This window comes from Kitasatospora sp. NPDC057936, assembly GCF_042887525.1.
In the GTDB taxonomy this organism is placed as follows: domain Bacteria; phylum Actinomycetota; class Actinomycetes; order Streptomycetales; family Streptomycetaceae; genus Kitasatospora.
On the sequence record NZ_JBHVPD010000001.1, the window covers coordinates 111,188 to 165,023 of the forward strand.

The 53,836-nt window shown below is 73.9% G+C and carries 44 protein-coding genes (1 of these 44 only partly in view); 22 read left to right on the plus strand and 22 right to left on the minus strand.

Annotation, left to right across the window (positions count from 1 at the left end; genetic code table 11):
* Positions 1-1,023 carry the 3' portion of a flavin-containing monooxygenase gene (locus tag ACFVU9_RS00540; protein WP_387588547.1) on the plus strand. Its footprint begins 483 nt before the window's first position, so only the last 1,023 of its 1,506 coding nucleotides appear in the window; the start codon falls outside the window, past its left edge; it ends in the stop codon at positions 1,021-1,023.
* Between the two features lie 34 nt (positions 1,024-1,057).
* On the opposite strand, the gene ACFVU9_RS00545 is transcribed toward ACFVU9_RS00540, so the two are convergent.
* A complete protein-coding gene (locus ACFVU9_RS00545) occupies positions 1,058-1,909 on the minus strand; it encodes a hypothetical protein (RefSeq protein ID WP_387588549.1) in 852 nt (283 codons plus the stop codon).
* 73 nt (positions 1,910-1,982) lie between these two features.
* Between ACFVU9_RS00545 and ACFVU9_RS00550 the strand changes: the two genes are divergently transcribed.
* A complete protein-coding gene (locus tag ACFVU9_RS00550) occupies positions 1,983-2,513 on the plus strand; it encodes a hypothetical protein (RefSeq protein ID WP_387588551.1) in 531 nt (176 codons plus the stop codon).
* Between the two features lie 240 nt (positions 2,514-2,753).
* Positions 2,754-3,653, plus strand: coding sequence for a LysR family transcriptional regulator (locus tag ACFVU9_RS00555; RefSeq protein WP_387588553.1), 900 nt, complete (start codon positions 2,754-2,756; stop codon positions 3,651-3,653).
* A gap of 85 nt (positions 3,654-3,738) precedes the next feature.
* Here ACFVU9_RS00555 and ACFVU9_RS00560 read toward each other — a convergent pair whose 3' ends face one another.
* Positions 3,739-4,533, minus strand: coding sequence for an alpha/beta fold hydrolase (locus ACFVU9_RS00560; protein WP_387588555.1), 795 nt, complete (start codon positions 4,531-4,533; stop codon positions 3,739-3,741).
* 143 nt (positions 4,534-4,676) lie between these two features.
* On the opposite strand from ACFVU9_RS00560, the gene ACFVU9_RS00565 reads away from it, so the two are divergent.
* Together ACFVU9_RS00565 and ACFVU9_RS00570 are read left to right on the plus strand one after the other, a co-directional pair.
* Positions 4,677-5,132: a MarR family winged helix-turn-helix transcriptional regulator gene (locus ACFVU9_RS00565; protein ID WP_387588557.1), complete on the plus strand. Its 456-nt coding sequence runs from the start codon at positions 4,677-4,679 to the stop codon at positions 5,130-5,132.
* 117 nt (positions 5,133-5,249) lie between these two features.
* Positions 5,250-5,870 (plus strand): hypothetical protein, encoded by a 621-nt coding sequence (locus ACFVU9_RS00570; RefSeq protein ID WP_380436958.1) that lies wholly within the window; start codon positions 5,250-5,252, stop codon positions 5,868-5,870.
* 45 nt (positions 5,871-5,915) lie between these two features.
* Here the strand turns inward: ACFVU9_RS00570 and ACFVU9_RS00575 are convergent, their stop codons facing one another.
* From ACFVU9_RS00575 to ACFVU9_RS00585, 3 genes are all read right to left on the minus strand, one after another.
* Positions 5,916-6,341, minus strand: a complete 426-nt coding sequence (locus ACFVU9_RS00575) for an NUDIX domain-containing protein (protein WP_380492364.1) — start codon at positions 6,339-6,341, stop codon at positions 5,916-5,918.
* A gap of 56 nt (positions 6,342-6,397) precedes the next feature.
* Entirely contained in the window at positions 6,398-6,868 is a 471-nt protein-coding gene (gene cynS / locus ACFVU9_RS00580) for a cyanase (protein ID WP_380436955.1), read from the minus strand.
* A 109-nt stretch (positions 6,869-6,977) separates the two neighbouring features.
* Positions 6,978-7,562 (minus strand): carbonic anhydrase, encoded by a 585-nt coding sequence (locus ACFVU9_RS00585; RefSeq protein WP_380436954.1) that lies wholly within the window; start codon positions 7,560-7,562, stop codon positions 6,978-6,980.
* A gap of 194 nt (positions 7,563-7,756) precedes the next feature.
* Here ACFVU9_RS00585 and cynR point away from each other — a divergent pair, with 194 nt between their 5' ends.
* The 4 genes from cynR to ACFVU9_RS00605 all read left to right on the plus strand — a co-directional run bounded on the left by cynR (position 7,757) and on the right by ACFVU9_RS00605 (position 13,557).
* Positions 7,757-8,668, plus strand: coding sequence for a transcriptional regulator CynR (gene cynR, locus ACFVU9_RS00590; protein ID WP_387588560.1), 912 nt, complete (start codon positions 7,757-7,759; stop codon positions 8,666-8,668).
* 89 nt (positions 8,669-8,757) lie between these two features.
* On the plus strand, positions 8,758-10,413 hold the full coding sequence (locus ACFVU9_RS00595) for a multicopper oxidase family protein (protein ID WP_387588562.1): 1,656 nt from the start codon (positions 8,758-8,760) through the stop codon (positions 10,411-10,413).
* Between the two features lie 158 nt (positions 10,414-10,571).
* A complete protein-coding gene (locus tag ACFVU9_RS00600; RefSeq protein ID WP_387588564.1) occupies positions 10,572-12,236 on the plus strand; it encodes a serine hydrolase in 1,665 nt (554 codons plus the stop codon).
* A 154-nt stretch (positions 12,237-12,390) separates the two neighbouring features.
* Positions 12,391-13,557, plus strand: coding sequence for a damage-control phosphatase ARMT1 family protein (locus ACFVU9_RS00605; RefSeq protein ID WP_387588566.1), 1,167 nt, complete (start codon positions 12,391-12,393; stop codon positions 13,555-13,557).
* 70 nt (positions 13,558-13,627) lie between these two features.
* Here ACFVU9_RS00605 and ACFVU9_RS00610 read toward each other — a convergent pair whose 3' ends face one another.
* Positions 13,628-15,727: a hypothetical protein gene (locus tag ACFVU9_RS00610; RefSeq protein WP_387588568.1), complete on the minus strand. Its 2,100-nt coding sequence runs from the start codon at positions 15,725-15,727 to the stop codon at positions 13,628-13,630.
* A 164-nt stretch (positions 15,728-15,891) separates the two neighbouring features.
* Positions 15,892-17,052, minus strand: coding sequence for a globin domain-containing protein (locus ACFVU9_RS00615; protein WP_387588570.1), 1,161 nt, complete (start codon positions 17,050-17,052; stop codon positions 15,892-15,894).
* Positions 17,053-17,504: 452 nt separating this feature from the next.
* On the opposite strand from ACFVU9_RS00615, the gene ACFVU9_RS00620 reads away from it, so the two are divergent.
* The gene (locus ACFVU9_RS00620) at positions 17,505-18,356 is read left to right on the plus strand and encodes a hypothetical protein (RefSeq protein ID WP_380436938.1); all 852 of its coding nucleotides are present in this window, start codon (positions 17,505-17,507) and stop codon (positions 18,354-18,356) included.
* Positions 18,357-18,366: 10 nt separating this feature from the next.
* Here ACFVU9_RS00620 and ACFVU9_RS00625 read toward each other — a convergent pair whose 3' ends face one another.
* Together ACFVU9_RS00625 and ACFVU9_RS00630 are read right to left on the minus strand one after the other, a co-directional pair.
* Entirely contained in the window at positions 18,367-19,677 is a 1,311-nt protein-coding gene (locus tag ACFVU9_RS00625) for an alkaline phosphatase family protein (RefSeq protein ID WP_380436936.1), read from the minus strand.
* Between the two features lie 210 nt (positions 19,678-19,887).
* Positions 19,888-21,480 carry a GMC family oxidoreductase gene (locus ACFVU9_RS00630; RefSeq protein ID WP_387588573.1) on the minus strand — a complete coding sequence of 531 codons (1,593 nt, stop codon included), beginning with the start codon at positions 21,478-21,480 and terminating at the stop codon, positions 19,888-19,890.
* A gap of 275 nt (positions 21,481-21,755) precedes the next feature.
* Here ACFVU9_RS00630 and ACFVU9_RS00635 point away from each other — a divergent pair, with 275 nt between their 5' ends.
* Positions 21,756-23,822 (plus strand): phosphocholine-specific phospholipase C, encoded by a 2,067-nt coding sequence (locus ACFVU9_RS00635; RefSeq protein WP_387588575.1) that lies wholly within the window; start codon positions 21,756-21,758, stop codon positions 23,820-23,822.
* 42 nt (positions 23,823-23,864) lie between these two features.
* On the opposite strand, the gene ACFVU9_RS00640 is transcribed toward ACFVU9_RS00635, so the two are convergent.
* Together ACFVU9_RS00640 and ACFVU9_RS00645 are read right to left on the minus strand one after the other, a co-directional pair.
* Positions 23,865-24,428, minus strand: a complete 564-nt coding sequence (locus tag ACFVU9_RS00640; RefSeq protein WP_387588577.1) for a phosphatase PAP2 family protein — start codon at positions 24,426-24,428, stop codon at positions 23,865-23,867.
* On the minus strand, positions 24,425-25,789 hold the full coding sequence (locus ACFVU9_RS00645; protein ID WP_380500623.1) for a diacylglycerol/lipid kinase family protein: 1,365 nt from the start codon (positions 25,787-25,789) through the stop codon (positions 24,425-24,427). Before ACFVU9_RS00645 ends, ACFVU9_RS00640 begins: the two co-directional genes overlap by 4 nt.
* A gap of 313 nt (positions 25,790-26,102) precedes the next feature.
* On the opposite strand from ACFVU9_RS00645, the gene ACFVU9_RS00650 reads away from it, so the two are divergent.
* A complete protein-coding gene (locus ACFVU9_RS00650) occupies positions 26,103-26,864 on the plus strand; it encodes a phytanoyl-CoA dioxygenase family protein (protein WP_387588579.1) in 762 nt (253 codons plus the stop codon).
* A 75-nt stretch (positions 26,865-26,939) separates the two neighbouring features.
* Positions 26,940-27,863: a hypothetical protein gene (locus ACFVU9_RS00655; RefSeq protein WP_387588581.1), complete on the plus strand. Its 924-nt coding sequence runs from the start codon at positions 26,940-26,942 to the stop codon at positions 27,861-27,863.
* A 30-nt stretch (positions 27,864-27,893) separates the two neighbouring features.
* On the opposite strand, the gene ACFVU9_RS00660 is transcribed toward ACFVU9_RS00655, so the two are convergent.
* Complete coding sequence (locus tag ACFVU9_RS00660; RefSeq protein WP_380444852.1) at positions 27,894-28,112, minus strand: hypothetical protein; 219 nt, start codon at positions 28,110-28,112, stop codon at positions 27,894-27,896.
* 212 nt (positions 28,113-28,324) lie between these two features.
* Between ACFVU9_RS00660 and ACFVU9_RS00665 the strand changes: the two genes are divergently transcribed.
* Positions 28,325-30,025, plus strand: coding sequence for a serine/threonine-protein kinase (locus ACFVU9_RS00665; RefSeq protein ID WP_387588717.1), 1,701 nt, complete (start codon positions 28,325-28,327; stop codon positions 30,023-30,025).
* 4 nt (positions 30,026-30,029) lie between these two features.
* On the opposite strand, the gene ACFVU9_RS00670 is transcribed toward ACFVU9_RS00665, so the two are convergent.
* The 5 genes from ACFVU9_RS00670 to ACFVU9_RS00690 form a co-directional block, all read right to left on the minus strand.
* Complete coding sequence (locus tag ACFVU9_RS00670; RefSeq protein ID WP_380444851.1) at positions 30,030-30,599, minus strand: hypothetical protein; 570 nt, start codon at positions 30,597-30,599, stop codon at positions 30,030-30,032.
* A 138-nt stretch (positions 30,600-30,737) separates the two neighbouring features.
* Positions 30,738-31,355 carry a LysE family translocator gene (locus ACFVU9_RS00675; protein WP_387588584.1) on the minus strand — a complete coding sequence of 206 codons (618 nt, stop codon included), beginning with the start codon at positions 31,353-31,355 and terminating at the stop codon, positions 30,738-30,740.
* Positions 31,349-32,092, minus strand: a complete 744-nt coding sequence (locus ACFVU9_RS00680; protein ID WP_387588719.1) for a thioesterase II family protein — start codon at positions 32,090-32,092, stop codon at positions 31,349-31,351. The genes ACFVU9_RS00675 and ACFVU9_RS00680 overlap by 7 nt, the downstream gene beginning before the upstream one ends.
* A gap of 10 nt (positions 32,093-32,102) precedes the next feature.
* A complete protein-coding gene (locus ACFVU9_RS00685; protein ID WP_387588586.1) occupies positions 32,103-32,405 on the minus strand; it encodes an acyl carrier protein in 303 nt (100 codons plus the stop codon).
* On the minus strand, positions 32,402-36,850 hold the full coding sequence (locus tag ACFVU9_RS00690; protein ID WP_387588588.1) for an amino acid adenylation domain-containing protein: 4,449 nt from the start codon (positions 36,848-36,850) through the stop codon (positions 32,402-32,404). Before ACFVU9_RS00690 ends, ACFVU9_RS00685 begins: the two co-directional genes overlap by 4 nt.
* 514 nt (positions 36,851-37,364) lie before the next feature.
* Here ACFVU9_RS00690 and ACFVU9_RS00695 point away from each other — a divergent pair.
* Both ACFVU9_RS00695 and ACFVU9_RS00700 read left to right on the plus strand, forming a co-directional pair.
* On the plus strand, positions 37,365-40,238 hold the full coding sequence (locus ACFVU9_RS00695; protein ID WP_387588590.1) for an SdrD B-like domain-containing protein: 2,874 nt from the start codon (positions 37,365-37,367) through the stop codon (positions 40,236-40,238).
* Positions 40,239-40,330: 92 nt separating this feature from the next.
* Positions 40,331-41,092: a hypothetical protein gene (locus ACFVU9_RS00700; RefSeq protein ID WP_380444846.1), complete on the plus strand. Its 762-nt coding sequence runs from the start codon at positions 40,331-40,333 to the stop codon at positions 41,090-41,092.
* Positions 41,093-41,261: 169 nt separating this feature from the next.
* On the opposite strand, the gene ACFVU9_RS00705 is transcribed toward ACFVU9_RS00700, so the two are convergent.
* Positions 41,262-42,584: a right-handed parallel beta-helix repeat-containing protein gene (locus ACFVU9_RS00705; protein ID WP_387588592.1), complete on the minus strand. Its 1,323-nt coding sequence runs from the start codon at positions 42,582-42,584 to the stop codon at positions 41,262-41,264.
* Positions 42,585-42,615: 31 nt separating this feature from the next.
* On the opposite strand from ACFVU9_RS00705, the gene ACFVU9_RS00710 reads away from it, so the two are divergent.
* The gene (locus tag ACFVU9_RS00710) at positions 42,616-43,818 is read left to right on the plus strand and encodes a Dyp-type peroxidase (RefSeq protein ID WP_387588594.1); all 1,203 of its coding nucleotides are present in this window, start codon (positions 42,616-42,618) and stop codon (positions 43,816-43,818) included.
* Positions 43,819-43,828: 10 nt separating this feature from the next.
* Here the strand turns inward: ACFVU9_RS00710 and ACFVU9_RS00715 are convergent, their stop codons facing one another.
* From ACFVU9_RS00715 to ACFVU9_RS00725, 3 genes are read right to left on the minus strand one after another with little or no spacing between them, the layout of a single operon-like run.
* Positions 43,829-44,941 carry a hypothetical protein gene (locus ACFVU9_RS00715; RefSeq protein ID WP_387588595.1) on the minus strand — a complete coding sequence of 371 codons (1,113 nt, stop codon included), beginning with the start codon at positions 44,939-44,941 and terminating at the stop codon, positions 43,829-43,831.
* Positions 44,934-45,653, minus strand: coding sequence for a TIGR03943 family putative permease subunit (locus ACFVU9_RS00720; RefSeq protein ID WP_387588597.1), 720 nt, complete (start codon positions 45,651-45,653; stop codon positions 44,934-44,936). The genes ACFVU9_RS00715 and ACFVU9_RS00720 overlap by 8 nt, the downstream gene beginning before the upstream one ends.
* A complete protein-coding gene (locus ACFVU9_RS00725) occupies positions 45,650-46,669 on the minus strand; it encodes a permease (protein WP_387588599.1) in 1,020 nt (339 codons plus the stop codon). The genes ACFVU9_RS00720 and ACFVU9_RS00725 overlap by 4 nt, the downstream gene beginning before the upstream one ends.
* A 142-nt stretch (positions 46,670-46,811) precedes the next feature.
* Here ACFVU9_RS00725 and ACFVU9_RS00730 point away from each other — a divergent pair, with 142 nt between their 5' ends.
* Complete coding sequence (locus ACFVU9_RS00730) at positions 46,812-46,955, plus strand: hypothetical protein (protein ID WP_387588601.1); 144 nt, start codon at positions 46,812-46,814, stop codon at positions 46,953-46,955.
* A gap of 42 nt (positions 46,956-46,997) precedes the next feature.
* On the opposite strand, the gene ACFVU9_RS00735 is transcribed toward ACFVU9_RS00730, so the two are convergent.
* The gene (locus ACFVU9_RS00735; protein ID WP_387588603.1) at positions 46,998-47,600 is read right to left on the minus strand and encodes an SRPBCC family protein; all 603 of its coding nucleotides are present in this window, start codon (positions 47,598-47,600) and stop codon (positions 46,998-47,000) included.
* 180 nt (positions 47,601-47,780) lie between these two features.
* Here ACFVU9_RS00735 and ACFVU9_RS00740 point away from each other — a divergent pair, with 180 nt between their 5' ends.
* From ACFVU9_RS00740 to ACFVU9_RS00755, 4 genes are all read left to right on the plus strand, one after another.
* Complete coding sequence (locus ACFVU9_RS00740) at positions 47,781-48,431, plus strand: TetR/AcrR family transcriptional regulator (protein ID WP_380444838.1); 651 nt, start codon at positions 47,781-47,783, stop codon at positions 48,429-48,431.
* 86 nt (positions 48,432-48,517) lie between these two features.
* Positions 48,518-49,495 carry a prolyl aminopeptidase gene (pip, locus tag ACFVU9_RS00745; protein WP_380444837.1) on the plus strand — a complete coding sequence of 326 codons (978 nt, stop codon included), beginning with the start codon at positions 48,518-48,520 and terminating at the stop codon, positions 49,493-49,495.
* Between the two features lie 131 nt (positions 49,496-49,626).
* The gene (locus ACFVU9_RS00750) at positions 49,627-50,220 is read left to right on the plus strand and encodes a fasciclin domain-containing protein (protein ID WP_380444836.1); all 594 of its coding nucleotides are present in this window, start codon (positions 49,627-49,629) and stop codon (positions 50,218-50,220) included.
* 261 nt (positions 50,221-50,481) lie between these two features.
* Positions 50,482-53,836: glycine-rich protein (locus ACFVU9_RS00755; protein WP_387588606.1), on the plus strand; the 3,355-nt coding region annotated here is incomplete at its 3' end.

The following is a 53,836-nucleotide window of genomic DNA, read 5'->3' on the forward strand; positions in this document are numbered from 1 at the left end:
TTCACCGGCCTCGACGACTTCGAGGGCCGGGTCGTCCACCCGCAGCACTGGCCGCAGCACCTCGACCACGAGGGCAAGCGCGTCGTCGTGATCGGCAGCGGCGCCACCGCCGTCACGCTCGTCCCGGCGCTGGCCGTCCGCGCCGGGCACGTCACGATGCTCCAGCGCTCGCCTGGCTACGTGCTCTCGGCCCGGGCCGAGGACGGCATCGCCGCCGTGCTGCTGCGGCTGCTCGGCCCCCGGCTCGCCCACCGGATCGTGCGCCGCAAGAACATCCTGCTCGGCCGCGGCCTCTACCGGGCCTGCATGCGCGCGCCGAAGCTGATGCGCCGCGTGCTGATCGCCGACGTCCGCCGCCGACTGCCGAAGGACTTCGACGTCGACACGCACTTCACGCCGCGCTACGACCCGTGGGAGCAGCGGCTGTGCATCGTGCCCGACGGCGACCTGTTCAAGGCGATCTCGGCCCGGCGGGCCTCGGTGGTCACCGACCGGATCGAGCGGTTCACCAGGACGGGCGTCCTGCTCGCCTCCGGCCGGGAGCTCGCCGCCGACCTCGTGGTGACGGCCACCGGGCTCGCCCTGTCGCCGTTCGGCAAGGTGCGGCTGAGCGTCGACGGCCGGCCGGTCGACCCGGCGGACACGACGGTCTACAAGGCGATGATGCTCTCCGGCGTGCCCAACCTCGCGTTCGCCTTCGGCTACACCAACCTCTCCTGGACGCTCAAGGTCGACCTCGTCTGCCGGCACTTCTGCCGCCTGCTCGACCATATGGACGCCCACGGGCACGGCATCGTCGAACCCGTCCTGGACGATCCGCTCGTGGAGCGCGTGCCGTTCCTGGACCTGAGCTCCGGCTACGTCCAGCGCGGGATCGCGGCCTTCCCGCGCGCGGGCACGCGCGGGCCGTGGACGGTCGAGATGGCGTACGAGAAGGACGTCGAGCGGCTGGTCGAGGGGCCGGTGACGGACCGGGCGCTGCGGTTCACGGCCGTCAAGTCGTCCTCGGCGGAGGCCCGCTGAGCCAGGGCGTTTGCAACGGATCGAAGGGCACGCCCTACGTGGACCAGCCGGGCGCGTCCGCCGCGGCGAGTGCGTCCCATGCGGGCGCCCCGCCGGGGAGGGGCCAGGCGACGGTGGGCGCGCTCTCCAGCTCGGCCCGGGCGGCGGCCTCGCCGAGCGCGTGCAGCGCGGCCCGGCGGGCGCGGTCGCCGTGGCGTTCGAGGCGCGGCACGCGCGCCGCGGCCTCGTCGGCCCGGCGGGTCCGCCGCGCCGGGTCCAGGCCGCGGGTGAGCACCACGTACGGCGGGCGGACGCCCTCGGCGCGGGCGGCCAGCAGCCGGTCGTGGCCGTCGAGGAGGACGTAGCCGTCCAGGGCGCTGACCCGCCAGAGCAGGACGGGGGCGAGGGTCCCATCGCGGACGTGCTTGCGGTGTGCCCGGACCCTGGCGTCGGCCGGGTCGCCCGGCGGGCGCAGCGGGACGACGCCGTTCCAGCCGGGGCAGTCCCAACCGACGTGGGCGGCGGGCCAGTCGGTGACGAGTTCCGCGGGGCGGGCGTCCGGCGGCAGGTCCCCGCTGCGCAGGAGCCACCGGCCGGCGTGCAGGGGCCCGTGCGCCGCCCGTTCGAGGTGGTCGGCGAATTGGTGCAGCCAGTCGGGCCGCCGGCGCATGCAGGCCGCGCTGATGGGCGGGACCGGCGACCGGTACCGGCCGGTGCGGTGCACCGCGACGCCCCAGTGGCCGGGCTCGACCCGGCCGAGGAGCAGCGTCGTGACGCCCTGCCGGAGCACCAGTCGGCCACCGTCGGCGCACTCGACCCGCAACCCTGGCTCACGCGGCCCGGCGGCGTCCAGCGAGAGCGCGGGGCGGTGGGTGTCGTACGAGAGGTCGTTTCGTCGCGCGCGCATGGCGGCGCTCACCCTACTACCGGTGACGGGTTGTCCGTTGGCGCGGTGGGAAGCGAAACTGGGGCCCGTGGACATGGGGATCTCAGGTTTCAGCCCGACCTTTCTCGTCGGGATCGACGCGGTTCGGCAGCGGCACGCCGCTCGCCTGGCGGGGCTCGTCGGGCGGCGGCTGACGGGCTTCGCCGTGGTGCGCTTCGCCGAGGACGGGGACTGGTTCGCCGACTGCCCGGTGGTGCTGGACTTCGACGGCGCCCGGGTGGAGGTCTGCCACTCGAAACTCCACGACCTCTCGATCGGCTGGGACACGATCGACACGTCCGCGGCCGTCTCGGGGTGGGAGCAGTCCGAGTTCACGCCGGAGTGGTCCCACCGGGACGACCGCCTCGAACCGTTCGTCGGCCGGGAACTGCGGGGCGTCGCGCTCGTCGAACGGCGACCGCCGTCGGGACGCTGCTACCTGGACGTCGGCACGGTCGGGGTGGAGTTCGACTTCGGCGACGGTCACGAGGCGCGCCGCCTGCGGATCGTCAACGGCCTCGACGAGAACGGGATCGAGCTCGGGGAGCCGGAGCCGGGCTCCGTCCGGCACGAGCTCGGCGACTGAGCCGGCCGGGCGGGGTCAGGGCGCGCTCCCGCTCGGTCCGGTGGCCGTCCCGCTGCCGTCCGTTCGGTGCGCCAGGTCGGGGGCGTCCGGTCTCCCGGGCCCCGCATCGCACCGAACCCGAGCGATCGGCTTTCGGTGCTCCCCCGATGAGAACGACCTGGCGCACTCCGCCAACTCTGGATTCGATCACCGCGAAGCACAAGTGAATCCCTGTGGACCACACCTCGTAGCATCACTGAGATGTTGAACCTCGAACGCCTGCGGGTGCTGCACGCGGTGGCGACGACCGGATCCGTCGTGGGCGCCGCACGGCTCCTGCACGTCACCACCTCGGCCGTCTCGCAGCAGATGGCACGGCTCGAACAGGAGACCGGCACCGACCTGGCGGAACGTCAAGGCCGGGGCATCCGCCTGACCGAGGCCGGCACCCTCCTCGCCGGGCAGGCCGCGGAACTCCTCGAACAGGCCGAGCGCATCATGGCGACGATGGCGCAGCACCGCGGAACGGTGGCCGGCAGCCTCACGATCGCCGCCTTTCCCACCGCCGCCCGCGCGCTGCTCCCGCCCGCTCTGCGGGCTCTGCGGTCGCGGTACCCGGAGCTGACGGTGTCGGCGCGGGAGCAGGAGCCCTGCGAAGCCGTCCCGGCGGTGCGGCGCGGACTGCTCGACCTGGCCGTGGGCGAGGACTGGACCGACGATCCGCGGTCCTTGCCCCAGGGGCTGGACCGCCGCGCTCTCCTCGACGACACCTACGACGCCGCCCTGCCCCCGGAGCACCGGCTCGTCGGCCGCCGGGCGCTGAGCCTGGACGACCTCGCCGATGAGGACTGGATCACCTCGAGAGACGGGCAGCTGTGCCACGAATGGCTGGTGCGCAGCCTCGGGAGGGCCCGTATCGCCCACACCGCCTCGGAGCACGCGACGCAGATGGCGCTGGTGGCGGCTGGACTCGGCGTCGCCATCATCCCGCACCTCGGACGTGAGCCGATCACCGCTCCGGTGCGGTTCGTGCCCGTTGCGGACGCCCCGCGGCGCCGGGTCTTCGCCGTGTGGCGCTCCGCCTCGGCCGCGCGTCCCGCCATCGGCGCCGTGGTCGATGCCCTGGTCGAAGCCTGCTCGGCCGTCCAAGGGCGACCGTAGAAGGCCCCCGCCGATCCGGTGCCGCCGGGCTCGGGGCCGCCACCGGTGCGGCCGCTGCCGCCTCGGCCGCGTGCGGCCGGCGGACCTACCGCGCCGGCTCCAGTGCCTGGCGGCGGTCCACGTAGTCGGCGAGGAGGGTGAAGAGCAGGGCCGGGTCCTCGAACGGGAGGCCGTGTCCGCCCGGGAGCTCGACGTATTCGGCTCCCTCGACGGCGGCGGCCAACTCGCGCTGGTGGTGGGTCGGGACGATCCGGTCGTCCGCGCTCGCCACCACGAGGGTGGGGGCGGTGACGCGGCCCGCCGCCTCGCGCAGGTCGACGCGGGAGTCCAGTTCGATCTGGCCGAGTACGCGGTCGTCGAGCATGGCCGTGACGCCGGCGGCCATCTCGGCGAACTGCTCCTCGTCGAGGGCGCCGAGCAGGCCAGGCCCCATCGCGGCGAGGATCAACTCGCGGGCCAGGAGGCCCGGGTCGGTGCGCAGCAGGCGCGCCCACAGGTCGAACATGAACGCCTCGCGCGGCGTCGTCCGGAGCCAGCCGGCGTGCAGGGCGAGCGAGGTGACGGCCCCGGGGTGCCGGGCGGCTACGGCCGTGGCGACGACGGCGCCGATCGAGTGGCCGGCCAGGTGGAAGCGGTCGAGGCCGGCCGCGCGGGCGGTGGCGGCGACCCGGTCGGCGAGGTCGTCCAGGTCGAGCGGTGCGGGGTCCGTGGCGGTGGCGCCCGCGCCGGGCAGGTTCGGGGCGACGACGGTGTACCGGTCGCGCAGGAGGTCGATGAGACCGCCCCAGTTGGAGGTGGCGTCGGCGCCGGTGCCGTGGATCAGCACGAGGCCCGGTCCGGACCCGGCGACGACGTGGTCGAGCGGTGCGCGGCTGGACATGGGGTGCCTCCAGGAGTGGCGGGGAGTGGGAATGGCAGAGACCTTACATGTAACAGAGCTCTGATGGTCAACAGGGCTCTTATGAATATCAGGGGTCTATCATGAGCCAGGGTGCGATGAGCCGGTGGCGTAGGATCGCCCCCATGGAGATGCCGCTCACCGAACGCCTCGGCCTGCACATCAAGCGGGTCGAACAGGAGCTGATGGCGGCCAAGCACGCGGCGCTCCGGCCCCTCGGGCTGACGGTGCCGCAGTACGTCGCGCTGTACACGCTCGACGAGCACCCGGGCCTGTCCGCCGCCGCGCTCGCCCGCGCCTGCCTGGTCACGCCGCAGACCATCGCCACCGTGCTCGCCAACCTCGAAGCCAAGGCCCTGATCACCCGGCGGCCGCACCCCTGGCACCGCAAGGTGACGGAGCTGCGCCTCACCGAGGAGGGAAAGGCCCTGCTGGTGCGCGCCGACGCGGAGGCCGTCGCCATCGAACGCCGGATCGCCGACGGCTTCAGCGCCGAGGAACGCGCCCTGCTCGTCGACCTCCTGGCCCGCGCGTCGAACCGCCTGAGCGCCGAGCCGTCGCCGGCGGTGCCCGGCGACTGACCCGGTGGCCGGCCCGGCGCCCGGCGACTCGCCCCGCCGTCAGGGCCCTTCGCATGCGGCGCAGTCCGGGGCGGCGCCCGGCTGTACGATGCGCGCCGAGCGAGTGGAGGAGCCGGGGTGTACTGGGCCGGACTGTTGTTGTGCGTCCTGCTGGGCGGGGAGATCGGCGCGATCGTGGCGGGCATCGCCGCCGACGACGTCGGGACGACCGTCACGCTGACGGTGGTCGGCGCGAACCTGGTGCCGTGGACGGCGTTGGGGGCCATCGCCCTGCTCGTCGCCGGCTCCCGGCGGCGCGCGGCGGCGGGCACGGAGCCGCCCCGGCTGGAGCCGGCGATGGCGCGGATCGAGGCGTCCCGGGCGACCGGCGAGGGCCCGGACATCCCGCTGCGCCTGGACCTGACGGTCGCGCCGACGGGCGGCCGCGCGTACCGGGCCGACGCGACGGTGGTCGTGAACCTGATGGACCTGGACGACTTCCGGGTCGGGCGCACCGTCGTGGTGGACCACGATCCGGCGCGGCCGTGGGACGTCCGGGTGCGTCGGCGGCCGGGGGCGGAGTTCGCCGGGCGGGTCGCGCTCACCAAGATCGACACCGCGCCGCCGGAGACCCGGCAGAGCGCACCGCGGGTGTCCGCCGCCGCGGGCGGCCGGGGCGCCCGGGCGGCGCGCTTCGGGCTGATGGCGACCGGGGTGGGGGCGCTGCTCTCGCTGGTGCCGTTCCACGGCCTCTACTGATCCACTGCCGGGCGCGTGGCCGGCCGTTCACGGCCGACCGGTCGCCTACCAGCGCAGGAGCAGGCCGGTGGCGGCGAGGTGGTCGAGGACCTGCCGGGCGGCGGGGCTGGCGCGCGGGTGGTCGCCGTGGGTGAGGTGGGCGATCTCGGCGATCTCGCCGTGCGGTGCGGGGACGCCGGTGTGGTCGGCGGTGTAGCAGGCGGTGCGGACGACGGTTCCGGCGGGCTTGCCGTCCGCCGGGGCCCGCGTGATCAGCAGCGGCGTGACGGTCGCCGGGTCGAGGGCGACGCCGAGTTCCTCGCGGACCTCCCGGACGAGGGCCTGTTCGTCGGTCTCGCCGGGCTCGGGTTTGCCGCCGGGCAGGTAGTACAGCTCGCGGCCCCGGGTGCGGGCGGCGAGGAGACGGCCGTCCTCGACCCGGATCCAGGCGACCTTGTCGATGACCGTGTTCGTACGCGGGCCGAAGTCCATGGCGGGTTCCTCAGGAAGAAGGGGGGCGGGCCCGGTCGGGCCCGCCCCCATCAGGGTCAGAACGGCTTGGTCGGCAGGTACTTGCCGTCCAGGGTGATGACGGCGCGCTCGCCGCCCTCGGGGTCGGCGACCTTCTTCACGTCGAGCTTGAAGTTGATCGCGGAGATGATGCCGTCGCCGAACTCCTCGTGGACCAGGGCCTTCAGGGTGGTGCCGTAGACCTGGAGCATCTCGTAGAAGCGGTAGATCGTCGGGTCGGTGGGGACGGTGCCGGGGATCGAGCCGCGGGTCGGGATGGTCTGGAGGAGCATCACCGCGTCCTCGTCCAGGCCCAGCAGCTCGGCGACGGCCTTCGCGGAGGACTCCGGCAGGGCGTGCTGGCCGAGGACGGCGGCGGTGGTGAAGGCGACCGACAGGCCGGAGACGTCGGCGATCTGCTGCCAGGAGAGGTCCTTGCGGGTCTTGGCGTCGACGGCGGCGACGGCGAGGGCCTGGCGGGCGGTCGGGTCGAACTGGGCGTGCACCACGGGTGGTTCCTTTCGGTGGGCGCCGCTCACGCGCGTCGTGCGCGCGGTGCGGGCGGGATCATGGGGGCCGGGAGGCGCCGAACGGGGCCGCCCGGAAGTGGAGTCGGCGTCAGGCGGCGAGCGGGGCGGTGGCCCGGAGTTCCTCGACGCGGCCGGTGGCGATGTCGAAGACCCAGCCCCGCAGGGTGATCCGGCCCCCGGCCAGGGCGCGGGCCACCGACGGGTGGGTGGCGAGGTTCGCCAGCTGGGCGAGCACGTTCTGCCGGACCAGGGCCGGCACGTCCTCGGTGGTGGCGGTGCGGGCCACCGAGGCGTCGGCGAGCCGCAGCCAGTCGGCGACGGCCGGCGCACCGCTCAGGTCGTGGCCGTGGGCGAGCGCCGTCATGGCACCGCACGCGGAGTGGCCGCAGACGACGACCTCCCGCACGCCCAGCGCGGCGACGGCGTACTCGATGCTCGCCGCGACGCCGTCGGCGCCGGGGGTGTAGGCGGGCACGAGGTTGCCGGCGGTGCGGATGACGAACAGCTCGCCGGGCTCGCACCCGGTGATCAGCTCGGGGACGACGCGGGCGTCGGAGCAGCCGATGAACAGCGTGTGGGGTGCGTGGTGGGCGGCCAGGTGGGCGAAGAGCTCCTTCTTGGCCGGGAAGACGTCCCGCTGGAACTGCGCGAGGCCCTCGGTGAGGTCGGGCATGAGGTCACTCCCTTTCATGGCGGCCGGGCATTCATGACGGCCGGGCTTTCGTGCGGCCGGGGCTTTCGTGTGGCCGGGCCTTCGCAGCGGCCCGGCCCGTCGGGCCTTGGTGAGATCCACCATGCATGACCTGTGCCTATAGTGTCCAAGACGCATGAACCATGGTTTCCATCGATGCCGTCTATAGTTGCTCCATGGCCCTGGAACTGCGCCACCTGCGCTACCTGCTCGCCGTGGCCGAGCACGGCAACTTCACCCGCGCCGCCGAAGAGCTGCACATCTCCCAGCCGACGCTGTCCCAGCAGGTCAAACAGCTCGAACGGACCCTCGGCACGCAACTGCTGGACCGCACCGGCCGCACCGTGCGCCTCACCGACGCCGGCGAGGCGTACGCCCACCACGCGCGCGGCGCGCTGCGGGACCTCGCCGCCGCCGAGCGGGCCGTCCACGACGTGCAGGACCTCTCGCGCGGCCGGCTGCGGCTCGCCGTCACCCCGACGTTCACCGCCTACCTCGTCGGCCCGCTCGTCGCCGAGCTCCACACCCGCCACCCCGGCATCGCCCTGACCGTGCGGGAGGCGACCCAGGACCGCATCGAAACCGGCTTGCTGGCCGACGAGTTCGACCTCGGCATCGCCTTCGAGGGCCCCCACCCGGCGGGCCTCACCGCCACCGCGCTGTTCACCGAGACGCTCACCCTGGTCACCGGCCCGCACCACCCCGCCGCCGGCCCGGCCGGCCGGCCGCTGCCGGTCCGGGAGCTCGCCGATCGGCAACTCGCCCTGCTCAGCGCGGACTTCGCCACGCGCGGCCACATCGACGGGTACTTCGCGCGGCACCGCATCAGCCCGCGCATCGCCGTCGAGGCCGACTCCATCCAGGCGCTCACCGAGGTCGTGCAGCGCACGCCGCTCGCGACCGTCCTGCCCGACGCCGTCACCCACGACCACCCCCGCCTCACCCCCGTCCCGCTCGACCCGGCCCTCCCGACCCGCGCCGTCGCCCTCCTGCGGCGCACCGACGCCTACGAGAGCGCCGCCGCCCGGGCCTTCACCCGCCTCACCCACGACCTCGTCCGCATGCGCGGCTACCCGCCCGTCGCCTGAGCCGCCCGGGCCGCCCGGGCCGCCCGAGTACCGCCCACTGCGGTGTGCCTCCGGACCGCCCCTGTGTGGTTGATCTAGATTGCCCCGCTATGAGCGAAAAAGAGGGAATCGCCCGCCGGTCGGTGCTCAAGGCCGTCCCCGCGGCCGCCGTCCTCGTGGCGGCGTCTGACGGGCTCTTCGCCGGCCGGAGCACGGCGGCGCCCCCGGCCGCCCCGCCGGTCGATCCGCCGCTCGCCCCGCCGCCGGGGGAGTTCCCCCAGCCGGTCGTGTGGGCCTCGCAGCCGGTGCCCGGCTCGTCCGCACGGGTCGTCGAGCGCACCCTCGACGTGCGCTTCACGGACGTCGCCGTCCCGGGCTGCGGCCGGGTCACCACGCGCACCTACAACGGGACGATCCCGGGCCCGACCCTGCGCGTGCGTGGTGGCGACACCCTGCGGCTGACGCAGGTCAACGGCCTGCCGCCGAACCCGGCCCACACCGGCGACCACAACCGGCCGCACGACTTCAACAGTTTCAACCTGCACACCCACGGACTGCACGTCTCCCCGTCCGGCGACGCCGACAACGTCCACCGGGCGTTCGCGCCGCGCACCGCCGACGAGGTCGCCGCCGGCGCCCCGGAGCCGCGCTACGTGACGACCGTCGACGTCCCGCCGGACCACCCGGCCGGCACCCACTGGTACCACCCCCACCTGCACGGGGCCACGTCCGTGCAGATCGTCGGCGGCATGGCCGGGGTCCTCGTCGTCGAGGGCGACGTCGACGAGGTGCCGGAGATCGCGGCGGCGGCCGACATCGTCGTGTGCGTCAACGAACTCCGGCTCAAGGACGGCCGGGTGCCCGACTTCACGTCGGGCGGCGCGCTCGCGGCCGTGCCCGCCACCTACACCGTCAACGGCGCCGTCAACCCCACCCTCACGCTGCGCCCGGGCGAGGTGCAGCGCTGGCGACTCGTCGCCGCCACCGCCTTCGGGGCACTGTCGCTCCAAGTCACGTGTGGCGAATCTAAATTGACGCTGCATCAGATCGCTCAGGACGGTGTGACCTTCCCCGCCGTCGTCGCCTCCGACGCCGTGACCCTCGCCATGGGCAACCGCGCCGACGTCCTCGTCCAGGGCTGCGAGCCCGGCACGTACGAACTGCGCGCCGCCGGAGTGTCCGCTCCCCTGATGACGGTCGAGGTGGCGGGCCCGCCCGTCGAGCCGCCGATGGCCCTGCCGACCGCGCTTCCGCCCGGCAAGCCCTTCCTCGACGAGCGCGACGTCGCCAACCCGGACGCGGACCGCGAAGTCGTGTTCCACGTCGACCCGGGCGTCTTCGCGGCCCCGTTCCCCAACGCCTTCCGCTGCCTGGGCACCCACCCGACCCCCGCGGCCGACCCCGCCGGCGATGCCGCCCGCGACCCGGCCTACGGCCTCTTCGACCCGCGGCACGTCAACCACACGCTGAAACTCGGCACCGTCGAGCGGTGGACGGTCCGCACCGACGAGACCAACCCCGCCTTCAACCACCCCTTCCACCTGCACACCAACCACGTCCTCGTCACCCACCGCAACGGCACGCGGCTCGACCCGCCGGTCTGGCACGACACCGTCGGCCTGGCCGGCGGCAAACCCGGCGACCGCGTCACCTTCCTCGTCCGGTACGAGGACTTCACCGGCCGCACGGTCGCCCACTGTCACCAGCTCCAGCACGAGGACCTTGGCATGATGCAGATCGTCGAGTACGTCGAGGACGTCGAGTAGGCGGGCCGGCGGCATCCGCGCCGCCGGACGGGTGGAATGCGGGGGCGGCGGCGCACGGCGGCGGCCGCGCCGGGTATGGGCCGTCGACTACTCGGCGCCGTGCGGCGGACGGCGGCGCCGCCGGATCCCGGGCACGGCCCGGACGAGGGAGGACCTTCATGCATCGTCACGCCGCAGCCCGGCGGACCGTCCCCGGGCCAGGCCGGACCGCCGCCCGGCCGGGGCTGCGCACCGCGGCCCCGCTGCTGGCCACCGCGCTGCTCGCCGGGTGCACGTCCGCGGCCGGCACCGGTCCCGAGGCCGCCCCCACCCCGAGCGCCTCGTCCGCCCCGGCCACCGCGCCGCCCGCGCAGCAGGCGCCCCAGCTGACCGATCAGCAGGTGTCCTCCGCGGTGGACAAGATCGACGGCTACGTGCAGGACGCCATGGCGAAGACGGGCGTCCCGGGCGTGTCGCTGGCCGTCGTCTACAAGGACAAGGTCATCCACGCGAAGGGCTTCGGGGTCCGCCAGCTCGGCCGGCCGGAGCCGGTCGACCCGGACACGGTGTTCCAGCTCGCCTCGGTCTCCAAGCCGATCTCCTCGACCGTGGTCGCCGGCGTGGTCGGCCAGAAGGCGGTGCAGTGGGACGACCCGGTCACGAAGTACGACCCGGGCTTCGCGCTGGCCGACCCGTGGGTGAGCAGCCACGTGACGATCGCCGACTTCTTCTCGCACCGCAGCGGCCTGCCGGACCACGCCGGAGACCTGCTGGAGGACCTCGGCTACCCGCGCGACTACATCCTCCAGCACCTGCGCGACCAGCCGCTCGCGCCGTTCCGCGCGAGCTACGCCTACACCAACTACGGCCTGACCGAGGCGGCCGTGGCCGTGGCCAAGGCCAAGGGGGTGGCCTGGGAGGACCTGGCGGCGGACGTCCTCTACAAGCCGCTGGGGATGAACTCCACCAGCTCCCTGCGCTCCGCCTACGACAGCGCGGCGAACAAGGCGACGCCGCACGTCAAGACGGCCGGCGGCTGGCAGGTCAGCACCACCGAGAACGCGGACCCGCAGTCGCCGGCCGGCGGTGTGAGCTCCACCGTCGACGACCTCACCCGGTGGATGCGGATGCAGCTCGCGGACGGCACCTTCGAGGGCAAGCAGATCGTCGACCCGGCGGGTCTGAACGAGACCCGGGTGCCGCAGATCGTGAGCGCCCCGCCGAGGTCCCCGGCGGGCAACGCCGGCTTCTACGGCCTCGGCTGGAACGTCACCTACGACACCCTGGGCCGGCTCCGGCTGAACCACTCCGGCGGCTTCGACCTGGGCGCGGCCACCGTGGTGACCCTGCTGCCGACCGAGCAGCTCGGGATCGTCGTCCTGACCAACGGCCAGCCGATCGGCGTCCCGGAGGCGGTGGCCGAGGAGTTCTTCGACCTCGCCCAGTACGGGCGGGAGACGGTCGACTGGCTCGGCCTGTTCGGCAAGCTCCTGCCGGGCCTCTCGGCGCCCGCCTCCTCGCCGACCGACTACGCGAAGCCGCCGGCCGGCGCCACCCCGGCGAAGCCGAACGCGGCCTACACGGGGACGTACGCCAACGGCTACTACGGGCCGATGACGGTGAGCGAGCAGGGCGGCGGGCTGGTGATGAGCCTCGGACCGGACAACCAGCAGTTCCCGCTCCAGCACTACAACGGCGACGTCTTCAGCTACCAGAGCAAGGGCGAGAACGCCGTCGGCCTCACCGGCCTGACCTTCACCATCGGCGCCGACGGTCGGGCCTCGACCGCGGTGGTCGAGCAGTTCAGCCACGAGGGCCTCGGGACCTTCACCCGCAGCGGCTGACCTCAGGGCGAGGGGCAGAGGGGTTGGGGGCCGTGCCCGTCCACGCAGACGGCCGAGGTCGGGAGGATCTCTGCGGTTCCACCGGTCCGCGACCGCTGCCGGCCCGCTGCTACCGTCGCCGAGTCGCGCCCGCATCGAGGAGACGAGCCCCAGCGTGTCGAACGCACCCGTGATCCGCAGCGACGTCCCGGGGTCCTTCGCCCGGGGCGTCTTCCACGAGCGCCACCCCGAACTCGTCCGGCGCCTGCTCGCGGCCCTGCCCTACGGGCCGGGGGAGCGGGCGGCGGTCGAGCGGCTGCTCGTGGAGAGCACGACCGGGGTGCTGGAGCCGCTGGGGGACGGCGCGCCGGACGCCGCCCGCTGGGAGGAGTGGGGCGCGGGGCTGTGGGGCACGCCGTGGGAGGAGGCGCCGTTCCTCTGGGCGGAGAGCTACTTCTACCGGCGGCTGCTCGACGCCACCGGGTACTTCAGGCCCGGGGCGTGGCAGGGCGTCGATCCGTTCGCGCCGTTCAAGGGCGCGGAGCTGGCCGGGCCGGCGGTGGACGACGAACTCGCCGCTCTCGGCGGGCTCGACGGCCTCCCGGCGGCCCGACGGGCGGAGGCCCTGCTGTCGTCCGCGCTGTGGGGCAACCGGGCGGACCTGAGCTTCCAGCTCACCGCGGGGACCGGCGGGCCGGGAGCGTCCGACCTCGTCGCCGACGACAGCGCGGAGCTGTGGGCCGCGCTGGAGCGCGCGCCGGGCGGACGGGTCTGCGTCGTCGCGGACAACGCCGGCCGGGAACTGCTGCCGGACCTCGTCCTGATCGACCACCTCCTGGCCGCCGGGCGGGCCGCACAGGTCGTCCTGCACGTGAAGCCGCAGCCGTACTTCGTCTCGGACGCCACGCCGGCCGACGTCCTCGCCGCGCTGCAACGCCTGTGCGCGGCACCGGAGCCGGCCGCCTCGGCGGTGGGCGAGCGGCTGTGGGAGGCGATGGCCGGCGGCACGCTCGTGGTCCGCACGCACCCGTTCTCCTGCGCGCCGCTGCCGTACGCCGACATGCCCGAGGACCTCCGGGCGGAGTTCGCCGGGGCGGCCCTGACGATCCTCAAGGGCGACCTCAACTACCGCCGCCTGGTGGGCGACCGCCGCTGGCCGCCGACCACCCGCTTCGCCGAGACGGCCGGGTACTTCCCGTCCCCCGTCGCAGCCCTGCGGACGCTGAAGTCGGACGTGATCGTCGGCCTCGACGCCCCCACCGTCGCGCGGCTCGACGGCACGGGGACGGCCTGGCGGACGAGCGGTCGCCACGCCGTCGTCCAGGTGCACGGGAACGGGTAGGCGCACGGGAAGGGGTAGGCGCGCCCCCTGACGCGGCATCCGCGGTCAGGGGGCGCGGCGAGCGGGGCGGTCAGGAGGAGACGGCCGCCTGCCAGTCGGCGAACGGGCTGTCCGCCTTGGCGTCGGTCTGGCGCCGCAGGTGGAGCTGGGCGTCGGTGCCGAGGGCGAGCACGACCACGCGGCCGGTGGCGTCGGTGGCCAGCGACGGCGCGCCGACGATCACCGAGCCGAGGTCCTGCCAGACCGTGGTGAAGGCGCCGTTGCCCTCGGTCTGGGTGGCCAGGCTGACGCCGCCGCCGCCGTTGCGCGTGGCGACGACGATGCGGCCGTTGGCGGTGACGGCGCTCGGGCCGTCCACGCCGACCGGGCCGCCGGTGGACGAGGAGACGGGGGTCCAGGTGGTGTCGGCCTGCACCCACTGGTTGACGGTCTTCCCGGTGTCGGGGTGCGAGAAGAGGATCTCCTTGCGGCCGCCGGCGGTCTGCGCGATGCCGATCGGCCCGGCCGGGGTGGGCCCGCTGAAGGCGGTGTCCGGGACGAAGGGGCCGTTCTTCGTGCTCTGTCGCCAGTGCAGGAGGTCGTGGCCGGACACGGTGGGGGCGAAGACGTCGATCAGGCCGTCGGTGCCCAGGCTCGCCGCGAGGCCGTCCTGGACCCACGCGCCGCGCAGGTCCGCCCAGGTGCCCGGCCAACTGCCGTCCTGCTGCTGGGTGACGGCGCTGACGCCGCCTCCGGCGTTGGGCACGAAGACGGTGAGCGCCCCGTTGGCGTTGGGCGTCACGACGGGCGAGCCGATCATCTCGCCGACGTCGTCGGAGTTGGGGTTGCCCAGCGAGGTCCAGGCGCCCCAGCCGCCGCCGACCGAGGTCTGCGCGAGCGTGACGATCTCGTCGTGGTTGTCGGTGCCCTTGTCGTCCGCCAGGCGGATGCCGAAGAGGTGGAGCAGGCCCTTGCCGTCCTTGACCACGGTCAGGTAGGGCGCGAACTGCCCGCCGCCGCCCAGGCCCGCCGGGCCGGTCCACGCCCCGCCGCTCGCGGTCTCCTTCCACTGCGAGGGCTGTCCGTTGACCACCGCGAAGGCGTTGAGCAGGCCGGTGCCGTCCTGGGCCGACCAGGTGGTGCCGTTGAACCAGCGCGGGTACGAGCGGAACTCGTACATCGCGTAGTGGTTCTGCCAGCTGGCCGCGCCGCTCTCGTGGAGCTCCGAGTCGTGCGGCAGGTAGTAGTCCTTGAAGACGCTCCACTTGGCCGAGGCCTGGCGCGGGTCCACGTTCGCCGGGCGCAGCCGGATGTTGTAGTCGCGGTAGTACCGCAGCAGGACGTTGCCCCGGGCGGGGTGGTAGCCGGCCGCCGCCTCGCCCGCGAAGCGCGCGGCGCCGCGGTGGTCGGAGTTGTCGCCGTAGTTGAGCGGGTCCGTGCGGTAGTCGTAGCCGGTTTCGTCGTGTCCCCTGCCCAGCGGGTAGACCTTCGGATCCTGCGCGAGCAGGATGCCCGGGTTGTACTGCCCCATCAGGTCGGTGAGGGCGGCGACCAGTTCTTCGTGGGTGTAGGTCTGGTTGTTGTAGGGGCGGTAGTCCGGCGTCGTGTCGGGGTGGGCCGGCGCGGTCCGGCACTCGTCGCCGTCCGTGCCCTGGCTGCCCACCGTCCGCTTGGGGTTCGGCGTGACGAGGTGCCCGTTTCCGTCGGGGAGGGGGCCGATGTAGAGGTCGTCCAGCGAGGTCTCGCCGGCTGCGCCCGGGTCGCCGCTCTGGTAGAGCCGGAAGAAGACGAGGCGCACCGGGTTCGCGGTGCCGCGCAGGGTGTCGACCTCGACGGTCTTGCCGTTGCCGAGCGTGAGGGTGTCGAAGGCCCAGTCGTTCGCGACCCCGGCCAGTGTGGCGTGCGCGTCGCGCGCGCCCTCCTCGCGGTGCTGCGCGTAGAGGCACGCGCTCTCCGTGGTGGTGGCCTGCTCGCCCGACGTCAGGTAGACCGTCGTGGACGGAGCGTCGTACTGGCGGGCGAGGTCGGGGTTCATGAACAGGATGTCGTCGTCCTCGTGGGCGACGATCTGCAGGTAGCCGTTCGTGGGCGGTGCGGTGTCGGCCGAGGCCGAGCCGACGAGCGGTGTGATCGTCGCGGCGACCAGCGCCGTGGCGGCGCAGACGGCGGCCCGCCGGAATCCGGAACGCATTGGTGAAGTCCTCCCCGTCGGCGGACCTGGTGGTGTCGATGATCGTCCGCCGTCGGGGGGAACTGTTCTGCAGGATACGAACGACTGTCAAATTCCCTGTGAGCTCCGAGTTTTGGTGAATTGAACCGAAATGGCAGGCTCTCGGCAGCCCGGCGAGGGCGACTTCAGAGCGCGAAGTCGAGCCGGACGAACGGGTCGTGGTGGATGTGGTCGAGTGGCACCCCGGTGCGGTACAGGGCCTCGGCCGCGCTCACGATCATCGGGCCGGGGCCGCTGACGTAGGCGTCGTGGTCCCGCCAGGGCCCGGCCGCCGCGAGGGCCGCGGGCAGGCGGGTGACGGCGCCGGGGGTGTCGTCGTCGTGGACGACGGGGCGCACCGTGAGCCAGGAGTACTGGTCGGCGAGCCGGCGGAGGGTGTCCAGGCCCAGCGGTCCGTCCGTGCCGCGCGTGCCCACGAAGACGTCGGTCCGCCGCCGGACCCCGTCCAGGACGGCCTGTTCGAGGAGGGCGAGGACCGGCGCGAGACCGGTGCCGCCCGCGACGCAGACGACGTCCCGGCGCGCGGCCGGGTCGAGGACCATGTCGCCGAGCGGCCGGCCGAGCCGGAGGACGTCGTCGACCCTCGCGCGCTGCACCAGGGCGGTGCTGACCGGGCCGCCCGTGACGGCACGGACGTGGAAGGTGACGGTCCCGTCCGGGCGCCGGGCGTTGGCGGGGGAGAAGTAGCGCCAGCTCTTCGGCCACCACGGCGTCGCCAGGCTCACGAACTGCCCGCCGGTGTACGGGTACGGCAGGTCGGTCCGCACGGTGATCTCCGCGAGGTCGCGGCCGTGCCGCCGGTGGTCCACGACGCGGGCGTCCCAAACGGCCGGACGCTCGGCGGCGTCGGCCGTGGCGGCCCCGTCCATGACTCCGGCGGCCGCGGTGTAGGCGCGGGTCCAGGCCGCCGCGACGGCCGGTGTCCAGGCGGAGCCGGCGAAGTGCTCCAGCGTGGCGAGCAGGCACTCGCCGACCGCCGCGTAGTGCGCGCTGAGGGCGCCGAACTTGCGGTGGTCGCGGCCCAGTTCGGAGCAGAACCGGACGAGGGTAGCGGGCTCGTCCACCAGGTCGACGACGAGCATGAGCGCGCGTACGAGCTTGTCGTGCTGGACCTCCATGTGCTCCGGGAACAGGTCACGGACCTGGGGGTAGCGCTGGAACAGGGTCGCGTAGAAGTGGCCCGGGAGGTCGGCGGCGTACGGCTCGACGGCGGCCCGGCTCGCCCGCAGCAAGGAGATCTCGTACGGGGAGACGATCGCTTCTGAGGCGCGGTCAGGGGAATTCATCGGCTCGGCGGGGTTTCTGATCGGGTATTGGGCGCGAAGCTTCACGCGTATCTCTCCGGTTGAATTCTTTGCGTTCTTCGCGGGGTGGGGCGGTCATTAAAAATCGGCCCATTCTGCCCACGGGCCCTATCGGATGTGCAAGCCGACGGGGTGAATCATTTGTGAAGCGCGATACTGGCTCGTAGTGACCGAGAGTGGTAAGGTCCGCCCGCGCGGGGCGCAAATGCGGAACCTGCCTGAACAATCCCGGCGGCCGGTTGCCGTACGGAGCGGTAGGTTCACCGGGGCGGCCGGAAATAACAATTCGCTCTCGGGGGCCGTCCGGGGCTGTCCGAAATTCCCCTTCGGGTCCTACGCTGCGGCGCGTGTCGATATTCCGAAGGCTCCGCGCTTCCGGTCCGCGGGTGCGGCCGGAACTCGATGACGTGCAACTCGGCCGCGTTCGGCGGCAAATGAATTCCGCCGGGCGGCTGGGGCCGGACGACATCCAGATCGACCAGGTCGACCGGCTGCTCCAGGAGTCCGCGCGGGACCCGGACCGCCGGGCACACCGCTTCGCCGTGCTCGCCGAGACCGCCGCGCCCACGGCGTTCGCGCGGTCCTGGCGGCTGCGCCGGCGCGGCTCGGACCCGATGGTGTTCGAGGGCTGGGTCGAGCTGGTCCGCGGCCGGGCCGCCGGGCGGATGGACGACGCCAGGGCGGCCGCCGACCACTGCTACCGCGCCGCGGAGATCGCCCCGTCCGACCCCCTCCCCTGGGTGGTGCTGCTCGGGATCCTGCGCCTCATGCGGGCGGAGCCGCACCAGCTGTACGCCGTCTGGCAGGAGGTGACCGCGCGCGACCCCTGGAACCGCGAGGCCCACCTGCAGATGCTGCGCTACCTCTCGCCGGAGGAGTGCGGCTCACGCAGCGGCCAGCTCGACTTCGTGGAGACGCTCCGGGCCTCGGCGCCGCCGGTCTCGCCGTCCGTGGGCGTGGAGCTCGCGGCCCTCGTCGACGAGCACGACCGCACCGCCGCCAGGGGCGGCGTCGAGGCGCTGCTGGCCCGCCGCCTCTGGACGCACACCCGGGCCGCCGGCGCCCTGGACACGGCCCTGGCCACCTGGCCGCGCGAGGGCTACCTGCGGCACGCCGCGGCCCTGGCCGACCTGAACCTGCTGGCCTACGCGCTCGTGCAGGCCGGCCGCGTCCGCGAGGGCGGCGCCGTGTTCGGGGCGATCGGCGACACCGTCACCGCGTGGCCGTGGTCGCTCGACGGCGACCCGGTCGAGCGGTTCACCTACTGGCAGGCGAAGGCGCTCTGAGGCTCCGGGCTCAGGCCTGCCGGGCCAGGGCGTCGCAGACCCGGTCCAGGTAGGACTCGCTGTTCGCGGACATGGTCGTGCCGCCGGACACCGGGACCAGGGTCAGCGGGTCGTCGGTGCGCGGCGCGTCCAGGGTGAGGACGTCGCCGAAGCCCGGGGCCGCCTTGTCGCGGTCGGTCAGCGGCGGGAGGTTCCAGCGCTGCTCGATCGTCTTGAGCACCGAGGTGTGGTCCAGCGGGGTGTCGCCGGCGGGCCGGTAGACCGTTCCGGCGGCGATCAGCGGGGAGATCAGCACCGCGGGCACGCGGACGCCGAAGCGAGTGAAGTCGAAGCCGAACTCGCCCTGGGCGCCGTCGGGCGGGACGGCGCCGGAGGGCGGGGGCACGTGGTCGTAGCAGCCGCCGTGCTCGTCGTAGGTGATGACGAGCAGGGTCCTGTTCCAGTCCGGGCCGGTGCGCAGCGCCGTGTAGACGTCGAGCATCAGCTGTTCGCCGTGCGAGACGTCGTGGACCGGGTGCTGGTCGTTGCCGGCCAGGCTCCAGTCGGGCTCCAGGAAGACGAAGCCCTTGGGGAGGGTGCCGGTCCTGGCGGCGTTGCGGAACTGGGTGAAGCCGCCGAAGTGGCTCGGGTCGGCCTGGGTCGTGTCCGGGAAGTCGAAGCGGGTCAGCTGCTTGCCGTCGCTGTAGATCGCCCAGTCCGTGCCGTTCTTGGCGAGCAGGCCGAAGATGCTCGGGAAGTCGAACGGGGGCGTGCCGGCCTGCTGGTGGTCGTCCATCCGGCCCTGGCTGGTGCCGGCGAGGGCGAACGCCCGGTTGGGCAGGGTCTCGGTGGGCGCGGAGCTGAACCAGTGGTCGCAGACCGCGTAGCCGCGCGCCAGGCCGGACAGGACGGGCAGGGCGTCCGGGGTGTAGCAGCCCATGATGTTCCCGGGCCCGGTGCCGGGGCGGACCGTCCGGCCGTGCAGCGGGTCGAACTGCAGGGCGTCGACGAAGCTCGTCACGAAGCCCGTCATGGTCGCGGCGGGGGCGGGTGTGCCGGGATCGGCCGTCCCGAACAGCTGCGTGTTGGTCGGCGCGTAGCCCTCGCGGGGGTCGGCGCCGGGCATGAAGTACGCGTCGGGGGTGGTGCGGAGGATCCTGAAGACGGTGTGCACGCCGTCGGGCCCGGCGTTGCTCTCGTCTCCCTTCAGGCCCTCGAACTGCGCCCCGGACGGGGTCTTCTGGTCGGGGTAGAGGAACCCCAGCATGTGGTCGAAGGAGCGGTTCTCCTGCATCAGGACCACGAGGTGGTCGATCTGGTCCAACCGGCCGTTGTTCGACATGGACGGTCTCCTGCCACGCGCGGGTGAAGCGGCGGACGGACTCACGTCGAGGCGCACGGCGGACGACTTGGGCCTCCCCGCTCGGAATGTCGTCCCGGTGGCCGGGTACGGGCGGCCACGTTCTCCACTATAGGCCGAGCGGGTGAAGGCCACGAGCCGTGCGCGGCCCCCACCCGCGCGCGTCGGGCGGGCGGCGGACTCGATGGGGCATCAGGACCAGGACCGGCCCGCGATCGGGTCCGCGGCGCCCGTGATCAGGTCCGCAGCCTTCTCCGCCGCCATGATCGTGGGCGCGTCGGTGTTCCCGCGCGGCACCGCCGGGAACACCGACGCGTCGACGACCCGCAGGCCCGCCACGCCGTACACCCGCAGCTCCGGGTCGACGACGGCGCCGATCGCGCAGCTCGACGTCGGGTGGTACAGCGTCTGGCCGGCGCGCCGCGCCCACGCGAGGAGATCGGCGTCCGAGCCGGACGGGGACGGCGCGTCCCCGTACGTCCCGGTGGCGACATCGGTCACCGCCCGCTGCGCCGCGATCTCCAGGGCGATCCGCGTCCCGCCGACGATCGCCGCCCGGTCCTCCTCCGTCGTCAGGTAGTTGTGGACGATCCGCGGCGCGGCGTCCGGCCGCGCGGAGCGCAGGGTCACCGCGCCGCGGCTGGTCGGGGCGAGGACGCACGGGCCGAAGGCGAACCCGTGCTCGGTGACGGCGCCGAGCCCCTCCTGGTGGAACAGTCCCGGGGCGGCGTGGAACTGGATGTCCGGCGCGTCCAGGTCGTCGCGGCTGCGGAAGAAGCCGCCGGCCTCGCCGAGGTTGGAGGTGAGCGGTCCGCGCCCCTGCGTCTCCAGCAGGGCGGTGTTCTCCGGGCTCGCCGCACTGGCCAGCGAGTCGGCGCCGGTGCGGAAGTTGAGCATCGCCATGTAGTGGTCCTGCAGCCCCCGGCCGACGGGCAGGTCGCGCACGACCTCGATCCCGAGGGCGGACAGGGCTTCGCCCGGCCCGATCCCCGACAGCATCAGCAGTTTCGGCGAGCCGTACGCCCCGGCCGACAGGACGACCTCCCGCTCGGCGCGCACGACCTCGACGACCCCGGCGCGCTCGACCGCCACGCCCACCGCCCGGCCGCCCTCGACCACCACGCGGTGCGCGCGGACGCCGGCGAGCACCGTGAGGTTCAGCCGCCCGAGGGCCGGGTGCAGGTAGGCGACGGCCGCGCTGCACCGCAGGCCGCCACGCTGCGTCACCTGGTAGCGCCCGACGCCGAACTGCGTCGCGCCGTTGAAGTCGTCGTTCGCCTTGTAGCCGGCCTGCCCGGCGGCCTGGACGAAGGCCGAGGCGAGCGGGTGTCCGGAGCGTCCGTCACTCACGGTCAGCGGTCCGCCGACGCCGTGGAACTCGTCCTCGCCGCGCTCGTTGTCCTCCGCGTGCCGGAAGTACGGCAGCACCTCGTCGTACGACCAGCCGGTGGCCCCGGCCGCCGCCCACCCGTCGTAGTCGGCGCGGGCGCCCCGGACGTAGATCATCGCGTTGAGCGAGCTGCAGCCGCCGAACGTCCGGCCCCGGGGCAGGTAGACCCGCCGCCCGCCGAGGCCCGGCTCCGGTTCGGAGTCGAAGTCCCAGTCGACGTCCGACTTGAACAACCGGGGGAACGCGACCGGCACGTGGATCTCCTGCGCGGTGTCCGGGCCGCCCGCCTCGACCACCGCCACCCGGACGTCCGGATCCTCCGACAGCCGCGCGGCCAGCACGCAGCCCGCGGAACCGGCGCCGACGATGACGTAGTCGTACGTGCTGCTGCTCATGCCAACCCCTTTGAGAGAAGGACGTGTTGGGTCCGGGGAGTGCGTGCCGGAACCGAGCCGGTCGGCCAGTATCCGCTCTCGCCGCGCCGCGTCATAGACGGTGAACCGGTCAACCACGGCCGGGGCGGCGTGTTCATGCCGCGAGGCTTCCGCGAACCGTCGGCCGCGTGTAACTTCTCCGCCACCCGGCTACCGACCGGTAGCCATCTGGCTGCCCGACAGTCTCCGCTGCCGGATCGTCCGCCGGAGTTGTCCATACTTCTCGGAGGCCTCACGTGTCCCCAGTCACCCGCCGCACCTTCCTCGGCTCGGCCGCCGCCCTCGGCGCGGCCATCGGCCTGGACGCCGCCCTGCCCGGCGCGGTACCGAGCGCCTCCGCCGCCCCGACCGGCACGATCCGCGACGTCAAGCACGTCGTGGTGCTCATGCAGGAGAACCGCAGCTTCGACCACTACTTCGGCGCGCTCAAGGGCGTGCGCGGCTTCGGCGACCGCACCGCGATCCAGATCGCGGGCGGCACCAGCGTCTTCAACCAGCCCAACGGCAGCGGCCGGCAGTACCCGTGGCAGCTCAGCAAGACCAGCACGTGGTGGTGGGGCGTCAGCGGCGAGCAGCTCGCGCAGTGCGACGGCTCGCTCGACCACTCCTGGTCCACCCAGCACCAGGCGTGGAACAACGGGAAGATGGACTCCTGGATCGCCGCCAAGGGCTCCGACAGAACCATGGGCTTCATGGCCCGCGAGGACATACCGTTCCACTACGCGCTCGCCGACGCCTACACCGTGTGCGACGCGTACCACTGCTCGATCCTCTCGGCCACCGGCCCCAACCGCACCTACCTGTGGTCCGGCCAGATCGACCCGGCCGGCACCGCGGGCGGCCCCGCCTACGACGGCGGCGACGAGAAGGGCCTGCGCTGGCAGACCTACGCCGAGGCGCTGCAGAACGCGGGCGTCAGCTGGAAGGTCTACCAGAACGCGAGCGACAACTACGGCGACAACGCCCTGGCGTACTTCAACCAGTTCACCAGCGCCCCGGGTTCGAGCCCGCTCGCCCAGCGCGGCATGGCCTCCGTGCCCAGCACCGGCTCCACCCCGGACGACATCGCCGCCGCGATCCGGGCCGACTCGGTCGCCGGCACGCTGCCCCAGGTCTCCTGGGTGGTGCCCAACCAGCTGTTCTCCGAGCACCCGGACGGCCCGCCGGAGAACGGCGCGCACTTCGTCAACCTGGTGGTGCAGGCCCTCGCGGCGAACCCGGACGTGTTCAACTCGACCGTCCTGTTCCTCAACTACGACGAGAACGACGGCTTCTTCGACCACGTGCCCCCGCCCGTCGCCCCGGCCGGCACCGCCGGCGAGTTCTACAACGGCACCAACATCGGCCTCGGCTTCCGCGTCCCGATGATCGTGGTCTCGCCGTGGAGCCGCGGCGGCTTCGTCGACTCCCACGTCTACGACCACACGTCCGTGCTGCGCTTCCTGGAGACCTGGACCGCCGCCATCGGCACCCCCGCCGTCTGCCCGAACATCAGCACCTGGCGCCGCCAGGTCTGCGGCGACCTCACCGGCGCCTTCGACTTCACCAGCCCCCTCTACGGCGCGCCCGCGCTGCCCGACACCAGCGCCACCATCAGCCAGGCCACCGCCAACCTGCAGATCAACCCGGCCCCGGGCACCAACTCCATGCCCGTCCAGGAGCCCGGCACCAAGCCCGCCCGCGCGCTGCCCTACCAGCCGAACGCGTGGGTCGACCGGATCGAGTACGACGCGAACAACCAGATCCTGCTCTGGATCGACCTGGCCAACCAGGGCCCGCAGGCCACGGCCTGGGCGCACTACTCGATCCACGCCAACGCCTACCGCAGCGGCGGCCCGTGGCAGTACACCGTCGCCCCCTACGACGCCGCCTCCGGCACCGACGGGCGCGCGAGCGACTACTTCAACATCGGCGCCACCTACGGCAACGGCCAGTACGACCTCACCGTGCTCGGCCCCAACCGCTTCCTGCGCCGCTTCACCGGCAACGCCACCACCGCCGGCAAGACCGCGGAGGCCACCACCTCCTACGCGCCGGCGCCGGACACCGGCAAGCCGGCCGTGTGGTTCACGATGACCAACACCGGCACCGCCACCGTCACGTTCACCATCACCGCCACCAACTACCGCACCGGCACCTGGACCTACCAGGTCGCCCCGGGAGCCACCGTCAGCGACTACTTCAACGCGGTCACGATCGCCCAAGGCTGGTACGACTTCACCGTCACCGTGAACAGCGACCAGTCCTGGACCCGCCGCGCGACCGGCCACATCGAGACGGGCGCCGCCAGCGTCAGCGGCTGACCGGCGCCTGCGCCAGTGCCGTGGCCCTACCCGGCCACGGCGCTAGCAGCCGGTGAGCCTCCGGCCCGTGGCCAGGACGACGCTCGCGCAGGCGCCGCCCAGGAGGGCGCCGGCCACGACGTCGCCGGGGTAGTGGACGCCCGTGTGGACGCGGGAGTAGCCGACGGCGCAGGCCAGGAGGCCCAGCGGGGTGGCGGTGGCGGGCAGGAGCGTGCCCACGGCCGTGGCCAGGGCGAAGGCCGAGGCGGTGTGTCCGGAGGGGAAGGACGCCGAGGCCGGCATCGGGACGTGGCGGCCGGCGATCACCCTGGCCGCGTCGCGGTCCGGTCGCGGGCGGCGCACCAGTTCCTTGCCGAGGAGGTTCGCGGTGAAGGAGGCCAGGCCGACGGCCGCCGCGCCCGCGAGTCCCGCGCGGCGGTACCGGCCGGGGGTGAGGAGCAGGGCCGCCGCGATCGACAGGTTGATCTTCGAGTGGTCGGCGGCGGCGGAGAGCCGGCGCAGGCCGACGTCGAGCGCGGGCGTGTCGGTCGCGGCGACGGCGGCGTAGACGGCGCGGTCGACGGCCGCCAGGTCGTGCAGGACGGTGCCGGCCCGCCGCGCGGTCATGCGCGCGCCTCCGTCCGGGCGAACGCGAGGCGGGCGATGACGCGCCAGTCCAGGCGGGGGGCGTGCGGCTGCTGGGCCGGATCGGCGCCGGGGCGGTCGCGCGGGACGCGCACCCGCAGGGCGCCGCCGGCGAGCGAGCAGACGACCGGGGTCGGCAGGGTCAGCGCCTCGCCGTCGACGGCGACGGGGATCTCCGGCGCGTCCGCCCGCACGGTGACCCGCCGCGCCGACAGCACGGTCAGGCCGGTGGCCCGTTCGCCGCGCAGGGCGAGTTCGGCGGCCTGGGCGGCGCCGTCGACGCGGATGCCGAGGACGCCGAGGACGCCCCGGTCCAGGCGCGGGCGGCGGCCGAGGTTGACGGGGTCGGCGCCCGCGTAGGGGTTGTTGCTGACGAGCAGTGCCTGCGGCGCGTCGATCCGCCGTCCGCCCGCGTCGGCGGTCAGGTGCGGGCCGTCGGCGCCCATCAGGAGGTCCGGCAGGGCGTCCAGGGCGGTGGCGGTCTTGGCGTCGCGGTACTCCGGGCTCTGGACGATGGCCGCGTAGGCGCCGAAGGAGACGGTGTTGACGAAGGGCCGGTCGCCGACCCGGCCCAGGTCCACGGTGAGCTCGACGCCGTCGCGCAGCGCGTCCAGGCAGGTGGCGGGGTCGTCGCGGTCGAGGCCGAGGTCCATCGCGAAGTGGTTGCGGGTGCCGGCGGAGACGACGAGGAACGGCAGCCCGTGCTCGACGGCGACCGCCGCGACCAGGGCCTGGGTGCCGTCGCCGCCCGCGACGCCGAGCAGGTCGGCGCCGTCGGCGACGGCACCGCGGGCGAGGCCGGCCACGTCCTGCTCCGCGGAGGTGTCGAGCAGGATCACCTCGGCGCCCAGTTCCTCGGCCCGCTCCGCGAGCCGGAAGCGCCCGACCTTGCCGCCGCCGGACTTCGGATTCATGATCAGCACCGGCCGCCGCGGCGGCGGGGTCTCCCGGGCGGGCATCGGCTTCGGCGGCCGGGCCGCCCGCAGCGCGGCGCGGGCGCAGACGAACGCGGCGAGCCACAGCACCAGGACGATCACCGACAGCAGCAGCGCGTGCGCGTGGTACGCCAGCACGACGACGGCGACCGGCGCTCCGACGGCCAGGACGGCGCCGGCGGCGCGCAGGACGCCGCGCCGGGCGATCGCCCACCACACGCCGATCGCCGTCACCGCCAGCCCGGCGAGCTCGGCGACCACCGCGAGCAGCCCGTGCAGGCCGGTGAACGCGATCGCGACGACGGCCGCCACCGCGCACAGCACCGCGGCCCGCGCGAGCAGCCGCGCCCTGGGGTCCGGCCCGTCCGCTCCGTCCGCACGCTCCGCGCGATCGACGACGTCCGTCATCGGCACCCCTCCGTCGGCCCTGTGCTCCTCGGTTCCGGACACGGTAACCGGCACCGCCGCCGACGGCACGCCGAGCGGGCCCCGGCGGCCGTGGCCGGGGCGGCTCGACGACCCGAGCCGTCCGGACGGGGCCCGCCTTCGTCGCCCGGCGGAGCACCGCTGCGCGGAGTCGCCCACGGTGTCGATGTGTCCGCGTCGTCCGCGTTGTCCACGTCGTCGACGTTGTCCACAGGTGCGGAAATTGATTTGCCGTCACATGGTGATTCGACAAGGCTGCGGGGCAGTTGACCTGCCGAGTCCGTGGAGTGTGCCGGTGCTGACCGAAGCCGAGATCGAGTCCTTCGTCGCGGACGGCTTCGTCCGCGTCCCGGGCGCCGTGCCCCGGGCCACGGTGGACGAGTGCCGCGCTCAGCTGTGGGCGGCGAGCGGCTGTTCGCCCGACGATCCGGGGACGTGGACGGAGCCGGTCGTGCGGATCGGCGGCATGGCCACGCCGCCGTTCCGCGAGGCGGCCAACACCCCCGCCCTGCACGAGGCGTACGACCGACTGGTGGGTGCGGGGCGCTGGACGGCGCCGCTCGGGCTGGGCACCTTCCCGATCCGCTTCCCGAGCGAGAAGGACCCGGGCGACGACGGCTGGCACCTCGACGCCGGCTGGACCGGGGACTCGGGCGAGTACCGGGTGGGCCTGCGCTCGCGCGGGCGCGCGCTGCTCATGCTCTTCCTCTTCTCCGACGTCGGCCCGGACGACGCCCGGACCCGCATCCGGATCGGCTCGCACCTCGACGTGCCGCCGCTGCTCACCGCCGCGGGGGAGGAGGGCCGGGAGTGGTTCTCGCTGTGCGGGGAGGCCGTCCCGGCGTCGGCGGGCCGTCAGGAGGTCGAGGCGACCGGTGCGGCCGGGGACGTCTACCTGTGCCACCCGTTCCTGATACACGCCGCCCAGCGGCACGGCGGGACGGTGCCGCGGTTCATCGCCCAGCCCCCGCTGGAGCCGACCGGGCTGCTCGACCTGGACGGCTCCGCTCCGTCCCCGGTCGAGCGGGCCGTCCTGGCGGGCCTGCGCAGCTCCTGAAGGGCCGACCGGTGCGGGGGCCGCTCGCCCGACCGCCTACCATCGGCGGGTTGCCGATGTGAGGACGGGGATCTGATGGGTGGTCTGGGGCGGCTGATAGGCGTGGCGGCCGAGCGGGGCGAGGCCGGGTTGCAGGCCGGCTGGCAGGCCGCGCTGCGCGGCGGCCGGTCGGTGGCGGGCGGACGGTGGGCGCTCACGGCGCTCACGTCCGTCGCGCCGCCGCCCGTGCCCGCCACCGAGCCGTGGAAGCTGTCGGTCGGCACGCTGCTCGGCCGGCACCCCCGCACCCCCGCCGCGGTGCACAAGCTGCTCGGACTCCTCGACGGCGTCGGCGCCGTGCACCTGGGCCCGGTGAAGGCCGGGTTCGACGGCGAGGAGATCGAGTGGGACAAGGTCGTGGAGGTGCAGACCCGCAACGCCTTCGAGGTGCTGACCACCACCGCCCTGGAGCAGGAGGTCGACAAGGTCCGGGAGTTCCTGCCGCCGGTGCCGGGCCGCAAGTGGGCCGTCACCAAGATCGGCGAGGCGCTGGCCACGGTCGTCCTCGCGGCGCTGGAGCGCGGGTCGGTCGAGCAGCGCCTGGACGAACTGGCCGTGCCCGCGCGGATCGTGTACCGCGGCCTGCTCGGCCGGCAGCGCACCCTGGACGCGGGCTGCTTCGCCGTGGCCACACTCGTCGTGTCCGGCCAGGTCGGCGAGAGCCTCATCGCGACCGCCCGCCGCCGCGGCATCCCGGTGCGGCCCGCCGAGGAGCCCGTCAAGCCGGCCAGGGCGGCTCACGTCGCGACCCTGCGGGAGCGCACGGACGCCGTCGCGCGGCTGCTGAGCCGGATCGAGCAGCCGGGCGGCGGGGCGGAACCGGACTCGATCGAGGCTCCGGAGCCCGCGAACGCGCTGGAGGCTTCGAAGGTGTCGCTCGTCAAGGCCCCGGACACCCCGGACACCCCGGACACCCCGGACACCCCGGCCGGCGGGCCGGCTCCTGCCCCCGAGCGGTGAAGCGGTGGCGGCCGACCACGACTGCGACGGTCAGCGGGACGGTCGCGGCGGCGGCCTCCCCGAAGAGCGGCCCGAACCGCGCGTGGTCGGCCGCGCCCGGCCGAGGGTCGCGCCGAGCGCGCTGCCGATGAACAGCGCGGCGACGGAGCACGAGACCGCCGTTCCGCGCGCCTCGGGCACCACCGACGTCGCCCACGCCCGGAGCGTCGAGTGCAGGAACGCCCAGCCCGCGCCCAGCATCGTCGCCACGAGTGCGTGGGCCTACGCACCGGGGGGCCGGACCTGCACCTCGTCGCCGGTCATCCGGCGGACCCCTCGGCCCGGCGGGCCATGGCGGTGGCCGCGCAGGCCGCACGGGCTGCGCGGGGGCGGGTCTGAGGGATACCGCTAAGCTCTGGGCGGCAAATTCGGGGTGCCGTGGCCGGACAGCGGCGGGGCGGCGAACGGGGAGTGGTGTGACGATGCAGCCGTTGGTGGCCGGGGATCCTTCCGTCGTCGGGTCGTACCGGCTGCTCGGGCGGCTGGGCGCGGGCGGCATGGGCTGCGTCTACCTGGGGCGGACGGCCGGCGGGCGGACCGTCGCGGTCAAGGTCGTGCGGCCGGAGCTGGCGGCGGACGCCGAGTTCCGGGCCCGCTTCCGGCGTGAGGTGGCCGCGGCGCGCCGGGTCGGCGGGGCGTGGACGGCGCCGGTGCTCGACTCGGACACGGAGTCGCCGGAGCCGTGGGTCGCCACCGGGTACGTCGCCGGGCCCTCGCTGGCCGAGGCCGTGGCGCAGTTCGGGCCGCTGTCCGAGGACGGCGTGCGGGCGCTGGCCGCCGGGCTCGCCGAGGCGCTGACGGCGGTCCACGGGCTGGGGCTGATCCACCGCGACCTCAAGCCGTCGAACGTGATGCTGTCGCCGGACGGCCCGGTGCTGATCGACTTCGGGATCGCGCGGGCGATGGACAGCCTCGCCACGTCCGCGCTCACCAGCACCGGGGTCGTGGTGGGTTCGCCCGGCTACATGTCGCCGGAACAGGTGCAGGACCAGCCGCTGGGCCCGGCCTCGGACGTGTTCCAGCTCGGTGCGGTGCTGGCGTTCGCGGCCACCGGAGCGTCGCCGTTCGGCGCGGACAGCGCGGCCGCCCTGCTGTACAAGGTGGCGCACGGCGATCCCGAACTCGGTGGCCTGCAGGGCGAGTTGCGAGAGGTGGCGGAGGCCTGCCTGGCCAAGGACCCGGCCGCGCGGCCGACCCCGCGGCAGGTCGCGGCCCGGCTCTCCCCGGGCGGCGCCGCCGATCTGGTCGCCGCCGGCTGGCTCGCGGCCCCGCTGATGGCCCAGATCGGCCGTCGGACGGTGGAGTTGCTCAACCTCGACGCGGCGCCGGAGCGGACGGAGGACGCACCGCAGCCCGTCCCGACCCCGACGATGCCGTCGGAGATCCCGACGCCGGACCCGACGATGGCCCTGCGGACACCGGAACCGGCACCGGCACCGGAACCGACGGACGCCGGGCGCCGTGGGCAGTTGCTCGTCGGGATCGCGGTCGCCGTGGCGGCCGTGGTGGGGATCACGGCGCTCGTGGTGCTCAACCCGAGCTCGGGCACGACCTATTCGGCGGCGAACCCGCCCGTCCCCAGCGGCCTGGCCGGAGCACCCACGGCGGCGGCCGCACCGGCGTTCGCCCCGAGCAGCACCGCGACGCCCCTCGGCCCGGTGCCCGCAGAGTGCCGGAACATCGACACCGGCGGGCTGGAGCAGCTCTTCGGCAAGGAGAAGCGCACTCCCGAGGGGAAGTCGGAGCAGCACAACCCCGGGACCCCGGACGAGTTCTCCCTGCAGTCGTGCACCCGCTGGTTCGCCAACGGAGGCAGGGCCGGCACGTTCGTCGGACTGGACGTCCTGACCTTCAAGACGGCCGAGCAGGCCCAGCAGTTCTACGCGGACTGGACGAAGGAGGACACCGGAACGGCCTCCAAGCCGCCCATCGCGCTCGGCGACCGTTCCCACCAGTCGACGAAGGACGACGCCGCGCTCCACGAGCGGGACTACCGCCTGGCCGTCGTGGCCGCCAACCGTGTCGTGCGGGCCTACGTTCCGCACGACACGGGCTTCCAGGACGACGCCGTGGCCGCGACGGTCAGCGACGTGGCGAAGGGGATCCTCGCCGGCCTGAAGTAGCGGCTCAGTCCGTGAAGACGTACGCCACCACGCTGGTCACGCCCGAGACGGCCGTCAGGGCGAGCAGCACCACCACGACCCACCCGGCGAAGCGCTCGGGGACGGCCTTGCGCCAGCGGGCCGCGTGGCGGGGCGCGATGATCCGGACGGCGTGGCCGATGCCGAGGCTGCCGCCGATGACGGTCAACAGGCCGAAGCAGGTGCCGAGGACGCGGACGCCGGTGTAGGCCACGCCCACACGGTGGGTGGTGTCCTCGGAGGGGACGTACTGGACGGGGACGCGGGCGTGGGCCGGCAGGGAGCCGTCGTAGGACGTCGGAACGGCGGCGGCGCCCGAGTCGGGGGTGAAGGTGCCGAAGCAGGTGGTGTGGGCCTGTTTGCCGCTGCCCTCGGTGATGCAGCCCGAGACGGCCAGCAGGCCGGGCTCCCCGGCGAGCCGCAGCGGGTACCCGATGCTGAGCACGCACACGGTGGCCATCGCCGCGCCGGCCAGCATCATGACGAGCCCCGCCAGCGCGACGAGCGGCGCTACGGCCCATCGTCCCGCCCGGGTCCTGGGATCCTTCGGCTGCACCGTTCTCCCGTTCTCCACCCGAATCGATGTCGGAACCCGCCATGATGTCGGACGGCCGGGGCCGGGCGGAACCCGGCCCCGGCCGTGGTCGGAGAACCCTGTGCGGGGGTGTCCGGTCGGGACACCCCCACGGCGGTGTCACTGCATCAGTGCCAGCCGCACGCCGAAGCCGATCAGCAGCACGCCCGTGACCTGCTCGATGCGGCTGCGGACCTTCGGGCGGCGCAGGAAGGCGCCGAAGCGGTCGACGGTGACGGTGTAGAGGCCGAACCACAGCAGGTACAGCACCACGAACTCGGCCGAGAGCACCAGCGCCCGGCCCAGCGTGTGCCCGGTCGTGGGGAGGAACTGCGGCAGGAAGGTGACGAAGAACAGTGCCACCTTCGGGTTGAGCGCGTTCGACAGGAAGCCCTGCCGCACGTACATCAGCCAGGTCTTCCCGGCCGCCTCCGACGCCTCCGCGTCGGCCGTCGTCCGCGCCGACTTCCGGGCGGCGCGCAGCGTGCCGATGCCCATCCACACCAGGTACAGCGTCCCGACGGCCTTCAGCACGGTGAACGCCACGGCGGACGCGACCAGGAGCGACGACACCCCCAGTGACGCGGCCGACACGTGCACGCTGAGCCCCAGCATGCCGCCGAGCGTGGTGTACAGGCCGGCGGCCCGGCCGCCGACCAGGGCGTTGCGGGTGATCAGCGCCTGGTCGGGGCCGGGGATCATGATGAGGACGAGCGCGGCGACGGCGAACGTCAGCATGCCGCCGCCGCCCGGACGTTCCGCAGGACGGCCGCGTGCTGCCGTTCGCGGAAGTAGAAGTGGCCCCCGGGGAACAGCCGGACCGGGACCGGCCCGGCGTCGGTGTGCCGCTCCCAGGCGGTGAGCTGCTCCCGGGAGATGAGGTCGCGGTCGCCGCCGAGCACCGTGAACGGTACGGGCAGCGGCGGCCGTTCGTACCACCGGTAGGTCTCCAGGATCCGGTAGTCCGCCCGCAGCCCGGCCGCGGAGAGCCGCGCCAGCTCGGGGTCGGCCAGGAGCTCTTCGGGGATGCCGCCGTGCCGCTCGTTCACGGCGCCGAGCAGCTCCGTGTCGGGCAGGAGGTGGAACCCCTGCTCGTGCCGGGCCAGTTCGGGTGCCGGGTAGCCGGAGAGGATCAGCCGCTCCGGCAGTGGACGACCCAACTCGATGAGCCGGTGGGTGAGTTCGTAGCACACGAGGGCGCCGAAGCTGTGCCCGAAGAACACGAAGGGGGTGCTGAGCGGCAGCTCCTTCGCGAGCCGGTCGACGAGGTCGGCCATCGACGTGCACGGTTCCTCGTCGAGCCGGGAGCCCCGGCCGGGCAGCTGGACGGCCAGGACGTTCAGGCCCTCCAGCTGCCGGCCCCACCGGACGTACTCGGCGGCGGAACCGCCTCCGTGCGGGAAGCAGTACAGGGTGCGCGGCCCGGACGGGCCCGGTGCCCTGATGGTCCACTGGGGGGTGTGCGGTTCCGCCATGCCGGTCACGTCACCTCACCTCGGCCGTTCCGGCGGTGCCGGCGTCAACGGTGCCGGCGTCAAGGGCGTCCGCCTCGGCACCGGCCGACGCCAGGTACTCGGCCAGGCCCTCGATCGTCGGGTGCTCCAGGATCTCCTTGGGCCGCACCTGCCGGCGCAGCTTCGTCCCGAGGTCGGCCGCCAGCACCAGGGTGGTGGCCGAGTCGACGCCGAGCGCGGTCAGCGGGAGCTCGGTGCCGACCTCCTCGACCGCGATGTCCAGCAGTTCGGCGATGTAGTCGGCGAGCCACTCGACGAGCCTGTCGCGTGTCACACGTCCTCCTGGGGTGCGTCGGATGCGGGGGAAGCGGTCGCCGGCACGTCGAGCGGGTTCGCCGGGCCGAGCTGCGGTTCGAACCACGCGTCCACGTCGGCCACCGTCGAGTTCTGCAGGACGACGGCGACCGGCACCTCGACGCCGAAGGTGCGCTGCAGGGAGACGGCGATCCGGGCCGCGAGCAGCGAGTCGCCGCCCGCCTCCAGGAAGTCGTCGGCGAGGTCGATCTGGTTCACGCCGAGGATCGAGCGGTAGATCTCGACGAGCTTCGCCTGCCGGTCGGTGACCGGCGGACGCACCGGCCGTCCGCGCTGCACGCCCCGGGCGCCGGCCTTGGCGAGGACCGAGCGGTCGATCTTGCCTGTGGCGCTGAGCGGCATCCGCTCCAGCGGGCTGAGCCGCGCCGGGACCATGTGCTTGGGCAGGTGCGCGGCCGCGTGCGCGAGCAGCGCGTCGCGGTCGAAGCGCCGCTGCTCCGCGGGGCCTTCGGCGGCCAGGACGTCGAAGCCGACCGCGGCCGGTCCGTCGCCGTCGCGGGTGAGCACCGCGGTGTCGCCGTAGCCGCACTCGGTGAGCAGCCCGGCCCACTGGGGGCAGTCGAGCAGTGGGTGGCCCCAGGTGCGGAACGCGGTGTCCGTCCAGCCGTCGAAGCCCTGCTGGAGGCCCATGGTGAGGTCGAACCACGGGTGCATGGCGGTCTGTTCGACCATCAGCAGCAGGCCGCCGGGGGCGAGGACGGAGCGCAGGGTGCCGAGGCTGGTGGCGATGTCCCGGGTGTCGTGCAGGACGCTGGCGGCGATCACGAGGTCGGCCGACAGGCCGTCGTGGCCCTGGAGTTCGGGCTCCTGGTCGAGGTTGAACAGCCCGTAGCGGACGAACTCGTGCTCCCCGAAGTTCTCCTGGGCGCGGTCGGTGAAGTAGGTCGAGATGTCCGTGAACAGGTAGTCGGTGCGGTCGGCGGGCAGCAGCGGCAGCAGGTGCTGCGTGAGCGTGCCGTAGCCGCCGCCGACCTCGACGACGCGCAGCGGGCGGTCCGCCGGCCAGTCGGCGACGAGCCGGGCCACCGCCTCGGTGGCGACGGCGTAGGCGGGGCCGAAGAGGCGGGCGTACACCTCGGGCGTGCGGTCCGAGGCGTAGAGCTCGGCCGAGTGCAGGGACTGGGTGAGGACGGCGGCGACGTTGCCGGCCAGCGAGAGCATCCAGTCGATGAGGTCCCCGGGCACGTCCAGGGTGCCGCCGAGCGCGGCGCGGGCGGCGTCGGCGACGGTGTCGGGGACGGACTTCGGGAACTCGACGGCCACTTCGAGGCCGTCCTCGGTGGTGCGCAGGTCGCCGTGGCGCACCAGGGCGTCGGTGGCGCGGGCCAGCCAGCGTTCGTAGCGGGTGGCCACGCCGGCCGCGGTGGCGGCGGACGGGTCGAAGCGCTCGCCGGGCAGGTGCGGCAGGCCGAGGGTGCGGAAGGCGACGGCGGCGGCCGCGGCGTGCAGGTCGTCGAGTGCGGACCAGGCGCCGAGCAGGGTGTCGGCGTCGGGGCCGGGGGCGGCGAAGGTCGCGGCCGAGGCGAGGGCCGCGCGGCGGCGGTCGGTCTCGGCGGCGTCCGCCGTCTCGGTGACCAGCAGGGAGCCGTCGGCGCGGTCCGGCACGACGTAGCCGAGCAGGCGCGCGTTGGTCGGGTCGTCGGCGGACTTGACGACGACGGCGTTCTCCACGCCGGGGTGGCGCTGGAGGACGGCCTCGACCTCGCCGCACTCGATGCGGTGGCCGCCGATCTTGACCTGGCCGTCCCGGCGGCCGAGGAACTGGAGCACGCCGTCCGGCAGGTAGCGGCCGAAGTCGCCGGTGCGGTAGAGCCGTTCGCCGGTGCGCGGGTGGTGGACGAAGCTCGCTTCGGTGCGCTCGGGGTCGCGGAAGTAGCCGCGGGCGAGGCCGGCGCCGGCGATGTAAAGCTCGCCGGGCACCCACACCGGGCACGGCTCCATGCGCTCGTCGAGCACGTGGAAGGCCTGGTTGCGCAGCGGCTTGCCGTACGGGACGCTCGGGCAGCCCTCGGGGACCTCGTCGGCCGGGTGCCAGTTGGACCAGATGGACGCCTCGGTGGCGCCGCCGAGGCTGATCACGCGGGCCTCGGGCCACAGCGCGAGGATGCGCTCGGGCAGGTCCAGCGGGATCCAGTCGCCGCTGAGCAGGACCAGGCGCAGGCCCTCGGGGACCTCGCCGGTGAGCTCGACGTGGTCGACGAGCATCTGCATCTGGGCCGGGACGGAGTTCCACACGGTGACGCCGTGCCGGGCCATCAGCTCGGCCCAGTGGCTCGGCTCGCGGCGCTTGTCCTCGTCGGGCAGCACGAGGGCGCCGCCGGCGAGGAAGGTGCCGAAGAGGTCGTAGACCGAGAGGTCGAAGCCGAGGTCGGCGAGGCCGAACACGCGGTCCCCGGGGCCGACGCCGAAGCGCTCGTTGATGTCGGCGACGGTGTTGAGCGCGGCCCGGTGCTCGATCATGACGCCCTTGGGGCGCCCGGTCGAGCCGGAGGTGTAGAGGACGTAGGCGAGGTCCTCGGGCCGGGCGGCGTCCGCCGGGGCGGCCGGGTCGGCGGCGCCCTCGACGTCCAGCCTCGGCAGGCCCTCGGGCCAGTCCGGCGCGTCCAGGTGCGCGGCGTCCGTCACGACGGCGAGCGCCTCGCCGTCGGTCAGCAGCGTCGACCGGCGGGCGGGCGGCAGCGCGGGGCCGACGGGCAGGTAGGCGGCCGAGGCGAGCAGCACGCCGTGGGCGGCGGCGACCTGGTCCGGGCCCTTGGGCAGGGTGATGCCGACCAGGCGGTCGCGCAGACCGGTGCCGTCGGCGGTGCGGCGGACCCGCTCGGCGACGGACGCGGCCTGTGCGGCGAGGCCGCCGTAGGTGACCGTCCCGGTGCCGTGGATCACGGCGGGCCGCTCGGGGTGCTCGGCGGCGCCCTTGAGCAGGCCCTGGTGCAGCAGGCCCCCGGGCAGTTCGCCCGCGGTGTCGTTCGCGCCGTCGCGCTCGGTGGCCTGGCCGGCGGGCAGGGCGAGGGCGGGGCCGGCCGTCCAGACCGCGTCGTCCTCGGCGAGCGCGCGGACCGCCGCCGTGTAGGTCGCGAACATGTCGTCCAGGAGTCCTTCGGGGAAGAGCTCCTCGACGGCGTCCCAGGTGAGGTCCAGCGAGCCGGTGAAGTCGACCACCTGGTGGTCCAGCCACACCTGCGGGGTCTGGCTGAGCCGGTAGGTGATGTCGCCGAAGTAGGCCATCGGCCCGGAGACGTCGGCGACGGTGCCGAGGCCGCTGGTGAAGACGACCGGCATGGTCTCGAAGTTGGTCTGCAGGCCGCGCCGGCGCCGCTCGCGCAGCGCGTGCAGGGCGCTGACGTAGCGGTGGCGCAGGTCCTGCTGGAGCTGGGTCTGGGTGCGGGCGACGCGGTCCTCGAAGGGGAGGTCGCCGGTGGTGTCCATCTCCAGGAGGCAGATCGAGGTGAAGTCGCCGATCAGGTTCTGCAGGTGGGGGTGGACGGTGCGGTGGCCCTTCGCGTTCTCGGCGAGGAGCAGCGGCAGGCGGTTGAAGAGCGTGAGGTTCAGTGCGAACTTCGGCGTGCCGCTCCACATCCGCAGGGTCTCGGCGAAGACCGTCGCCAGTACGGCGGTCGGGGTCAGGCCCGCCTCCTCCGAGCGCTCCTGGAAGCGCTGCCACAGCTCCGGCGGGAGGTGGTACTCGCGGTGCGTGAAGCGCGGCTTGGGTATGCGCGCCGGGGGCTTGGCCAGCGGCAGCTCCGGCGGCGGGGCGAGCTCCTCGGCGCGGGAGACCCAGTACTCCATCGAGCGCTTGTGCCGCGGCGACTGGGTGCCGTTCTCCAGCGCGAGGACGTAGTCGCGGAAGGAGACGTCGACCGGCGGGAGTTCGGCCCGCTCGTCGCGGCAGAGCGCGCTCCACTCGCTGAACAGCCCGGCGATGCTGGCCAGGTCGACCATGAGCAGGTCGAGGCTCACGTGCAGCCGGTCGTGCTCGGGCAGGCGGGTCAGCCGGATGTCGAACAGCGGCCACACGGAGGGGTCGTAGACCCGCTCCGACAGGTCCAGGCGGACCTCGGCGAGCCGGGCCTGCGCCTCCTCCGCGGGCACCTGGGACAGGTCCTCGAAGGCGATCTCGAACGGCGGGGCCTCGGCGAGGATCTGCTGCTCGCCGCCCTCGTGGACGACGGCCCGCAGCATGCCGTGGCGCTCCAGCAGGCGGCGCCAGGTGCGGTTCAGCAGGTCCGGGTCGAGCCGGCGGCCCTCCAGCTCGAAGTAGGCGTGGGGCGCGACGTTGCCGAGGACGAAATTGGGCCCGCGCCCGACCCAGTACGCGTACTGGATCTCGGTCAGCGGGAATGGTTCATTGGCTTCGGGTGACTCGCCGGGACAACAGCCACCGTCGGTGTTCTGTCCGCTCCCCATCTGGCTTCTCCCATTCCTGGTGCTATCGAGCGCAAACGTGCGGGATCCCGGTGAGGACGTGATCTCGCTGCGGGGGTGATCTCGGTGCGGGCGTCCGGCCGCCGGTGCGGCTCGGGAAGATGTGGCTCCGGTGGAGGAGCGCTGTCAGTGAAACCGCCGTCCCGGAGGGGTGTCAAGATCTTCCCGGTCGTCGCACCAGCCACTTTGCAAACATCTGACACTAGGTCAACTCTGCCCGGTTTGTCGCATATTGGGGAAGCTTTGGCGGCCTCAAAGAAGCGCTTGGAGTCGCCATTCGGCGTGTGTGAACAAGTGCCGGGGGAGATGTGTCTATTCGCGGAAGTGTTCGACGGTGGCTCCGGGCTCTGTCTTATGAGCCGTCAAAGTTCCCGTTCTTCATCCTGATTGCGTCAAGCCGCTTTAAGCTCCCGTTAAGGATGGCGGTTTCCCGCCACCCCGTGAACTCTCCAACGAGCAAGGGCCGCAGCGCCCTTCTGGACGATGAGAGCAGGGGATGACGACGACAGACGAAGAGCCCAACGGCACCGCGCGCGGACCGGGCCGGGGCCGCGCGCGCAGATCCGCCCGCCGCGCGGCGGGCAGCGTCGCGGTGCTCGCCGTCGGGGTGGGCGGCTGCTCGCTGCTGGCGGCCCCGGCCGCGTTCCCGCAGACGGGCGACGGGTCCGTGACGGTCCGGGTGGTCCGGGCCGTGGACACGAGCGGCGTGTACAAGTCCGCGCTGGAGCCGGGCATCGCGGGCGTGAAGGTGACGCTGACGGACGACGTCGGCGTCGGCGTCGAGGGCACCACCGCGGCCAACGGCATGGTGACGCTCGCGCCGGCCACGAGCAAGGCGACCGGCGGCAAGTACCGCGTGCAGGTGGTGAATCCGAAGCCGGGCGTGCTGTTCCCGGCCTTCGCCTCCCGTCAGGGGCTGGACGGCGCGCCCGGCCGGCTGAGCAGCAACGAGGAGTTCGTCGACCTCTCCGGCGGCAGGAACGTGTCCTACACCACCGGGCTGTGGAACCCCGGTGACTACTGCCAGAAGAACGCGCCGCTGGTGACGACGTGCCAGCCCATGGCCCGCGAGGGCGGCGCACAGCGCACGCTGGTCTCCTTCCCGTACAGCGCGCGCGGCCAGGACGGCGAGGGCGTGAACGCCACGACCATCGCCACCAACGCCGAGACCGGCACGCTGTTCGGCATCGCGTGGAACAAGGCCGACCGGCGGGTGTTCTCCTCGGCGGTCGCCAAGCGCACCACCGGGTACGGTCCGGGCGGCGCGGGCGCGATCTACGTCACCGACCTCGCGCAGAAGACGACGACGCTGTTCACCACCGTCCCGGACGCCGGCACGAGCGTCCACGGCGGCGGCACGGACGACGCCTTCGTCGACGCGCCGGGCAAGGAGAGCCTCGGCGGCATCAAGATCACCGACGACGGCAAGGACCTGTTCGTCGTCAACCTCGACGACCGCAAGCTGTACCGCTACGACGCCACCGTCCCGAGCGCCGGAGCGCCGTCGGCCGCCTACCCGATCCCCGACCCGGGCTGCCCGGCGGCGGGGGACTGGCGCCCGTTCGGCCTCGGCCTCCAGGACGGCACCGGATACCTCGGCGGGGTGTGCTCCGGCGAGTCCACCGGGAAGCTCACCGACGTGCGCGCGGTGGTCCTGCCGTTCGACCTCGGCACCGGGGCGTTCGGCAAGCCGGTGCTGGACCAGCCGCTGGACTACCCGCGCAAGTCCACCGTGGGCTCGGGCCCCTGCGACGGCGCGGGCTGGTTCCCGTGGACGAGCACCTACCCGACGGCGCAGAACGGCCGTCCGTGCGGTCTCGGCACCATGGCCAACCCCGAGCCGGAGCTGGGCGAGATCGGCTTCGAGACCGACGGGTCGATGCTGCTGGCCTTCCGCGACCGCTTCGCCGACCGCGCGCCGGGCGCGGTCGGGCCGGGCGCCCCCGCCCGCGTCATGTCCGGCGGCGACCTGAACAAGGCCTGTCCGGTGCACGGCACCTACGTGCTGGACACCAACGGCGGCTGCGGCCTCGCCCCCCGGGGCAACCGGTTCTTCGACACCGCCTGGGCCGGGGTGGGCCACCACAACACGGCGTTCGCCGGCATGGCGCTCTCCAAGGTCGAGGACACCATCGCGGTCTCCGCCTTCGACCCCAACCACACCGCCCTCGGGTACGGCACGTCGTTCCTCCAGCGGGCGGACGGCAAGCAGGACCCGCAGCTCGGCTTCCGGCTCAACCCGCCCAGGGACAACGCGCCGTTCGGCAAGGGCGCCTCCATGGGCGACCTGGAGGTCCTGTGCGACCGGGCGCCGCTGCAGATCGGCAACCGGGTCTGGTACGACCCCGAGCGCAAGGGCATCCAGAACCCGGGTCAGCGCCCGGTCCCGGGCGCCACCGTCAACCTCTACGACGAGTCGGGCAAGGTCGTCGGCACCACGAGGACGACGACGCGGGGCGAGTACTACTTCGACGACTCCGACGTCACCGGCGGCCTCAAACCCCGGACGAAGTACACGATCCGGATCGACAACCCGGCGGACTACGCCAAGGGCGGCCCCCTCTACCAGTGGGTGCCCACCGCCGCCGACGTCGGGGACAACCACTTCATCGACTCCAAGGGCGTCGTCCCGGCCGGGGCGAGGTTCCCCGAACGGTCGCTGACCACCGGCGGACCGGGCGAGAACGACCACACGTACGACTTCGGCTACCGGCAGCAGGAGGGCGTCCTGCGGGTCGTCAAGAACGACCAGGACGGCAAACCGCTGGCCGGGGCCACGTTCCGCCTCTGGAAGGAGAGCAACGGCACGGACGGCCTCCAGACCGCCGGGGACAAGCCGGACACGCCCGTCGGTGAGCCCTGCACCACCGGGGCGGACGGCGTGTGCCAGGGCAGCGGCACACCCGGGACGTACTACTGGCAGGAGGTGAGCCCGCCGGACGGCTACTCCGCGCCGGACCCGTCGGTGTCCGCACCGCTCGTGCTGACCGCGGACAACCTCGACGCGGGGGTCTCGGTGACGATGGTCAACCGGCTCATCCCGACGCCCACCCCGACGCCCACGCCCACGCCCACACCGACATCCACGCCGACGCCGACTCCGGTGCCGACCGGTACGCCGTCGCCGTCCTCGCCGTCCTCGCCGTCCTCGCCGCCGGCGCAGACCGGCCCGGCCGTGCCCGGTAGCCCCGGCAACCCCGGTAACCCGGACTACCCGCTGCCGCCGGCCGCACCCCGCCCGGTGCCCGGCACGTTGCCCGGCACCGGCGCGAGCGGGGCGCTCCTGCCGGCCGTGGCCGGTGCGGTGGTGCTCACCGCCCTCGGCGCGGCGCTGCTCGTGCTGACCCGCAGGCGCAGGTCCAGGCGCTGACGGTCCGGAAGGGCTCGATCGGGCGGGTCTCCCGGAGGTGTCCGGGAGACCCGCCCGACGGGCGTGACTCACCTGAGAGGGAAAGCAGCCGCATGCCCCGCAAACCACGCCGCTTCCGGCTCGGAGCACTCGTCGCCGTCGTCGTGTGCGCCCTGGCCGCCGGCGGATTCGTCGCCTACCGGACGGTCTCCGACGGGACGGCGGAGCGGCCGGTCACCACGGACGAGGCGTCCAGGCTCGCCCTGTCGCGACTGAACCTCTACCAGGTCAGTCCGGTCGGCGTGGTCCTCACCGCGGCCGAGGGCGGGGGAGTGGAGATCCGCGTCGAGGGCGTCGTCGACTACCGGACCCGCCGGGGCGTCGGCCGCTACACGACCACCGGGCCCGGCGCGCAGCCGGACCGCGGCCTCATCGTCTGGGACACCGGTGGCCTCGGCCTCGCCCCCGAACCCACCGGCGACAAGGGCGAGTTCTGGGAGCAGGCCGAACACGTCCCCCGCTCCGGCTGGTCGCCGCGCACCTACACGGCCGACCCGCTGGACTCCGGCCTCCAGCTGATGGTCCAGCTCGGCGCGGACCGGCCCGACAACCCGCTCCTGCTCGCCCAGTCCGGCGCCCGTTGGCTCGGCCCGGACCGCATCGACGGCCGCGGCTACGACCGCTTCGCCGGCCCCCGCGCCCAGGGCGCCGCCCCCGACGGCGGCCGCTCGCCCCTCACGTACTGGGTCGACGGCGACGGCACGCTGCGCCGCGTGACGATGCGGCTGCCGGGGCTCGGCACGCCGACCGCCGTCGAGTTCAGGGGGCGCGACGGCGGGGCGAAGCTCCCCGAAGCACCGTGGCTCACCGGCTGACGCACGCCCCGGTGCCCGGCTCCTCGGGGCCGCACGCCCGCACGCCGCGACCGAGGGCCTCCGACTCGCCGTCCCCGCCGAGGAGGTGCAGCTCAGGACGACCATGCGGATCTACGGCGTGCACGGGCTGCCCGTCACCCGGACGGCGACGGCGTGGCGGCTGGTGGGATCAACTCGGCTGCGGCGGAACGGCGGTGACGTCGGTCGGCAGCGGGTACGCGTCCGCGTCCACCGCCCCCGGCAGGCCGGTGGCCGGGCGGCCGGGCGCGGACGGGTCCGGCAGCGACGGCTGCGCGGGCGGCGCGGCAACCTGGCTGAACGGCACACCGGGCGGCGCCTGGACCGGGGCCGCCCGCCCGCCGGGCACCGGCCCGCGGCCCTGGGCACCGCACGCCGCCAGGCCCTCCAGCCCGTCCGGGCTCTGGACGGCGGGCTGGTTGCCGCCGAAGCAGTTGCCCGGGTCGGCCGAGGCCAGGACGAGGTCGGCGCCGTTGCCGTCGGTGCGGTTGCCCTCGACGCGGTTGCCGCTCGCCGGGTGCCCGGCCGGGTCGGTGACGATCACGCCGGCCGCGCGGTTGCCCCGGACGAGGTTGCGCCGAACCAGGTTGGCCGTACCGCCGCCGATGCCGATACCGATGCCGAAGCCCCCGTCCGCCTGTTCGGGGGTGTCGGAGGCGTTGTTGTCGGCGACGACGTTCCCGGCGATCACCGCGCCGTGCTGCGGGGCGAGCGCCTCCAGGTCGTTGGAGTTGACGGTGATGCCGACCCGGTTGCCGACGACGCGGTTGCCCAGCACCGACAGCCCGTCCGAGGCGTTCGTCAGCTCGATGCCGACGGCGTTGCGCTCCACCGTGTTGCCGCGCACCAGCGTGTCGCACGGCTTGCACTGCCCGACGTAGATGCCCGAGTCGGCCTGCCCGGAGGCGTACGAGTCCTCGATCACGCCGCCGCGCGCGTCGAACGCGTAGATGCCGTACAGCCCGTTGCCGTACGCCGTCACCCGGCTCGCGCGGAAGCCCTGGACGACCGGGAAGCGGGCGGTGTCCAGGGGGTCGTACGCGGAACCGCCGGCGCCGTGTTGCTGCAGCTTCTCGTCGGTGACGCCCGTGAACAGCACGCCGTTGGCGAGGTAGCCGTGGACGGTGAGGTTCTCGACCACCGAGCCGGGCCCGGTCACGGTGACGCCGTTGACCAGCTTGAGGCCGCCGTCGAGGACGACGCCGTTGCGGTCGGTGCCCCGGAGGGTCAGTCGCGCCTTGGTGACGCGGACGCTCTCGCGGTAGACGCCGGGGGAGACGAGGACGGTCTCGCCGTCGCGGGCCACGTCGACGGCCTTCTGGACGGTGGGGAAGTCCTGCGGCACCCGCAGCACGCTCCCGGCCGGATGCTTCGCGGCGTCGGAGCCGGAGCCTGCGGAGGAACACCCGGCGGCCGCCAGCGCGGTGGCTGCCAGCAGCGCGGCGAACACACGTCCCGAGGAGAGGAGTTGCATAGTCAGTGTTCTATCGTCTCCAATAGCGCGCATGCCCACCGAACCGGAAAACGCGCAGCAACCGGACCGCGATGCCGCCCCCGGGCTCGGCCGGCGCAGGGCGCTGTTCGCGGCCGGTGCGGTGCTCGCCGCGGGTGTCGGAGCGGCGGCCGGTCAACTGGCGAGCGGCGAGGTCGAGTCGGGCCGCCCGGTGGCACGCCCGCCCGCTCCGACGCCCTTCCACGGCGTCCGGCAAGCAGGATTGACGTTCCCTCAGCAGGAGGCGACCCAACTCCTCGCCTTCGACCTGCCCCAGAACTCCCCGGCCGCCGACCGGGAGGCCCTGCGCGCCCTCCTCGCCGAGCTGACCCGCGTCCTCTCCGGGGCCGTCTCCGACCTGCCGCCCGACCCGCGCCTGGACCGCGGCGCCGGGAGCCGACTCACGTCACTGGTGGGCGTGGGCCCCGCGATCGCGTCCCGGCTGGGCCTCGACGTCCCGCCCGCCCTCGGGGAGTTGCCGCCCTTCCCCGGAGACCACCTGGACCCGGCGCGCAGTGGCGGCGACCTGCTCCTGCAACTGTGCGCCGACGACCGCTGGACCCTGGCCGTCGCCGCCGAACTCGTCGCCGCGGCCACCCGTGCCGCCGGCGCCACGCCCCGCTGGTCGCAGTCCGGATTCCTGCCGCCCACACCCTCCGGCGTCACCCCGCGCAACCTCTTCGGCTTCAAGGACGGCACGGCCAACCCCGACGACGAGACCGCCCGCCAGTGGGTCTGGGGCCCGCCCGGCCCGCACGAGAACGGCACCGTCCTCGTCTACCGCCGCATCCGCATGGACACCGCCGCCTTCGCCGCCCTCCCCGCGGAGCGCCGCGACCAGGCGATGGGCCGCCGCGCGACCGACGGCGCCCCGCTCACCGGCACCACCGAGCACGAGGACCCGGACATCTACGCCAAGAACCCCGACGGCTCCTACGTCATCCCCGCCACCGCCCACGTCCGCCTCTCCAGCCCCCGCCTCGACGGCGGCGCCCGCATGCTGCGCCGCGGTTACAGCTACGACGACGGCCCCACCGACCGCGGCCTGCTCTTCTGCGCCTTCATGCGCGACCCCGCCCAGTTCACCCGTGTCCAGACCCGCCTCGCCGCGCGCGACGCCCTCAACCCGTTCCTGGACCACACGGCCTCCGCCGTCGCCTACGTCCTGCCCGGCGCCCGGGAGGGCTCCGTGCTCGGGGAGCACCTCTGGGCGTGAGCCCTGTGCGCTAACGTCCCGCCACGGCGGCCGGGTCGGGTGCGTCCGTCGGCGCGAGGGTGCGGAGGCGGGCGAGGACGGCGGGGTCCTGGGCGTCGAGCCAGTCGGCGAGCTGACGGAAGGACACGCAGCGGACGCCGTCGCGGTGGCACAGGTCCTTCATCGCCGCCTCGGCGGCCTGGAGCCCGGCGTCGTCCCCGGAGCCCAGGTCGGTGTCGAGGACGAGCGGTGCGCGGGTGCCCCGGTAGGCGCGGTCGAAGGCGCTGCGGTACGCCTGCGGCGTCCGGTCCGTGGCGAGCAGCGGGAATTCCCAGATCCCGTCCGTCCGCGCCGGCCAGCGCGCGGTGTCGTCCCGCGAGCCCACGTCGTAGCGCCAGCCGGCGTCCTGCTCGGCGGGAAGCAGGTTCTCCCGGCCCTCCAGGCACGGCGCCCGGCCGCCGACGAGCTCCGTCTGGTAGTCGAACGGCAGCGGGGGCAGGTCGGCGAAGCCCGTCCCGGTCTTCCAGAAGTTCACCATCGAGTAGCCCTGGCCGATCTCGCTCCGCCAGTCGGCCGTCGACCAGTCCCGGCCGCCCTTCGGCCCGCAGAACTGTCCGATGAAGCCGTCGGCGATCTCGTCGCCGTCCAGCCACGCGCGGCCGACCTGCTGGAGCGTGGCCCGTACCTCCCCGTCGGCCGGGAAGGGGACGGCGGCGGCGCCGACCTCGTGTTGCGGCGGCTGGTACTGCCAGCGGACGGAGGCGGGGAGCAGGTCCACGCCACGGAGGAAGAACGTGACGTCGGCGCCGTTCGCCCTGGCCGCTCCGCGGGCGCGGGAGAAGAGGTGGCCGTCGCCCTCGGCGGGGGAGCCGAAGGAGAAGACGACGAACTGTGGCGGCCGCTCACCCGGTCCGAGCCGGACGGGAGTCGGCTGCCCGGGCTGCGGGCCGGTGTCGGAGGTCGAGCCGTCGCCGAGCACGGTGACGGCCGGCGCGTCCGCCGCGGGTGGTGCGGCCTGCCCGCCGTGGCGGTCCGGGACGGACGGGATGAAGGCGAGCGCGGCGACGACGCCGAGCGCGAGCACGGCCGCCGCACCGCGCCGGGGCTGCACGCGTGCCGCCGGTTCCGACGGGTGCTCACTCATACGGGTCTCCCGGTTCGGCGATGCGGCGGACGCGGTCCGCGGCGAGGGCGGGCACGGCACCGCTCCGCCCGTCCGGCTGCCACGTGCCCGTCACCTCGACCCACGTCCCCTCGGGCGGTGCGTCGACGTCGTGGACCTCGACCTTGCTGGTCTGCGCGTCGGCGGCGCAGCAGGTGATGGTCAGCCGGGTGAGGTACCAACTCCCGCCGCCGGGGCCGGGCGTGGCGAACCCGGTGAGCCGGACCTGCCGTCCCTTGAGCGAACCGCTGGTGTCCCAGACGGCGCGGGCGTCGAAGTCGGCGAGCCGCAGGGCGACCGGCCCGTTCGCGGGCAGCGGCCCGAATCCGCCTGCGGGGTCGGCGGGTTCGGCGGCGGTGCTGTCCGAGTGCTGCGCGGTGAAGGCTCCCAGTGCCCGGGGCTGGAGCAGGTAGATCGCGAGGACGGGCAGGAGCAGCAGCCACGCGGTGCGGGGAGCGCCGTGGCCGTGGTCGTGCCCGTCCTCGGCCCCGGTGCGCCGACCGGGGCGCAGCAACTCCTGTGCGGCGACGGCCGCACCGACCAGCCCGACCACGACGAGCAGCAGGCCGCTCGCGATCAGGTACGGCCGCAGCTCCTTGCGCACGTACCGCAGGTACAGCTCGCTGAAGAGCGAGATGTGCAGCACCGCCGCCCCGAGCAGGACGTGCAGCAGCGCCCGGACTTCGCGCCTCACAGGAGCCACCACCCGGTCAGGGACGCCGCGGTGACGGCGACGACGAACGTGGCGGCGCAGAAGCGCCACGCGAAGGCCCGGCCGAAGGTGCCGGCCTGGAGGGCGATGAGCTTGGCGTCGACCATCGGCCCGACGACCATGAAGGCGAGCTTGGCGGTGGTGGAGAAGCCGGTGAGTCCGGCGGCGACGAAGGCGTCCGCCTCCGAGCAGACGGCGAGCAGCACGGCCAGCACGGCGAGTACGAGGACGGAGACGCCGGGCAGTCCGGCCAGGTCGCCGAGCAGGCCGCGCGGCACGGCGACGTTGAGGGTGGCCGCGGTCATCCCGCCGATCACCAGGAAACCGCCGGCGTGCAGGAAGTCGTGCTCCAGCGAGGCCCGGAAGGCGGGCAGGCCGGTCGGGCCGCCGGGCGCCGGCTTCGGCCGCAGCCACTCCGGGCGGCCGAACCGCGACCAGAGCAGCCCCATCGCCACGGCGGTGGCCAGCGAGGCCAGGAAGCGCGCGGCCACCAGCTCGGGCTGCCCCCGGAAGGCGACGGCGGTCGCCACGAGCACGACCGGGTTGACGGCCGGCGAGGAGAGCAGGAACGCCAGCGCCGCCGCCGGAGCCACCCCACGGGCGATCAGCCGCCCGGCCACCGGCACCGACGCGCACTCGCAGCCGGGCAGCACGACCCCGGCCGCGCCCGCGATCGGCACGGCGAGCAACGGGTTGCGCGGCAACGCCCGTTCGAGCCACCGGGCCGGGACGAACGCGGCGATCGCGGCCGACAGCACCACGCCGAGCAGCAGGAACGGCAGCGCCTGTACGCAGACGGCGACGAACACGGCCCCCCACGCCTCCAGCCACGCGGGCCCCGTCCGGTCACCGAGGACCTGCCGCCCGACGAGCACGGCGAGCATGCCGACGACGAGCAGTCCGAGCGAGCCGATCCGACGGCCGCGTTCGCCGGGTGCTTCTTCCTCGACCGGCCGCGGCCGGGGCGGCCGGGCCTCGACGGCGGTCTCGTCAGCCATGGGCGGCCGGACGCTCCTTCGCTCACAACGCACGGGTACGACCGCCCTCCACGGCGCGGCCGCGGTGAGTCTAGTGCGCGTACCCGGGAGGTCCTTCCCGCCCTACGCTCCCGCGCGGTACCCCCGGAGGAGTCCGGTCAGGATGTCGGCGAGCCGCGGTGCGACGTCGATCACGGCGTGGGCGAGCTCGTACTGGCAGGAGTTCAGCGCCCGCAACCGCGGCGAGTCGACGCCGCTGTGGGACGCGCTGATGCCCCGGCCCGAGGCGGCGGGCGAGGCCGCGTAGCTCGGACCGGGGGCCCGGACCGGGGGCCCGGACCGGGGGTGCTCAGTCGTCCTGCGCCTCGGCCGCGGCCTTGAGGTCGTGCAGCCAGGCGTCGAGCCCGGCCCGGAGGATCGCCGTCGCGGCGGGCACGTCGGCGTCGACCTGGGCGCCGGTGTGGGTCTCCTCCGTGCCCACGAGGACCCCGCCGTCGACCTCCGCGACGTTCCACACGTGCACGCCGTCGATCCGCAGCCCGTCGGCGACGGCGGGCCCGGTCCAGCGGATGCAGGCGCCGGGCCGGATCTGCCGGACGGTCGACGTGATGTCCAGGCCGGTCGCGGTGGTCGCGGGGTTCGGCGGAATCGGCGTCGTCCAGTGGAACGCCGACCCGCGCCGCAGCACCCCGCCGTCGAGCCGCTCCGCCGAACCGACGGCCGCCTGCCAGGAGGGCCAGCCCTCGACGTCGGTCTGCAGCCGCCAGACGGTGCCGAGCGAAGCGTGCACGACGGTCGAGGCCCGATAGCGGACGGCGGCCCTCGGGTCGACGCCCTCTCCGCGACACGTCAGCGAACTCCGGGCGGAGTCGGCAGAGGCGGGCGAGGCGACGACGCCGAGGAGGCTCGCGGCAACGGCGGCGCCGGCCAGGGCGGTGCGAAGGCTGGGCATGGTGCTCCTCCAACGATTGGGTGAGTGGCCATCGTGAGCGGCATAGCCACTCGCTGTCGTTATAAGTTCTAACTCTCGGCGGGCGACAGGTCAAGGGATCCTGTGGCGCCTGCCGGCGCACAGTGGTCGTGATAGCTTCTAGCGAAACCTTCAGCGTGTAGCGACGGGAGCTGGGCGGCCATGGCGACGACCGGTGCGGACACCCCGCGGGAGCGGTACCGGGCGCAGGTGCGGGCGGAGGTCAAGCAGCACGCCTGGGAGCAGATCGCCACGGCCGGGGCCTCGGCGCTCTCGCTCAACGCGATCGCCAAGCGGATGGGCGTGAGCGGGCCGGCGCTCTACCGGTACTTCGCCAGCCGGGACGACCTCATCACCGAGCTCGTCCGGGACGCCTACCGCGGACTCGCCGACACCCTCGGTGCGGCCGCCGCCGCGGGTACCGACCTGCCGGGGCTGGCGCACGTGCTGCGCGCGTGGGCGCTGGAGGATCCGCACCGGTACTTCCTCATCTACGGCACCCCCGTCCCCGGCTACCACGCCCCCGACGACACCACCGCCGTCTCGGGCGAGATCATGGCGGTCCTCCTCGACGCCTGGACGGCCTTCGCGCCGGAGGGGCCCGCGACGGCGTTCGACGCCCACCTCGCCGACCACCGCGCCTGGGACGGCGGGCACCCGGCCCCGCCCGAGGTGCTGCACCGGGCGCTGTCCTTCTGGACCCGCCTGCACGGCGTCCTGTCCCTGGAGCTCGCCGGGCACTTCACCGGGATGGGCTTCGATCCCGCGCTGCTCTTCGCCGCCGAGCTGGACGACCTGCTGGGCCGCTCCTGATCCGCTCCTGATCCTCTCCTGACTCACCGTCAAGTCGGAAACAAATCGGATGAGTTCGACCCCCGTCGGCCGTAGGCTCGACGGTTATGGTTGATCTCTATCCTCCGACCGAGCCCTACGACACCGGATTCCTCGACACCGGGGACGGCAACCGCATCTACTACGAACAGCTCGGCAACCCCGAGGGCAAGCCCGCCCTCAACGTCCACGGCGGGCCCGGAGCCGGCGCGATGCGCAGGCCCGCCCGCTCCTGGGACCCGGAGTGCTACCGCTTCATCCGCTTCGACCAGCGCAACTGCGGCCGCAGCACCCCGCACGCCAGCGACCCGGCCGCCGACATGAGCCTCAACACCACGCAGCACCTGATCGACGACATGGAACGGCTGCGCGAACACCTCGGCATCGACCGCTGGTTGCTCAACGGTGCCTCCTGGGGCTCGACCCTCCTCCTCGCCTACGCGCAGCAGCATCCCGAACGCGTCACCCAGATCGTCGTCGCGGCCATCACGACGACCCGGCCCGCCGAGACCCAGTGGCTCTACCAGGGCGCCCGGCGCTTCCAGCCCGAGGCCTGGGACCGCTTCCGCGACGGCGTCCCCGAGGACGAGCGCGCCGCCCTCGGCGATGACTGGCGCAGCCTGCTCGCCGCCTACTCCCGCCTCATGGAGAACCCCGACCGGGCCGTCCGGGAGAAGGCCGCCGCCGACTGGCTCGCCTGGGAGGACGCCGTCATCTCGGGCGAGCCCAACAACAGCCCCGGCATGTACAGCAACCGCGAGGTCGACGACCGGATCGCGTTCGTCCGCATCTGCGCCCACTTCTTCGGCAACGGCGCCTGGCTGGAGCCCGACCAACTGCTGCGCGACGCCCACAAGCTGGCCGGCATCCCGGGCGTCCTGGTGCACGGGCGGCACGACATGGGCGGCCCGCCGGACACGGCCTGGGAACTGGCCAAGGCGTGGCCGGACGCCCGCCTCCACATCATCGAGGACTCCGGGCACGCCGGCAGCGACGAGCTGAACCAGGTGGTCCGGACGGCCATCGAGGACTTCAAGCACCTCTGACGGCCGACGGCGCCGCACGGGTGACGGGCGGTGCGGTGCGGGCCCTACCTCCCGGGCGGCGGCCCGGCGCGATGTCACCATCTGGGCGTATCCGGCACGATTCGACCGGTTCCCCCCAGGAGGACCTCCGCATGAGCCGTCGCACCCACCGCCCCGCCCTCCTCGCGGCCCTGGCGCTCGCCCTCGCCCCGCTCGCCGGCTGCAGCGGCGTCGGCGTCGGCGGGGCAGGCCCGGTGGCCGTCGCACCCCCGCCGCCGGAGAAGGCCTTCGGCCAGGCCTGCGCGGCGATGCCCGGTCAGGGCCCCGGCAGCCTCGACGCGATGGGCGGCACACCCGTGCTGACCGCCGTCGACCAGACCAAGGACCTCTCGCAGCTGTCCGCGCTGGTCAAGACGGCCAAGGCCAAGGACATCTTCGACTCGATGGAGAACGTCACCGTCTTCGCCCCGAACGACGCGGCCTTCGCGAAGCTGCCCGAGGACCAGAAGAAGGCCCTCGCCACCCAGCAGGGCGCCGGCGACCTCGTCCGCAAGCTCATCGTCGTCCGCGACCTGCGCAAGGACGACCTCCAGGACAAGCAGTACAACACCCTCCAGGGTGCCGTCATCAAGGCCACCGGCAGCGGCGAGGACTACCGCATCGGCGGCGCGCAGGTGCTCTGCGGCAGCATCAAGACGGCCAACGCGCGCCTGGCGATCCTCGACACGGTGCCGGCCTTCGGCTGACGCTCCTTCATCGTGGTGGGCCGGTCCCGGCGGACCGGCCCACCTCCGTTTCCGCCCCCGCCCGCATGCTGCGCCGAACGGTGTCCGGCTGTGGGCCGAAAGCGCGGATCTTGGTCCGAAAATACGATGACACGATCCACGGTTGTCCTTACTTGCGCTTTACCTCGGCTATCTCTGATCGCGCACGCGTGCATTCGCGTGACTGTCGTGTTGCCCGCACATCTGCGCCCGTAGGTGCGCGGTCGCGAGAGGAGACGCCGGATGGCTCCGGTGAGGTCGTTGCTCGGCGGTCGGTTCTCGACGGCGATGCGGGGCGTGCTCGCGCTGCTGTGCCTGGTGCCCCAGGGCGGGCTCGCGCTCGCCGCCGCCCCGCCCGCGTACGCGCCGCAGGGGCTGCCCGGGGAGCAGCGGGCCCTGGTGGCCTGCACGCCGTCCAGCGGCTTCACCAACTGCACACGGTTCACGTACAGCGGCGGCGACCAGACCTTTACCGTGCCGGCCGGCGTGAGCAGTGTGTACGCCCGCGTCTTCGGCGCCGGGGGCGCGGGCTCCCCGCGCGCCTACTACACCGGCCAGTACGGCGGCGGTGGCGGCGGCTACACCACCGGCACCCTGGCGGTGACGCCCGGTCAGGCCCTCACCCTCACCGTGGGGCAGGGCGGGCTGATGAACAGCACCAGCTCTACGTACGGCGGCGGCGGCGCGGGCGGCCAGGGCAAGACCCAGGCGAGCGGCGGCAGCGGCGGCGGTCTGAGTGCCGTGTGGAACGGCGCCTACGGCACCAACCCGCTGCTCATCGCCGGCGGTGGCGGCGGCTCCTCGCCCGGCGCCGACGCCCTGACCCCGGCGGCCGGTGGTGGCGGCGGCACCAACGGCGGCCAGGACAACCAGCCGACCGCCTCCGGCCGGGGCGGCACCCAGACCGCGGGCGGCGCGGGCGCCACCCAGACCGCCTGCGCGGCCACCGGCGCCGGAAGCCAGTACCAGGGCGGCCGCGGCGCCAGCGCAGCACTGTACGAGGGCGGCGGCGGTGGTGGCGGCGGCTACTACGGAGGCGGCGGCGGTGCCTGCCAGCGCGGCGGTTCCCTCGACCCCAACGGCATGGGCGGCGGCGGCTCCGGCTACAACAAGGGCACCGGAGTCGGCAACACGCAGACCTCCAACGGCACCAACAGCACCGGCAACGGCGTGGGCGGCACCTCGGGCGGCCGCACCGACGCCCAGTACGTGAGCGGCAGCGGCATCGGTGACGGCGGCGGCTACGCGGACGGCGGCAACGGCGAGATCGTCATCGAGTGGGTGACCCAGGTCGGCCTGTCCGTCCAGAAGACGGCCTCGCCGACCACGTACGTCCCGGGGCAGGCGCTGACCTACACCGTCGTGGTGAGCAACGCGGGCCCGGCGCCCGCCGTCAACGCGGCGGTCCGGGACGCCCTGCCGTCCGCGCTCTCCGCCTTCACGTGGACCTGCTCGGCCGCTTCCGGCAACAGCTGCGGAGACGCGAGCGGTACCGGCAGCATCGACACGACGGCGACGATCGCGGTCGGCGGCAGGGTCACGTACACCGTCACCGGCACCGTCCCGTCGTCCACCACCGGAACGCTCTCGAACACCGCGACGGTGACCAGGCCGAGCGCCACGACCGACGCCAACTGCGGCCCGACCTGCTCCAGCACCGCCGACACCCCCGGACGGGTCACCACCGGGCTGTCGGTGACCAAGACACCGGACAAGAACCCGTACGTGCCCGGGCAGCCGCTGACCTACACCGTCGTGGTGAAGAACGACGGTCCGTCGGACGCCGTCGGCACCTCGGTCAAGGACAAGCTGCCCAACGCGATCCAGGCCTTCACCTGGACGTGCAAGGCCTCCGGCGGCAGTAGCTGTGGCAGCACCCCCTCCGGCACGGGCGACATCGACACGACGGTCGACATCCCGGCGGGCGGCCAGGTGACCTACACGCTGACCGGTACGGTGCCGTCGGACGCGAACGGCTCGTTGGACAACCGGGCCACCGTCACCCCGCCGAGCGGCGCCACCGACCCGAACTGCTCGCCGAAGTGCACCAGCACCGCCAACCCCATCCCGCCGGGCGGTCAGGCGAACCTGGTGGTCTCCAAGACCCTCCTGACCAGCCCGGTGGTCCCCGGGCAGCAGATCACGTGGCAGGTGAAGGTCACCAACAACGGCCCGTCCCGGGCCCGCAACGTCGTCGTCACGGACCAGGTCCCGACCGGGGTGTCCGGCGCCGCCATGGTCAACGACCAGGACAGCGGCTCCTGCACGATCACCAACGGCACGGCGACCTGTCCCGCCGTCGAGATCCCGGTGAACAGCACCGCCAGCTGGACCCTGAGCGGCACGCTGTCCTCCGACGCGACCACCACACCGACCAACTCGGCGACCGTCACCGGCGGTCCCGACCCGTCCGCCTCCACGCGCACCGCCGTCGCCTCGCCGACCGCCACGCCCAGCCCGCAGGCCAACCTCACCATCTCGAAGACGCTGCTGACCAGCCCGGTCGTGCCGGGCGCACAGATCCAGTGGCGGGTGACGGTCACGAACAACGGGCCTTCACGGGCGCGGAACGTCGTCGTGACGGATCAGGTGCCCTCGGGCGTCATTGGCGCCTCGATGGCGGCGTCCGACGGGACCACCTGTCCGATCGGCAACGGTGTCGCCACGTGCCCGGCGGTGGAGATCCCGGCCGGGTCGTCCGCCACCTGGACACTGAGCGGCACGCTGGACCCGAACGCGACCACGACCCCCACGAACACGGCCGTCGTCACCGGCGGTCCCGACCCGTCCGCCACGGCCCGCACGGCCGTCGCCTCGCCGTCCTCCTCCCCGACGCCGCAGGCGAACCTGACCGTCTCCAAGGCGCTGCTCACCAGCCCGGTCGTGCCCGGTGCGCCGATCCAGTGGCGGGTGACGGTGACCAACAACGGCCCGTCGCGGGCGCGCAACGTCGTCGTCACGGACACCGTTCCGGCGGGTGTCACCGGCGCATTGATGAAGGCCGACGCGGACGGCACCAGTTGCCCGATCAGCGGTGGTGTGGCGACCTGTCCGGCGGTGGAGATCCCGGCCGGTTCGTCGCCGAGCTGGACCCTGAACGGGACGCTCGACCCCAACGCGACCACGACGCCGACCAACTCGGTGACCGTGACGGGCGGTCCCGACCCGTCCGCCTCCACGCGCACGGCGGTGGCCTCGCCGACCGCCACGCCCGCGCCGGAGGCCGCCCTCCAGGTCAGCAAGACGCTGGTGACGAACCCGGTGGTGCCCGGGCAGCGGATCCAGTGGCAGATCAACGTCTTCAACGCGGGCCCGTCCCGGGCCCGGAACGTCGTGGTCACCGACACGATCCCGGCCGGGGTCGACAACCCGACGATGACGGCTCCGGGTGGCACGCAATGCCCGATTGCGAGCGGCGTCGCGACCTGCCCGGCGGTGGAGATCCCGGCCGGCCAGGCGCGGACGTGGACGCTGAGCGGCACGCTGGACCCCGACGCGACGGTCACGCCGACGAACTCGGTGACGGTGACGGGTGGTCCGGATCCGTCGGCGTCCTCGCGTACGGCGGTGGCTTCGCCGTCGTCGTTGCCGATTCCGC

Coding starts and splice junctions, on each gene's coding strand:
- ACFVU9_RS00545 (WP_387588549.1), bottom strand. CDS start 1,909: ATGCGCGCGCGACGAAACGACCTCTCGTACGACACCCACCGCCCCGCG.
- ACFVU9_RS00550 (WP_387588551.1), top strand. CDS start 1,983: ATGGGGATCTCAGGTTTCAGCCCGACCTTTCTCGTCGGGATCGACGCG.
- ACFVU9_RS00555 (WP_387588553.1), top strand. CDS start 2,754: ATGTTGAACCTCGAACGCCTGCGGGTGCTGCACGCGGTGGCGACGACC.
- ACFVU9_RS00560 (WP_387588555.1), bottom strand. CDS start 4,533: ATGTCCAGCCGCGCACCGCTCGACCACGTCGTCGCCGGGTCCGGACCG.
- ACFVU9_RS00565 (WP_387588557.1), top strand. CDS start 4,677: ATGGAGATGCCGCTCACCGAACGCCTCGGCCTGCACATCAAGCGGGTC.
- ACFVU9_RS00575 (WP_380492364.1), bottom strand. CDS start 6,341: ATGGACTTCGGCCCGCGTACGAACACGGTCATCGACAAGGTCGCCTGG.
- ACFVU9_RS00585 (WP_380436954.1), bottom strand. CDS start 7,562: ATGCCCGACCTCACCGAGGGCCTCGCGCAGTTCCAGCGGGACGTCTTC.
- cynR (WP_387588560.1), top strand. CDS start 7,757: ATGGCCCTGGAACTGCGCCACCTGCGCTACCTGCTCGCCGTGGCCGAG.
- ACFVU9_RS00595 (WP_387588562.1), top strand. CDS start 8,758: ATGAGCGAAAAAGAGGGAATCGCCCGCCGGTCGGTGCTCAAGGCCGTC.
- ACFVU9_RS00600 (WP_387588564.1), top strand. CDS start 10,572: ATGCATCGTCACGCCGCAGCCCGGCGGACCGTCCCCGGGCCAGGCCGG.
- ACFVU9_RS00610 (WP_387588568.1), bottom strand. CDS start 15,727: ATGCGTTCCGGATTCCGGCGGGCCGCCGTCTGCGCCGCCACGGCGCTG.
- ACFVU9_RS00615 (WP_387588570.1), bottom strand. CDS start 17,052: ATGAATTCCCCTGACCGCGCCTCAGAAGCGATCGTCTCCCCGTACGAG.
- ACFVU9_RS00620 (WP_380436938.1), top strand. CDS start 17,505: ATGAATTCCGCCGGGCGGCTGGGGCCGGACGACATCCAGATCGACCAG.
- ACFVU9_RS00625 (WP_380436936.1), bottom strand. CDS start 19,677: ATGTCGAACAACGGCCGGTTGGACCAGATCGACCACCTCGTGGTCCTG.
- ACFVU9_RS00630 (WP_387588573.1), bottom strand. CDS start 21,480: ATGAGCAGCAGCACGTACGACTACGTCATCGTCGGCGCCGGTTCCGCG.
- ACFVU9_RS00640 (WP_387588577.1), bottom strand. CDS start 24,428: ATGACCGCGCGGCGGGCCGGCACCGTCCTGCACGACCTGGCGGCCGTC.
- ACFVU9_RS00645 (WP_380500623.1), bottom strand. CDS start 25,789: ATGACGGACGTCGTCGATCGCGCGGAGCGTGCGGACGGAGCGGACGGG.
- ACFVU9_RS00655 (WP_387588581.1), top strand. CDS start 26,940: ATGGGTGGTCTGGGGCGGCTGATAGGCGTGGCGGCCGAGCGGGGCGAG.
- ACFVU9_RS00665 (WP_387588717.1), top strand. CDS start 28,325: ATGCAGCCGTTGGTGGCCGGGGATCCTTCCGTCGTCGGGTCGTACCGG.
- ACFVU9_RS00675 (WP_387588584.1), bottom strand. CDS start 31,355: ATGCTGACGTTCGCCGTCGCCGCGCTCGTCCTCATCATGATCCCCGGC.
- ACFVU9_RS00680 (WP_387588719.1), bottom strand. CDS start 32,092: ATGGCGGAACCGCACACCCCCCAGTGGACCATCAGGGCACCGGGCCCG.
- ACFVU9_RS00690 (WP_387588588.1), bottom strand. CDS start 36,850: ATGGGGAGCGGACAGAACACCGACGGTGGCTGTTGTCCCGGCGAGTCA.
- ACFVU9_RS00695 (WP_387588590.1), top strand. CDS start 37,365: ATGACGACGACAGACGAAGAGCCCAACGGCACCGCGCGCGGACCGGGC.
- ACFVU9_RS00700 (WP_380444846.1), top strand. CDS start 40,331: ATGCCCCGCAAACCACGCCGCTTCCGGCTCGGAGCACTCGTCGCCGTC.
- ACFVU9_RS00705 (WP_387588592.1), bottom strand. CDS start 42,584: ATGCAACTCCTCTCCTCGGGACGTGTGTTCGCCGCGCTGCTGGCAGCC.
- ACFVU9_RS00710 (WP_387588594.1), top strand. CDS start 42,616: ATGCCCACCGAACCGGAAAACGCGCAGCAACCGGACCGCGATGCCGCC.
- ACFVU9_RS00715 (WP_387588595.1), bottom strand. CDS start 44,941: ATGAGTGAGCACCCGTCGGAACCGGCGGCACGCGTGCAGCCCCGGCGC.
- ACFVU9_RS00725 (WP_387588599.1), bottom strand. CDS start 46,669: ATGGCTGACGAGACCGCCGTCGAGGCCCGGCCGCCCCGGCCGCGGCCG.
- ACFVU9_RS00730 (WP_387588601.1), top strand. CDS start 46,812: ATGTCGGCGAGCCGCGGTGCGACGTCGATCACGGCGTGGGCGAGCTCG.
- ACFVU9_RS00735 (WP_387588603.1), bottom strand. CDS start 47,600: ATGCCCAGCCTTCGCACCGCCCTGGCCGGCGCCGCCGTTGCCGCGAGC.
- ACFVU9_RS00740 (WP_380444838.1), top strand. CDS start 47,781: ATGGCGACGACCGGTGCGGACACCCCGCGGGAGCGGTACCGGGCGCAG.
- pip (WP_380444837.1), top strand. CDS start 48,518: ATGGTTGATCTCTATCCTCCGACCGAGCCCTACGACACCGGATTCCTC.
- ACFVU9_RS00750 (WP_380444836.1), top strand. CDS start 49,627: ATGAGCCGTCGCACCCACCGCCCCGCCCTCCTCGCGGCCCTGGCGCTC.